The organism is Niveispirillum sp. (assembly GCF_052437035.1).
Lineage (GTDB): Bacteria > Pseudomonadota > Alphaproteobacteria > Azospirillales > Azospirillaceae > Niveispirillum.
Window position 1 is genome coordinate 113,983 of the sequence record NZ_JBQVOH010000011.1, and the last position, 41,148, is coordinate 155,130.

The 41,148-nt window shown below is 65.4% G+C and carries 37 protein-coding genes (1 of these 37 only partly in view); 14 read left to right on the forward strand and 23 right to left on the reverse strand.

Translation table 11 applies throughout. The annotated features are described in order from the left end of the window. From ACT6Q8_RS21805 to ACT6Q8_RS21830, 6 genes are all read left to right on the forward strand, one after another. A protein-coding gene (locus ACT6Q8_RS21805; protein WP_444734408.1) for a glycoside hydrolase family 43 protein crosses the window boundary here: on the forward strand, window positions 1-1,398 show its 3' portion. 297 nt of this gene lie to the left of the window's left edge; only the last 1,398 of its 1,695 coding nucleotides appear in the window; its start codon lies off the left edge, out of view; it ends in the stop codon at window positions 1,396-1,398. A gap of 88 nt (window positions 1,399-1,486) precedes the next feature. Continuing rightward, on the forward strand, window positions 1,487-3,175 hold the full coding sequence (locus ACT6Q8_RS21810) for a glycoside hydrolase family 43 protein (protein WP_444734409.1): 1,689 nt from the start codon (window positions 1,487-1,489) through the stop codon (window positions 3,173-3,175). 2 nt (window positions 3,176-3,177) lie between these two features. Continuing rightward, window positions 3,178-5,004, forward strand: coding sequence for a glycoside hydrolase family 9 protein (locus ACT6Q8_RS21815; protein ID WP_444734410.1), 1,827 nt, complete (start codon window positions 3,178-3,180; stop codon window positions 5,002-5,004). A gap of 253 nt (window positions 5,005-5,257) precedes the next feature. Further along, window positions 5,258-6,082, forward strand: coding sequence for a DUF2306 domain-containing protein (locus tag ACT6Q8_RS21820; RefSeq protein WP_444734411.1), 825 nt, complete (start codon window positions 5,258-5,260; stop codon window positions 6,080-6,082). 26 nt (window positions 6,083-6,108) lie between these two features. Continuing rightward, window positions 6,109-7,191 carry a sensor histidine kinase gene (locus ACT6Q8_RS21825; RefSeq protein ID WP_444734412.1) on the forward strand — a complete coding sequence of 361 codons (1,083 nt, stop codon included), beginning with the start codon at window positions 6,109-6,111 and terminating at the stop codon, window positions 7,189-7,191. Further along, window positions 7,188-7,970 (forward strand): LytR/AlgR family response regulator transcription factor, encoded by a 783-nt coding sequence (locus ACT6Q8_RS21830; RefSeq protein ID WP_444734413.1) that lies wholly within the window; start codon window positions 7,188-7,190, stop codon window positions 7,968-7,970. Before ACT6Q8_RS21825 ends, ACT6Q8_RS21830 begins: the two co-directional genes overlap by 4 nt. Window positions 7,971-8,017: 47 nt before the next feature. On the opposite strand, the gene ACT6Q8_RS21835 is transcribed toward ACT6Q8_RS21830, so the two are convergent. The 6 genes from ACT6Q8_RS21835 to ACT6Q8_RS21860 form a co-directional block, all read right to left on the reverse strand. Then, a complete protein-coding gene (locus ACT6Q8_RS21835) occupies window positions 8,018-9,790 on the reverse strand; it encodes a DUF885 domain-containing protein (protein ID WP_444734414.1) in 1,773 nt (590 codons plus the stop codon). A gap of 38 nt (window positions 9,791-9,828) precedes the next feature. After that, the gene (locus ACT6Q8_RS21840; protein WP_444734415.1) at window positions 9,829-10,128 is read right to left on the reverse strand and encodes a helix-turn-helix transcriptional regulator; all 300 of its coding nucleotides are present in this window, start codon (window positions 10,126-10,128) and stop codon (window positions 9,829-9,831) included. Between the two features lie 3 nt (window positions 10,129-10,131). Continuing rightward, a complete protein-coding gene (locus ACT6Q8_RS21845) occupies window positions 10,132-11,436 on the reverse strand; it encodes a type II toxin-antitoxin system HipA family toxin (protein ID WP_444734416.1) in 1,305 nt (434 codons plus the stop codon). A gap of 78 nt (window positions 11,437-11,514) precedes the next feature. Beyond that, window positions 11,515-12,714: a M24 family metallopeptidase gene (locus tag ACT6Q8_RS21850; RefSeq protein WP_444734417.1), complete on the reverse strand. Its 1,200-nt coding sequence runs from the start codon at window positions 12,712-12,714 to the stop codon at window positions 11,515-11,517. 78 nt (window positions 12,715-12,792) lie between these two features. Next, window positions 12,793-13,791 carry a 4-hydroxyproline epimerase gene (locus ACT6Q8_RS21855; RefSeq protein ID WP_444734418.1) on the reverse strand — a complete coding sequence of 333 codons (999 nt, stop codon included), beginning with the start codon at window positions 13,789-13,791 and terminating at the stop codon, window positions 12,793-12,795. A gap of 117 nt (window positions 13,792-13,908) precedes the next feature. After that, window positions 13,909-14,805 carry a dihydrodipicolinate synthase family protein gene (locus ACT6Q8_RS21860; protein ID WP_444734419.1) on the reverse strand — a complete coding sequence of 299 codons (897 nt, stop codon included), beginning with the start codon at window positions 14,803-14,805 and terminating at the stop codon, window positions 13,909-13,911. A gap of 71 nt (window positions 14,806-14,876) precedes the next feature. On the opposite strand from ACT6Q8_RS21860, the gene ACT6Q8_RS21865 reads away from it, so the two are divergent. Next, window positions 14,877-16,109 carry an NAD(P)/FAD-dependent oxidoreductase gene (locus ACT6Q8_RS21865; RefSeq protein WP_444734420.1) on the forward strand — a complete coding sequence of 411 codons (1,233 nt, stop codon included), beginning with the start codon at window positions 14,877-14,879 and terminating at the stop codon, window positions 16,107-16,109. A gap of 7 nt (window positions 16,110-16,116) precedes the next feature. Here the strand turns inward: ACT6Q8_RS21865 and ACT6Q8_RS21870 are convergent, their stop codons facing one another. From ACT6Q8_RS21870 to ACT6Q8_RS21885, 4 genes are all read right to left on the reverse strand, one after another. Continuing rightward, on the reverse strand, window positions 16,117-16,491 hold the full coding sequence (locus ACT6Q8_RS21870; RefSeq protein WP_156344566.1) for a hypothetical protein: 375 nt from the start codon (window positions 16,489-16,491) through the stop codon (window positions 16,117-16,119). Window positions 16,492-16,678: 187 nt separating this feature from the next. Further along, entirely contained in the window at window positions 16,679-17,536 is an 858-nt protein-coding gene (locus ACT6Q8_RS21875; RefSeq protein ID WP_444734421.1) for a ParB/RepB/Spo0J family partition protein, read from the reverse strand. Window positions 17,537-17,540: 4 nt separating this feature from the next. After that, on the reverse strand, window positions 17,541-18,524 hold the full coding sequence (locus ACT6Q8_RS21880; RefSeq protein WP_444734422.1) for an AAA family ATPase: 984 nt from the start codon (window positions 18,522-18,524) through the stop codon (window positions 17,541-17,543). A 114-nt stretch (window positions 18,525-18,638) separates the two neighbouring features. Next, entirely contained in the window at window positions 18,639-19,709 is a 1,071-nt protein-coding gene (locus ACT6Q8_RS21885) for a replication initiation protein (RefSeq protein ID WP_444734423.1), read from the reverse strand. Between the two features lie 812 nt (window positions 19,710-20,521). Here ACT6Q8_RS21885 and ACT6Q8_RS21890 point away from each other — a divergent pair. After that, window positions 20,522-21,985: an NAD-dependent succinate-semialdehyde dehydrogenase gene (locus tag ACT6Q8_RS21890; protein WP_444734481.1), complete on the forward strand. Its 1,464-nt coding sequence runs from the start codon at window positions 20,522-20,524 to the stop codon at window positions 21,983-21,985. 20 nt (window positions 21,986-22,005) lie between these two features. On the opposite strand, the gene cysG is transcribed toward ACT6Q8_RS21890, so the two are convergent. From cysG to nirB, 4 genes are all read right to left on the reverse strand, one after another. Next, window positions 22,006-23,469: a siroheme synthase CysG gene (cysG, locus tag ACT6Q8_RS21895; protein ID WP_444734424.1), complete on the reverse strand. Its 1,464-nt coding sequence runs from the start codon at window positions 23,467-23,469 to the stop codon at window positions 22,006-22,008. Further along, window positions 23,444-26,089, reverse strand: coding sequence for a nitrate reductase (locus tag ACT6Q8_RS21900; protein ID WP_444734425.1), 2,646 nt, complete (start codon window positions 26,087-26,089; stop codon window positions 23,444-23,446). The genes cysG and ACT6Q8_RS21900 overlap by 26 nt, the downstream gene beginning before the upstream one ends. 177 nt (window positions 26,090-26,266) lie before the next feature. After that, complete coding sequence (gene nirD, locus ACT6Q8_RS21905; protein WP_054167791.1) at window positions 26,267-26,590, reverse strand: nitrite reductase small subunit NirD; 324 nt, start codon at window positions 26,588-26,590, stop codon at window positions 26,267-26,269. Between the two features lie 6 nt (window positions 26,591-26,596). Beyond that, window positions 26,597-29,071 (reverse strand): nitrite reductase large subunit NirB, encoded by a 2,475-nt coding sequence (nirB, locus tag ACT6Q8_RS21910; protein ID WP_444734426.1) that lies wholly within the window; start codon window positions 29,069-29,071, stop codon window positions 26,597-26,599. A gap of 477 nt (window positions 29,072-29,548) precedes the next feature. Here nirB and ACT6Q8_RS21915 point away from each other — a divergent pair, with 477 nt between their 5' ends. From ACT6Q8_RS21915 to ACT6Q8_RS21925, 3 genes are read left to right on the forward strand one after another with little or no spacing between them, the layout of a single operon-like run. Next, entirely contained in the window at window positions 29,549-30,928 is a 1,380-nt protein-coding gene (locus ACT6Q8_RS21915) for an MFS transporter (RefSeq protein ID WP_444734427.1), read from the forward strand. A gap of 17 nt (window positions 30,929-30,945) precedes the next feature. Beyond that, on the forward strand, window positions 30,946-31,533 hold the full coding sequence (locus ACT6Q8_RS21920; RefSeq protein ID WP_054167792.1) for an ANTAR domain-containing response regulator: 588 nt from the start codon (window positions 30,946-30,948) through the stop codon (window positions 31,531-31,533). Window positions 31,534-31,535: 2 nt separating this feature from the next. Then, window positions 31,536-32,543 carry a CmpA/NrtA family ABC transporter substrate-binding protein gene (locus tag ACT6Q8_RS21925; protein WP_444734428.1) on the forward strand — a complete coding sequence of 336 codons (1,008 nt, stop codon included), beginning with the start codon at window positions 31,536-31,538 and terminating at the stop codon, window positions 32,541-32,543. 8 nt (window positions 32,544-32,551) lie between these two features. On the opposite strand, the gene ACT6Q8_RS21930 is transcribed toward ACT6Q8_RS21925, so the two are convergent. The 7 genes from ACT6Q8_RS21930 to ACT6Q8_RS21960 form a co-directional block, all read right to left on the reverse strand. Further along, window positions 32,552-33,262, reverse strand: a complete 711-nt coding sequence (locus ACT6Q8_RS21930; RefSeq protein WP_054167794.1) for a cupin domain-containing protein — start codon at window positions 33,260-33,262, stop codon at window positions 32,552-32,554. A gap of 103 nt (window positions 33,263-33,365) precedes the next feature. Then, a complete protein-coding gene (locus ACT6Q8_RS21935; protein ID WP_444734429.1) occupies window positions 33,366-33,938 on the reverse strand; it encodes a 3TM-type holin in 573 nt (190 codons plus the stop codon). Between the two features lie 124 nt (window positions 33,939-34,062). Continuing rightward, complete coding sequence (locus ACT6Q8_RS21940; protein ID WP_444734430.1) at window positions 34,063-34,392, reverse strand: CcdB family protein; 330 nt, start codon at window positions 34,390-34,392, stop codon at window positions 34,063-34,065. Continuing rightward, window positions 34,379-34,564 (reverse strand): hypothetical protein, encoded by a 186-nt coding sequence (locus ACT6Q8_RS21945; RefSeq protein ID WP_054167797.1) that lies wholly within the window; start codon window positions 34,562-34,564, stop codon window positions 34,379-34,381. The genes ACT6Q8_RS21940 and ACT6Q8_RS21945 overlap by 14 nt, the downstream gene beginning before the upstream one ends. Before the next feature lie 62 nt (window positions 34,565-34,626). Beyond that, window positions 34,627-35,628, reverse strand: coding sequence for a DUF2891 domain-containing protein (locus tag ACT6Q8_RS21950; RefSeq protein WP_444734431.1), 1,002 nt, complete (start codon window positions 35,626-35,628; stop codon window positions 34,627-34,629). 13 nt (window positions 35,629-35,641) lie between these two features. Next, window positions 35,642-36,592: a DUF979 domain-containing protein gene (locus ACT6Q8_RS21955; protein ID WP_444734432.1), complete on the reverse strand. Its 951-nt coding sequence runs from the start codon at window positions 36,590-36,592 to the stop codon at window positions 35,642-35,644. After that, on the reverse strand, window positions 36,589-37,260 hold the full coding sequence (locus ACT6Q8_RS21960) for a DUF969 domain-containing protein (protein ID WP_054167809.1): 672 nt from the start codon (window positions 37,258-37,260) through the stop codon (window positions 36,589-36,591). Before ACT6Q8_RS21960 ends, ACT6Q8_RS21955 begins: the two co-directional genes overlap by 4 nt. Before the next feature lie 270 nt (window positions 37,261-37,530). Here ACT6Q8_RS21960 and ACT6Q8_RS21965 point away from each other — a divergent pair, with 270 nt between their 5' ends. Then, entirely contained in the window at window positions 37,531-37,989 is a 459-nt protein-coding gene (locus ACT6Q8_RS21965) for a DUF4112 domain-containing protein (RefSeq protein WP_444734433.1), read from the forward strand. A 42-nt stretch (window positions 37,990-38,031) separates the two neighbouring features. Then, complete coding sequence (locus ACT6Q8_RS21970) at window positions 38,032-38,544, forward strand: tellurite resistance TerB family protein (RefSeq protein ID WP_054167801.1); 513 nt, start codon at window positions 38,032-38,034, stop codon at window positions 38,542-38,544. 73 nt (window positions 38,545-38,617) lie between these two features. Here the strand turns inward: ACT6Q8_RS21970 and ACT6Q8_RS21975 are convergent, their stop codons facing one another. Further along, window positions 38,618-39,841: an MFS transporter gene (locus tag ACT6Q8_RS21975; protein WP_444734434.1), complete on the reverse strand. Its 1,224-nt coding sequence runs from the start codon at window positions 39,839-39,841 to the stop codon at window positions 38,618-38,620. A gap of 225 nt (window positions 39,842-40,066) precedes the next feature. Here ACT6Q8_RS21975 and ACT6Q8_RS21980 point away from each other — a divergent pair, with 225 nt between their 5' ends. After that, a complete protein-coding gene (locus tag ACT6Q8_RS21980) occupies window positions 40,067-40,486 on the forward strand; it encodes an organic hydroperoxide resistance protein (RefSeq protein WP_054167802.1) in 420 nt (139 codons plus the stop codon). Window positions 40,487-40,526: 40 nt separating this feature from the next. On the opposite strand, the gene ACT6Q8_RS21985 is transcribed toward ACT6Q8_RS21980, so the two are convergent. Next, the gene (locus ACT6Q8_RS21985) at window positions 40,527-41,012 is read right to left on the reverse strand and encodes a YkgB family protein (protein ID WP_444734435.1); all 486 of its coding nucleotides are present in this window, start codon (window positions 41,010-41,012) and stop codon (window positions 40,527-40,529) included. Window positions 41,013-41,148: the final 136 nt, after the last annotated feature.

The window sequence follows — 41,148 nt, forward strand, 5'->3', positions numbered from 1 at the left end:
AATGCCATCGCCCGGCCCGGTCTGGTGAATTTCGGCAATGGCGGCCTGACGGGCGGGTTATTCGCGGCGTCGATCAGCCACCATGACGGCCTGTTCTATATCGTCAATACCAGCTTCTACAGCGGCGGCAACTTCGTGGTTACGGCCAGGGACCCTGCCGGCCCCTGGTCCGATCCGGTCTGGCTGCCCGATCTGCGGAACGGCATCGACCCGTCCCTGTTCTTTGACGATGATGGCCGCGCCTGGATCCTGAATAACGACCTGCCGGAAGGCGACAAGGAGGCCTATGACGGGCACCGCGCGCTGTGGATTCAGGAATTTGACGCCAAAAACCTGAAGAGCATCGGCGCACGCACCATGATCGTCAGCGGCGGGGCGGATATCACCACCAAGCCCGGTTATGTCGAAGGTCCGCACCTGTACAAGAAGGACGGCTTCTACTACCTGACGGCGGCAGAGGGCGGGACCGGCACCGGCCATGCACAGATGATCTGGCGCGCCCCCTCCCCCATCGGCCCCTTCACGCCCGGCCCCACCAACCCCATCCTGACGCAGCGCGACCTGGACCCCAAGCGTCCCAACCCGATTGAGGCGGCGGGCCATGCCGATCTGGTAGAGACGCAGAAGGGCGACTGGTGGGCCGTCTTCCTCGCCGTCCGCCCCTATGCCGGCGGGGAGATGTTCAATACGGGGCGGGAGACGTTCCTGCTGCCGGTGCGCTGGGTTGATGGCTGGCCGCGCATCCTGGACCCCGGCATAGCGATCCCGCGTACGCATGCAAGGCCCGACCTGCCGGCCCAGCCGCCCGCCGCCATCCCTGGCCCCACCGCCGGCCCCTTCACAGTCCGCGATGAATTCGACGGTACGGCCCTCCCGCTTTACTGGATGACCCCGCGCCGGCTGGATGGTGGCTGGTGGCGCCTGTCGGGCGGATCGCTCCACCTGACGCCTCAGCCCGTCACCCTGTCCGACCGCGCCAGCCCCAGCCTATGGGCGCGCCGGCAGCAGCATCGCGACGCCAGTTTCACCACCGAATTCTCCTTCACCCCCGATCAGCCGGGGCAGCGGGCGGGTCTGGCCGTCATCCAGAATGACGAATACTGGTTCCGCTTCACCGCAGAGCTGGTTAACGGCGTGCGCACCCTGACCGTCGCCGTCCGCGCCGGGGAGAATGATCCAAAGCCGGGCCGCATACTGGCCAGCCAGCCGGCGCCCGGCGACGGCGCCTTGCGCCTGCGCGTCACGGCGCGTGGCGGTGCCTATGATTTTTCGGTGGGTATGGGCAAGGATGGGTGGAAGACCATCCTGAAGGATGCCGACGGCACCATCCTGTCCACCGCCACTGCACGCGGCTTCATGGGCGTGATGGTTGGGCCTTATGCGGAGGGGACGCCATAACCCATTCCCTTTCGTCATCCCGGCGCCAAGCCGGGATGACGAGAAGAACACAGAAGAGTTCACAGAAAACACATAAGCGGGAGGAAAAATGCGTGGATTGACGACAGCCCTGGCCCTGACCACGGCCCTGTTCACCGCCCCGGTGGCCCTGGCTGCCGATACGGCCCGGTTCAACTGGCTGGATTATCAGGGGGCCGACCCGTCCGATGCCGTGGTGAAGGCCAAGCCGGGCGAGTACCGCAATCCCATTCTGACCGGCTATTACCCCGACCCCTCCATCACGCGGGTCGGCGACGATTATTATCTGGTGAACTCCACCTTTTCCTGGTTCCCCGGCATCCCGATCTTCCATTCGCGCGATCTGGTCAACTGGACCCAGATCGGCAATGCCATCGACCGCCCGGACCAGCTGGATTTCAAGGCCCTGGGCCTGTCACGCGGTGTCTTCGCGCCCGCCATCGATTATCATGACGGTACCTTCTATATCCTGAACACCTGTGTCGATTGCGGCGGCAATTTCATCATCACCGCCAAGGACCCGAAGGGCCCCTGGTCCGATCCCATCTGGCTGCCCGATCTGGAAGGCGGGATCGACCCCTCGATCTTCTTCGAAGGGGACCGCGCCTGGATCATCAATAACGGCCCGCCGGAGGGCGAACCGCTTTATCAGGGGCACCGTGCCATCTGGGTGCAGGAACTGGACCTGAAGAGCATGAAGACCATCGGCCCGCGCAAGGTGCTGGTGAATGGCGGTGTCGATATCTCCAAAAAGCCGATTTGGATCGAAGGGCCGCATATCTTCAAGAAGGATGGCTTCTACTATCTGATCTGTGCCGAGGGTGGCACGGCCATCAACCATTCCCAGGTGGTTTTGCGCGGCCCCGGCCCCATGGGCCCCTTCACCCCCAATCCCGCCAACCCGATCCTGACGCAGCGTGATCTGGACCCGGCCCGCCCCTTCCCCGTCACCTCTGCCGGTCACGCCGATTTCGTGGTGACGCCGAAGGGTGAATGGTGGGCCAGTTTCCTGGCCATCCGCCCCTATGGCGATGACTTGTACAACACCGGGCGGGAGACGTTCCTGATGCCCGTGCGCTGGGTCGATGGCTGGCCGCGCATTACCGAACCCGGTCAGGCCATCCCCCTGACCCATGCCAAGCCCGACCTGCCGGCCCAACCCGTGCCCAAGGTGCCGACCACCGGCGCCTTTCAGGTGCGCGATGAGTTCGACGGCGACCGGCTGCCGCCTTACTGGATGATGGCGCGCAATCCCAAGGGCGACTGGTACCGCCTGTCGGACGGGGCGCTGACCCTGAAATTGCAGGCTGTGGGCCTGTCCGACCATGGCAATCCCGCCTTCTGGGCACGCCGCCAGCAGCATCACAATGCCACCATCATCACCGACATGGTCTTCACCCCTGATCAGCCGGGCGAACGTGCCGGTCTGGCGGCGGTGCAAAGCGATGAAAGCTGGATGCGCTTCACCATCGAGAAGGAAGGCGGGCAGCTGGTGGCCCGTGTGGCGGCGCGTGGCGGCAAGGATACGCCCGCCGATGGCGCGGTGCTGGGCAGCGTACCGGTGAAGGCCGCCGCCTCCTACCGTCTGCGCATCACGGCGCGCGGCGGGGAGTATGATTTCGACGTGGCCGCCGCCGGGGCAGACTGGCAACCCGTTGTGAAGGGGGCCGACGGCACCATCCTGTCCACCAAGAAGGCCGGCGGCTTCATCGGCGTCATGGTCGGGCCGTTCGCGCAAGGGCCGGGCAAAGGGAACTGATCATGAAGGCCTACGCTTTCCTTCTCTCCGCCCTTCTTGCCGTCACACTGCCGGCCCCGGCACAGGACGCGCCCATCAGCCCCATCCGGCTGAACCAGTCGGGCCTGCTGGCCAATGCCCCAAAGATCGCGATCCTGCCCGATGCGGCAGTAAAGCCCGTGGCCTGGACCCTGCGCGATGCCGGCGGGCAGGTGGTGGCCAGCGGCAGCAGTATCGTCAGCGGCGATGACGCATCGTCCGGCCAGCATCTGCACCGGATCGACTTCTCCGCCGTCACGGTGACGGGCGATGGCTTCACCCTGACCGCAGGCAATGTCAGCAGCCGGCCCTTCAGCATCGGCCCCGGCCCCTATGCCGCGTTGAAACGCGATGCGCTGTCCTATTTCTACCATAACCGCGCCGGCACCCCCATCGAGGCACGACTTGTAGGGGATAAATGGGCGCGCCCCGCCGGCCACCCGAAGGAGGTCGCGCCCTGTTTCGGGGGCAAGGACAATGCCGGCAATATCTGGCCCGCCTGCCCGCACAGTCTGGACGTCACGGGCGGCTGGTACGATGCCGGCGACCATGGCAAGTACGTGGTCAATGGCGGCATCTCCGTCTGGACCCTGCTGAACCTTTACGAACGTCAGGCGCTGAAGGGCAAGGCACCCGCCTTCACCGACGGCACCGCCGCCATCCCGGAGGCGGGCAATGGCATCAATGATCTGCTGGATGAGGCGCGCTGGCAGATGGAGTTCATGCTGGATATGCAGGTGCCCGACGGCACCCGCATGCCCCTGCCCCTGGGTCCGCAGGATGGCAAAGGCAGGCTGACTTTCACGCCGGATGTCGATGTGTCGGGCATGGCCCATCACAAGGTGGCGGATGAACGCTGGACGAAACTGCCCCTGCCCCCGCATCTGGACCCCGAACGCCGCTTCCTCTACCCGCCCTCCACCGCCGCTACCCTGAACCTGGCCGCCACGGCGGCACAGGCGGCGCGCATCTGGAAGACCATTGATCCTGCCTTTTCCGACCGTTGCCTGAAGGCGGCATTGAAGGCCTGGAGGGCGGCATTGCGCGTGCCGAACGCGCTGGCCATCGGTGATTTCAATGGCAGCGGCGGCTATGGCGATAATGACGTCTCGGATGAGTTCTTCTGGGCGTCTGCCGAACTGCTGGCCACCACGCGCCATGCGCTGCTGGTCGATGCCGTGACCAAGGCGCAGTTCTTCAATCGCGACGCCATCCCCGAACCGTCCTGGGGACAGGTGGGGCCGCTGGGGTGGCTGACCCTGGCGCTACATCCAGAGGTGCTGCCAGAGGCCGACGCCGCCCGCATCCGCAGCGCCATCGTGAAAAGTGCCGATGCCTATGTGAAAGAGGCGGGCGACAGCGGCTACCGTCAGCCCCTGTCGCCGAAGGGCTATGGCTGGGGGTCCAACTCCGGCCTGATGAACCGGGCCATCCTGCTGGCCTATGCCCATGACGCGACGGGGGACGCCAGATACCGCGATACGGTGGTGGATGTCGCCGACTATCTGCTGGGCCGCAACCCGCTGGACATCTCCTATGTCACGGGTTACGGCCCGCGCGCCATGCGACACCCGCATCACCGGTTCTGGGCCAATGTCCTGGACCCCAAACTGCCGCCCCCGCCGCCCGGCGTGGTGTCGGGCGGGCCGAACATCACCAGCCTGGGCAAGGAAGGCCGCGAACGCATCGGCGATTGCGCGCCGCAGGCCTGCTGGAAGGATGATATCGACCTGTTCACGGTGAACGAGGTAACCGTGAACTGGAACGCACCGCTGGTCTGGCTGGCGGCGTGGCTGGATGAGGGGCGGTAAAAGCGTCGCTCCCTCACCCTCCCAAGCCTTTACAGGCTTGGGCCCCTCCCTCTCCCGCAAGCGGGCGAGGGGCGAAAATTTGGCTCCCTCGCCCACGAACGTGGGAGAGGGAGGGGCCCGAACGCGCCAGCGTTTGGGAGGGTGAGGGCACAACATCCCCCACCCGTCGCCCCTATCCGTCATTCATCGCACCCCTACTCCACCGACCGCAGATAAGCGCCAGGATCAGCCATCACATGATGGAGGAGCCCCCATGTCCCTGGCCGCGACAATCCCGCAAAGCGCCCGTCCCGATCCCGCCACCGCCAAACGCTGGCTGGGGCGGGCGGGTCTGCTCTGGCTATTGGTGGCCATTGCCGGGCAGATGATCTTCGCGCTCTATGTCATGGCCACCCACGGGCGGGAATGGCTGACGGGTCAGGGGCTGCGGGGTGGGCCGGTGGAAGGGCAGCTTCCGGGTGATGTCCTGGGCAATGCGCTTTACGCCCTGCATATGCTGTTCGCGGTGGTGATCATTGTCGGCGGGGCCTTGCAGCTCTGGCCCGCGCTCCGCCGCCACCGGCCCGCCTTTCACCGCTGGACGGGCCGCACCTATATGATCGCCGCCACCATCCTGTCGCTGGGCGGGATCGGGTTGATCCTGCTGCGCGGGACGGTCGGCAGCACCCTGATGCATGTGGGGACCAGCATGAATGGCGTGGTCATTCTGATCTGTGCCGGCATGGCCTGGATGCTGGCGCGGCGGCGGCAGTTCGATAGCCATCGCCGCTGGGCGCTGCGCCTGTTCCTGGCGGTCAGCGGGGTCTGGTTCTTCCGGGTCATGTTTATGCTGTGGATGCTGATCTTCCAGGCGCCCGTCGGCTTTGATCCCAAGACCTTTACCGGCCCCCTGCCGGAGACGCTGTCCTTCGCCCAATATCTGCTGCCGCTGGCGGTGCTGCAGCTCTACTTCCATGCCATGGACCGGGGTGGTTCGGTGTTGCGGCTGGGTGTGGCGGGACTGCTGACTTTGCTGGCGCTGCTGACCGCCGGTGGTATCTTTGGCGCGACCATGGGCATGTGGCTGCCCCGGCTGTGACACGGGGCGACGGGAAGGACGGGTGGATGGACGCGACGGCCGGCAGTATCGGGCACAGGCTGGTGGCCATCATCCATTGGCGCCGGCTGCGGACGGCGGCGGTCCTGGCCGGTATCTTCTCCCTACTGCTGCTGCCGGCCTGGGAGAACCATGTCTGGGTCCTGCTGCTGCGGATGTTTGTCGTCTGCCTGATGTGCGTGCTGGCCTTCGGCTTCTGGGAACGGTTTCCCCGCCGCCTGCCCCGTTGGATCGCGCGCTGGGTGGTGCAGGTGCTGGCGGTGGCCCTGACGGTGCCGCCCACCATGGTGGTGATCTACATCCTCACCGGACCAGAGGTGGGGCCGGCCCTGTGGCAGGATAAGCCGCGCCTGCAATCTCTTTTCATCATGATCGTGCTGGGCCTGCTGATCGGCCCCTGGGTGGCGCTTGGCGCGCTGGTGCGGCAACGCGAGGCGCTGGCCCGGCACCAGGCCCTGTCCTTTGCCCTGGAACGCAGCGAGTTGGAACGCCGGGCCACCGATGCGCGCCTCGCCTTGATGCAGGCACAGGTGCAGCCGCATTTCCTGTTCAACACGCTGGCCAATGTCCGGGCCTTGGTGGAGACGGGATCATCACAGGCCCTGCCCGTGCTGGACAGCCTGATCGCGTATCTGCGCGCCGCCGTGCCGCGTCTGAACGCTTCCATGGGTACGCTGGCGGATGAGATGGGATTGGTCCGGGCCTATCTGGACATCATGGTCATGCGCATGCCCGACCGCCTGTCCTTCTGCATCGATCTGGAACCGGGGACCGACGCCCTCCCCTGCCCGCCCATGGCGGTGCTGACTCTGGTGGAGAACGCGGTCCGACACGGCATCGACCCGGCGGAGGATGGCGGGGCCATCGACATTGCGGCGACCCTGCGCGCCGGCACCCTGCATGTCACGGTCAGCGACAGCGGCCTGGGCCTGGGTGCCGCCGGCACGGGTGGGCTGGGCACGGGGCTTTCCACCCTGCGCCAACGTCTGGCACTCTGTTTCGGCCCCGCTGCCACCCTGTCGCTGACCGAACGCGGCGGCGGGGGCGTGGTGGCAACCCTGTCCTGGCCCGCGCGGGAGGCGGCGGAATGAACGGACCCACGGCCCTGGTTGCCGAAGATGAACCCCTGCTGCGCGACACCCTGATCCGGCAGCTTTCCGCCGCCTGGCCCGCTCTGCACGTGGTGGCGGAGGCACGCAACGGGCGCCAGGCCGTGGAACTGTTTGAACAGCACCGGCCCGATATCTGCTTCCTGGACGTGCATATGCCCGGCCTGTCGGGGGTGGAGGCGGCGCAGGCCATCGGGCGGCGGGCCCATCTGGTCTTCGTCACGGCCTTTGACCAGTACGCGGTGGCGGCCTTTGCCCAGGGTGCCCTGGATTATCTGGTGAAACCGGTGGAGGCGGCGCGTCTGGCCGATACCGTCGCGCGATTGCAGGAACGGCTGCGCGCGGCACAGCCGGCGATCATGCCCGACGAATTGCTGGCAAGGCTGGCCGCACAGCTTCGCCCCGCCATCGCCGCCACCCCGCGCCTGACCTGGCTGCGCGCCTCGGTCGGCCCCGTCGTGCGGCTGATCGCGGTGGAGGATGTCGATTTCCTGTTGGCCGGCGACAAATACACCCATGTCGGCTGGCGCGGCGATGGCGGCACGCCACAGGAAGCCGTCATCCGCACCCCCATCAAGGAACTGGCCGAACAGCTGGACCCCGACCGCTTCGCCCAGGTCCACCGCAGCGCCATCGTTAACCTGCGGTCCATCAGCCATGTGGTGCGCGGGGAGAATGAAACCGCGACCATCCACCTGAAATCCCGCCCCGACACCATCCCCGTCAGCCGCGCCTGGCTGCACCTGTTCCGGCAGATGTGAGGCGCGGTTCCGACGTCGGAAGTGGGGGGCGTGCAGCCCCCCTGCCCTCACCCCGCCTTGGCCTGCGCGATCCAGGCGTCGATGCGCTGTTCCAGCATGACCATGGGCAGCGGCCCGTCATTCAGGATCAGGGCATGGAACTGCCGTACGTCGAACTTCGCACCCAGGGCCGCCTCGGCCTTCTGACGCAGGTTCAGGATGGTCAACTGCCCGATCTTGTACCCCAGCGCCTGACCAGGCCAAGCAATGTAACGGTCGGTCTCGCTCTGAATGTTCTTTTCGGCGAGCGCGCTATTATCACGCAGACAGCTTGCGGCCTCCTCCCGGCCCATGCCCTTCCAATGCAGGCCGACATCCATGACCAGCCGGCAGGCCCGCCACATCTCCATCGACAGCTTGCCGAAATGCTCATACGGCGTGGTGTAGATGCCCATCTCCTCCACCAGCTTCTCGGTATAAAGCGCCCAGCCCTCGACATAGGCGGTCGTATCCTCCTGCCGGCGGAACTGCGGCACGTCGGTCAGTTCCTGTGACAGGGCGATTTGCAGATGGTGACCGGGCACACCCTCATGCGCCACCAGGGCCGGCAGTTCATAGAGCGGACGCATGGACAGGTGCGAGGTGTTGATCATCAACCCGCCGGCAATACCCTGTTCCGGGCTGCCGGGGAAGTAACGACCCGTCGTATAGCCTTCTTCAATCTCCGCCGGCACGGGCCGCACGCCATAGGGCAGGCGCGGCAGCAGGCTGAAATAACCCGGCAGCTGATCATCAATGCGCTTGGCGATACGGCTGGATTTCTCCAGCAACTCCTCACGCGATTTCGCATAAAACTGCGGGTCGTTGCGCAGGAAGGTCAGGAATGCCTTGAAGTCCCCCTGGAACCCCGTCTGCTTGATGATGCTGTCCATCTCCGCCCGGATGCGGGCAATCTCCGTCTGGCCCAGGGCATAGACCTGATCGGGCGTCATGGCCGTCGTCGTTTCCCGTTTCACGCGATAGGCGTACCAGGCCTTGCCATTGGGCAGGTTTGACGCGCCGATCACCGGTTTGGATTTCGGCAGATATTCCTTCTCAAAGAAGCTGGCCAACGCCTGTTCGGCGGGGCGCACACGGTCGCGCAGGATCTCCTGTCCGCGCGTCAGCAGGGCCTCGCGGTCGGTCTGCGGCACCGTTGGCGGCAGACCCTTCAGCGGGGCCAGCAGCGGATGCCCGTCCAGCGGCATGGCGGCCAGGGTGCGGGTCATGGCGACCGCCCCTTCCGCGATCAGGCGCGGCTGGGTGAAGCCGGTCTTCAAGCCCCGGCGCATATTGGCGGTCTCATTGGCATAGAAATCCGGCAGCGATGACAGCCGGACCAGATAGGCCTCCGCCTCCGCCGTGTTCTTCAACCGCATGGCGCCTGCTACATAGCCCGGAACGGAGAAGAAGCCGCTATCATTGTTGAACGGCATGCGTTCCTCATCGAACGCCACGCCCTCCAGGTCCAAAGCCACGCGCCGCGACAGCAGCGTGTGGTTCAGCGCGTCCTGCCCCGTCAGCCCCGCGCCCGGAATGGCGGCCAGCCGATCCCGAAACGAAGCCAGCGCCTTGGCCCGGTCCGCCACGGCCTTGGGGCTGTTATCGGGCCAGCGCTTTGCCGCTTCCAAATCCCCGCGCTGACTGGCCCCGATCGGGTCATTGACCTCCAGATAGCGGTCATAATCGGCCAGCACGACCCGCAGATCATCAACCGGTGCCGCCTGCACCGAACCGGTCAGCAGCAACAGGCCCAGACCGGCAGCAGCCAGCAGGCGGGGACGCAGAAGCGATGTGCGCATGGATCGGGTCCTTGTTGTTGGTTGTTAGAATATGGATGTCATGAAGGCCCGTCCTCATCCTGACGGGGCCGGGAGACGAAGCCAAGGACGAAGCCGAAGGGTCGGCCGATCCTTTCCAGCGTTTCCCGGGTCGGGTTGGCGGTGCCCTTTTCCAGGTTCAGAACCTGAATGCGGGTCAGGCCGAATTTCTCACCAAAGGCCGCCTGGGTCATGTCCAGCGCCTCCCGCATCTGACGGATGGCGTCGGGCAGGCGTAAGCCCCCCGCTGCGGCACGGGCCGCCAACGCCTCCCGCCGGGCCAGCTTCTCCTCACGCGTGAGCGGTGTGCGACGGGGCATGGGTCAACAGCTCCGTTCCAGGGCATCGGCCACCGCATCGCCCTGAAACGCCCGTGCGACCACCGGCGGCGGTACACCCAGGTCCCGGCCCAACCGCGTCAGGTCGCGCAGGAGGGGCAGTTTCGACAAAAGCACCTGCCGCACCCGATCCGCCGGCAATCCGTCAAACGCCACGGCATCGGCGATGCGGCCCCAGTCGGGATCAATCCCGCGTCCGTCCAGACAGCGCCAGCGTGTGCTGCGCCCCACACCCGCCGCCGACAGGCGCATAGGCGCGAAATCATAAAGCGGCGACAGGCGGACACCACCCGTTGCCGGCTTATGCAGGGCGCTGTTGCGGCCATGATTATCGGGATTGCCCATGGCAGCGTTCAACAGGTCACGCAGCAGATATTCCAATGTGTCGGCCACGGGATCGTCGCTGGCGCTACGGACGACGGACAGATAATCCTCATGCCAGGCCAGATGGCCAAAGGCCGCCACGCCCAGGGCGGACACAAGGCTTTCCTGCCCATGCAGAAGCACCATTCCGTCGCGGACGCTACGGTCGAAGCGCGGGATGAACAGCACGCCATTGCCATAACGCAGCGGGGCGGCCACCCGCAGGCCAAAGGTCCGCGCCACCTCCAGATAGGGGGCCTCGCTGGCGATGATCAGCACATCCTCCGCCCCTGACGAGCGCAGCAGCTTCACAATGGCATGTTCGGCCCCCTCCCCCGTCGGCACGAACGGGTCGGGATACCAGCATCCATCCTGCAGCGACCGGGTCATCAGGGCCTTGGGCCATTCCCCTTGGACGCCGCTGGACCCCGACGCCAGATGCGCGAAACGGTCCACCACCTCCAGGAACCGGTCGCTGCGCTCAGCAATGTCCCGGTCGGTCAGGGGCGGACAGGTGACGTCAGCCAGACGCTGCTGTTCTTCTACCCACGCCTCCCGGATACGCAGGTTGCCGATGGGCGATCCGGCGGCACGGCGCAGGATGGGCAGTTCCGACGCCGGAAGATCGGGCGACAGACCCAGCGTTGCGGCAATCCGCTGCCGGGCCACGCCCTGCGGCATCAAATCCAGCAGCCAGGGCGGCCAACTGTCCCAGGATCGGCTTTCCAGATTGACGGGTGTGCGCACCGACAGGGCGCGCCGGTCGATGACATCGCCGTCCAGCCCGTCAATGGCGGCATGGTCGAAGAAATAGTTATCGTCATAACTGAACCGGCTGGCGCCATTAATGCCGCGCGCGGGATCGGGCAGCCTGAGCAAGCCCGCCTCCCGCCACGCCCCATCGATATGCGCTTCCAGTGTCAGCATTCAGAATGCATCACTATGATGATACCTGTATGGGAAGTATGGACCTAAAAAGTATCAGGTCAATGATATTTATCCCCCTCACCCGAACGGCCGTTCAATCGACGGCGAGGGTTCGGTGAACCAGGCGGCCCCGTCTTCGGTGATGTACATATGGTCCTCCAGGCGGATGCCAAAGGCGCCGGGCATGACGATCATTGGTTCGTTGGAAAAGCACATGCCCGGTGCCAGGATGGTCTTGTCGCCGCGTACCAGATAGGGACCTTCATGGATCTGCAACCCGATGCCATGGCCCGTGCGATGGGGCAGGCCCGGAAGCTTGTAATCGGGACCCAACCCATACCGCTCCAGAACAGCGCGGGCCGCATTGTCCACGCTTTCGCAGGTCTGGCCGGGCCGCGCGGCGGCGAAGGCTGCGGCCTGGGCCTCATGCTCGATGGCCCAGATGCGGCGCTGTTCAGCGGTCGGTTCGCCGAACACATAGGTGCGGGTGATGTCGGAATGATAACCGTCGATCTGACAGCCCGTATCGATCAGGACGATATCGCCCTCTGCCAATTCCTGATCGCCGGGAATGCCGTGCGGGAAGGAACTGGCGACCCCGAACTGCACCGCGCAGAAGGTGGAACCATTGTCGGCCCCCACGGCCCGGTGGGCCTGATCAATGAAGCGCTTCACCGCACTGGCACGGATGCCGGCGCGTAGTATCGCGGCGGCGCGGCGGTGGATATCCAAGGTCAGACCCTTGGCATAGGAAAGCAGCGCCAGTTCCGTCGCCGATTTGCGGGTGCGGCAGCCATCGACCACAGGCGTGGCATCCACCACTTTCAACGCCGGCGAGATGGCGCGCAAACGGCTGAACAGCAGGAACGGGGCCGCCGGGTCCAGGGCCAGCGTCTCATACCCCGCCACAGCACTGACCAGCAGTTCGGCAGGGCATTCATCCTCCTCCCACAGAAGGATGTCGGCATCGATGGCCATCACCTCTTTAAGCGACCCCAGCTCAAAGGCTGGGCAGATCATCGCCGGGCGGCGACCCCGGCGCAGCAGCAGCGCCACCAGCCGTTCCGTCGCCCCCCAGGGCACGCCCGTGAAATAGCGCAGGCTGGCCCCCGCACTGATCAGCAGGGTCCCTGCCCCCATCTCCTCCATCAGGCGATGGGCCTTCTCGATGCGGGCGGCATGTTCAGCGGGCTGGATGGCGGGCGGGCGCTGGCCCGACCGGTCAATGGCGGCAAGGCTGGCCAGTTCGGCCTCAGCCGTTGATCCCCCGATGCTCATTCTTCTTGTCACTCCCTGTTGCGGGGCGGGGTGTCCAGCCCCGCCGCTCGGTTGGGAAACATACGGCGTCGGCCCTGCCTATACCACCGTGAACCCAGCCCAGAACGGGTCCTCGCGGTCGATCCAGATAGTGTTGAAGCCGGTGGAAACCGCACTGCCCTCAATCGACGGGATGATGGCCGCATGGCCGCCCAGGTCAACCGCCGCCTCCACCCTTCCCGTGAACCGGCTGCCGATATAGCTTTCATGCACGAAGGCATCGCCGACCTTCAGCCGCCCCTTGGCCGCCAGATGCGCCAGCCGGGCCGAGGTGCCGGTGCCGCAGGGGCTGCGGTCGATGGCGCGTTCGCCATAGAACACAGCATTGCGACCATCGGCCCCCTGCCCTTTCGGCCCATCGGCCCACAGCACATGCGAAACGCCCCGGATGCGCGGATCGATGGGGTGCACCGGCTCCACCTTTTCCCGCATCAGGGTGCGGATGGTCCGCGACAGTTCCACAATGCGCGCGGCCCCCAGATCGTCCAGGCCCTTATACGGTCCCTGCGGTTCGATGATGGCGTAGTAGTTACCGCCATAGGAGACATCGACCGACAGGGGACCAAAGCCCGGCACCTCAATCTCCACCCCCCAGGCCGCGACATAGGAAGGCACGTTGCGGATGCGCACCCAGGTGACGCGCTTGCCCTCTGTGCCATAGGTGATGTCGATGATGCCCGCCGGCACCTCCACCCGCAGCGTCCCCGGCGTGCGGGGCAGGATCAAACCGTTTTCCAGGCCGAAGGTGATCATGCCGATGGTGCCGTGCCCGCACATGGGCAGACAGCCGCTGGTCTCGATGAACAGAATACCGATATCGGCGTCGGCTTGCGTGGGCGGATACAGGAACCCGCCCGACATCATGTCATGTCCGCGCGGTTCAAAGCACAGACCCGTGCGGATCCAGTCGAACCGTTCCAGAAAATCCTGCCGCCGCTCCGCCATCGACGCCCCCCGCAGCAACGGCGCCCCGCCGGCAACAAGGCGGACCGGGTTGCCGGCGGTGTGACCATCGATGCAGAAGAACGTGTGGCGCATTTTTTGTTCCCTCAAACGCCGGGCGCCGCCATCCGGCGGCTTGGCTTACGCGGCCATGGGGCATCGGGCCGGCGGTCGCCGGCCTTGGGTGCCCATCCTACCAACAAATCTGCCCGATCAAACCGGCCGCGTCGCGGCGGCCTTTTCGACCATGGCGGTGACCTGGGCGCGGCGCGCACCGGACAAGGGCAGGCGCGGCAGGCGGACGCGTTCGCTGCCCCGGCCCATGATCTGTTCGGCCAGCTTGATCGACTGTACCAGATCATGTTCAGCATCCAGATGCAGAAGCGGCATGAACCAGCGATAGATGCGCCGCGCCTCCGCAATGTCACCCTTCTGCAGCGCCTTGATCAGGGCCACGGACTCCTGCGGAAACGCGCTGGTCAGGCCGGAGACCCAGCCATGGGCGCCCAGGATCATGCCCTCCAGCGCCACATCATCCAGGCCGGCCATCAGCACGAAACGGTCGCCGAACTCATTGATCAGGTCGGTGAAACGGCGCGGGTCGGGCGCGCTTTCCTTGACCGCCACGATGTTGGGAATGTCGGCCAGCCTGGCCAGCACGCGGGCGGAGATCGACACGCGATAGGCGGGCGGGTTGTTGTACAGCATGATGGGCAGGCTGGTCGCATCCGCCACCGTCTTGAAATGCGTGTACAGCTCCTCCTCCGTCGGGACATAGACCATGGCCGGCAGCAACATCAAGCCATCCACGCCCAATGCCTCCGCGTCACGCGCGAAGGCCACGGCGCGCTTTGTCGTCAGTTCCGATACGCCGGCCACCACGGGGACCCGCCCCCCGACGGCGGTGCGGGCGCGGTCCAGGATGGCGCGCTTTTCGTCCGGCTCCAGGGAGTTATTCTCCCCACAGGTGCCCAGCAGGATCAAGCCATCGACACCATCGCGGATCAGGGCATCCTGAACTCCGGCGGTGGCATCATAATCCACCGACAGGTCTTCGGCGAATTGGGTGGTGGCGGCCGGGTACACGCCCGTCCAGGTCAGCTTGGCCATGGGTCACTCCTGCATTGCGCTTAAAATCGTATACTATATAATATCGGGACGGAAAAGAGGGGAGTGTGGGGATGCGGTCCTTCCTGGTGATCGGCGGTGGCATTGTCGGCTATAGCATCGCCCTGGCGCAGCAGGGGTTGGGCCGGTCGGTGACGCTGGTGGATGATGCGCCATCCACACCGCCCGCCTCCTGGGGCAATGCCGGGCATATCGCGGTGGAACAGGTGGAACCGCTGGCCAGCGCCGCCACCCTGCGCGCTGTTCCCAAACGCCTGCTGGCCCGCGATGATGCACTGTCCCTGCCCCTACGCGACATCCGTCACTGGCTGCCCTTCGGCCTGCGGCTGACGGCGGCGGCACGGCCCGATCGGTTCCGGGCGGGCAAGGCGGCCCTGTCCACGCTGGTGGGGGCCGCCATACCGGCCTGGGAACGGCTGGTCGAAGGGATCGGACAGCCCGACCTGCTGATCCGCGACGGGCATTTCGTGATTTGGGATACGCCCGACAGCGCCGCGCACGGCCTGCGCGCCTGGCAGGCGGCGGATACGGGCACAACCCGGTTCCGGTCGATTGACGCGGGGGAGCGGGAGCGGCTTACCCAGCTTCTGGGCCGCGCGCCGGCGGGCGCCATCCGCTTCACCGGCAGCGGGCATATCGCGTCCCACGATCTGCTGTTCGGGGCCTTGCGCCGGCATTTCACCGAACGTGGTGGCGTGGTGGTGAGGGGCCTTGCCACCCATCTGCCCCGCAGTGATGGCAACGTGTCCGTGGCGCTGGCCGATGGAAGGGTTCTGGACGCGGATGGGGTGGTGGTGGCGGCGGGTGTGGCCTCAAAACCGCTCCTGGAAGGGATCGGCCACCGCGTGCCGATGATCGCGGAGCGCGGATACCATCTACATTCCGACGTCGGAAGTTGGCCTGCTGACCTTCCGCCCCTGGTCTTTGAAGACCGCGCCCTGATCGTCACCCGCTTCCGCGACTATCTGCGCGCCTCCAGCTTTGTGGAATTCAGCCACCCTGACAGCCCGCCCGATGCGGCCAAATGGGAACGGCTGCGCGGGCGCATCCGCGATCTGGGCCTGCCCTTCCCCCTACCCGCGCGCGAATGGGTGGGGTGTCGCCCCACCCTGCCCGACTATCTGCCCGCCATTGGCCGGTCGGACCGCGCCTATAACCTGTTCTACGCATTCGGGCACCAGCATCTGGGCCTGACGCTGGGGCCGGTGACGGGGGAGCGCATCGCGGCCTTGACGGTCGATGAAGGCCCGGACCTGTCAGCCTTTGACCTGCGGCGGTTTGGGTGATTGGATATCACCCACCTTCCCGCCCATCGCGCAGCCGGTCGATGGCGGCCCAGATCTCCTGGCCGCCCTTCTCATGCCGGTCCGACAGCTTTTGCAGGTCGGCGGCCAGATGGCCGATGTCGGAGGAGATTTTGCTGACCATCATCTCCACCGCCGCAAAGGCGCGGCGGCCCGCCTTGTCATTGGCAATGTCGGCCTCTGCCCGGTCCAGCCGGGCCGTGATGCGTACCAGTTCCATCTGCATCTGATGCATCAGGCCGGGCAGCCCATCCAACTGCTTGGCCTTGGACGCGGCCAGCCACCGCAGCCCCGCCACGGCCCCCGCTGCCGCCAGCGCCAAACCCCCGCCGGTCAGCGCGTCGGGTGAAAGCAGATCCGCCATCGTCATGTCCTTGCTGCCTGAGGCCCCAAAAGCAAAGGCCCCGGTGCGGGTGCAGCGGGGCCTGTTGGCTTGATTGATAGCAACAGCATCGGTCAGGGCAGGGGTGACGTCAAGAATTAATTCCTATATTCTTCATCGGACGGGCGTTGAAAAGGTCCGGTGAAACAAGTTCCGACGTCGGAACTGGCTATTTCCCGGCCAGAACCGCCTCAATCGCCGCTTTCAGGGCCAGCAGCTCCTCACGTTCCTGCTTGCTCAGGCTGGTCCCCTTCACCGCCTGCAAACTGCGGGTCCATTTGCCAATGGCGGGCAGACGTGGGGCCGTGCCGGTAGCGGCGGGGGCAGGGGAGGGGAGGTCCCCCTCATCCTTGGCCTGCCGCGCCGTGCGGACATTCAGCTTGCCGTCACGCGCCAGTGCCCACAGCTTGGGCTGCTGCTCCGCCGGGGCGCGGGCGATTTCAAACAGGGTGCCACGTGGGACCGTGGCCCCAGCATCGCTGCCAAGGTCGGACAGGACCGGCGCGGGCAGGGTCAGGATTTTCAGCAGGCTGCTGACCTGGACCGTGCTTTTGCCGACCAGAGAGGCCACCTCCTGCTGCTTCAACCCGCGTTGCCGCATCAGCCGTTCCAGGCCTTTGGCCTCTTCCAGCGGCGTCAAATCCACGCGCTGGAGGTTCTCCACCAGGGCCGCCGTATCGGCATCGCCGTCAAAGCGCAGCGCCACCATGCTGGTCCACCCGGCCAGCCGGGCCGCGCGCCAGCGGCGTTCGCCGGCAACCAGGATATAATGGTCTGGCCGCGCCGGATGCGGGCGGACCAGAATGGGCGACAGTTGGCCAACTTGCTTCAAACTGTCCGACAGGGCCGTCAGCTCGCCCTCATCGAAATGCTGACGGTTCTGCGCGGGGTCGGGCTCAACCCGGTCAAGCGCCACCTCGAAACTATGGTTGAAGCGGCTGTTCAGTGCCGCCAGCGACGTGCTGCCCTGGGCAAGGCGGCCCGACAGGGCAGCCAGGGCGGGGGGCGGGGTCTTGCTCTTGGCCATGGGTTCAGCCTCCCGTTACCGTCGATGCCTGGGCCAGGGGCAGGGACGTGCCCGCCGCAATGGCCGCCGCCAACTCGCGATATGTCGCGACACCGGCGGCGTCGGGGTATAGCTCCACCGCCGGCTTATAGTTCAGGTTGGCCTTGCCAAAGGCACTGTTATCGTCAATGGGGGCCAGGACCGGTACGGTGGCCCCCAGGCTGGCGATCAGCAGGTCCAATATCTGTTTATCCACCGACTTCCGACGTCGGAACTGCGTCGGCAGGATGCCGGCCAGACGCAGGCCGGGGTTCAGGCGGCGCTGCACCTTGGCGATGGTATCCTGCATCAGGGCCAGACCCATCGTGTCCATCGGCTCCGTCCGCACGGGCACAAACACCTCATCCGCTGCCGTCAGGGTCATCAGGGTCATCATGCCCAGATTGGGCGGCCCATCGATGATGATATGGTCAAAGCGCTGACGCAGCGGGGCCAGACATTCGCGCAGCAGCATTTCCGTCCCCGGCTCCCGCACACCATCGGCCTTGGCCAGATCGATATGGGAGGGCAGAAGGGTGAAATTCCCGACCGGGATCAGGGCATCATCAACGGGAGCCGCGTCCAGCAGCACATGGGGCAGGGTGCGTCGTTCCCGGTAAAGATCGACCAGCGGCACGCCCAGGCTTTCACTGGCGCTGGCCTGCGGATCGGCATCGACCAGCAGCACGCGCCGCCCGGACCCGGCCAGGGAGGCGGCGATATTGATGGCGGTGGTGGTCTTGCCCACGCCGCCCTTCTGGTTGGTGAAGGCCAGGATACGGGCCGGCAATTGCTGGCTGGCGATGAAGGCGGCGATCTCCTTGGGGATACGCTCGCCCCCGCTTTCCCATTTGCTGATCCGGGCATTGTCGATGCGCTTGCCCAGCCGGTCGTTCAGCCACAGCGCGAACTGTTCCTGCGTCAACCCGCCCAGCCGGTGGCGGAACACACGCAATTCCTCGCCCGTCATGGCCATACCCCTCGCAAACACCATCCAGCCTATGGATGAATGTTTGTTACAAGCGGGTCAACAGGATTTGTAAGTGCCCAGGGTTTTACCGGACCTTTGCAACGGGGATGTGGCTCAACACACCAACTTCTCCTCCGCCACCACCGTATCGGCGATGGCCGGGACCCATTTCTTCAGGTTGGTGGGTGCCGTGGCGGCAGCGGGCAGGGTGACGCCCAACTGCTTGGCGCGTTCGGCCCAGGCCTTGCGCGTGTTGAAATCAGCCGCTTCCAGCCAGCGCAGGGCGGCGATGACGCCACGTTGTTTGAAACGCCTTGCCTCGGCAGCGGCGGCCATCTTTTCGGCGGCCTCGCCCTGGCGTTGTACCTTGGGCTTGGCCGCCGTCTTCACGGCCTTTTCCAGTTCGCCAACATCCTTGCTGCGCACCCGGAAAACCAGACCGACCACGCGCCCGCCATTGCCGCCGCGTCCCTGCCGAATTTCGTCCATCTCCACACTGAACTCGGCCAGCTCGTTGATTTCCTGAATGGCGGGATCCAGCGCCTTTTTGCGCAAATCCTTGAAATCCTTCAGCTTGTCACGGCAGCCCAGGACGTCGCGCACCTCGTCGATCTTGGCACTCCAATAGGGCTCCGTCGCCTTGCGGTCGGCATAGCGTTTCAGGATTTCATAGAGGGTCAGGGCATATTTGCTGGTGAACTGATAGATGACCGACAGGGACAAGGCGGAATAAAGCGCCGGTTCAACCAGCCGCTGGGCCACCTCTTCTGGAAACTCAAAGGTCAGTTCGCCTGTCACCTCATTGATGGTGACACGGCCCAGAAGATGGTCGGACACCCAGGTCCGTCCATCAGACCCCAGGACATCATACTGGACCAGAACCTTCTGCAGCCGGGTCAGGCTCTCTTTCAGCCAGAAATTGGTATCGCCATGCGAGGCGGCGTCGCGCGCCTCTGCCGCGAAGCGCCTGATATCGGACAGGTGGGTATTGTGCCGCGTCGCCTTGCCGATATTGGGGGCGGCGATGGCCAGCAGATGGTTGAACAGCTTGCGGTCGGACAGGCGCAGATCCTCGTTCCCGGTCGCCCGCACCTCCACCAGGGCGGTGGCCTTGATCAAGGTCCCACTCAATTTCTTGCGGCGTGCCGTCTGGGTCGCCACAATGGATAGTGATGGTTCCGACACGAAACCTGCCCCCGTTTCCAGTGACGGCAGTTAGGCATAACCCGGACCAGATGAAAAGAAATGAGTCCGTTGAAAATGTCCGTTGAAAAGCCCTGCTTTCTTTAATTCCTAGATTCCTTAGAATCCTAGGGCTGGATTACAGCGATTTTTCAATAGGTTGCGGGGTTTACCCGGACAAACGCAACGCTCCCCCGGACCTTCACAACGTTTCAGGGGGAGGTTCCCAACGCCCCCCGGAACCTAACCCGGACCTTTTCAACGCCACCCTTTGATATCAGCGCTTTATGCCCCGCTACCGGACTTTTCCTACGCTTATCCGGACCTTTTCAACGGCTCCCCGCTTCCGGCTTTCACCGGACATTCCCAACGGGGATGCCGAAAGCGGCCCGAATCAAGGGCTTGTGATTCGGATTCAGCGGACTTTTTCAACGGGTTCACCGGACTTCTTCAACGCCCCTTGTAAGCTCTGATGAGAGTTCACCGGACATCTCCAACGGGGGACAGTGAGGGCAGAAGCCTTTATCCGGACCTTTTCAACGGGTGGAATCGGGAGCGGTCAAATGATCCCCCGCCTGGTGGACATTGGCCTTGGATGGGCTGGAACGGGCCCCGCCGGGTCTGCGTCTTATCCCGACAGGGTGATCGCTGTGGCGGTGAAGGTCCGCGTGGCCGGCAATCCGGCCATGACCTGCCTCTACTTGGCGGGATCGGAAACTTCGCCCAGCTTGGGTGATGAAGCCGGGGACGGAACCGGAGCCGACCCGGCGCCTTGAAGAAACAAGAACACGCGAAGGGTACAGAAGATGGACCAGATGCAGCACCCGATGGGGCTTTCCGATGCCGGCCTGCTGCGCACCCACGGTGTGATCGGCGGTGCCTGGGTGGGTGCCGATGCCGGCGGCCTGCTGGATGTGCGCAACCCGGCCACGGGTGCCTTGCTGGCGCAGGTGCCGATGATGGGCGCGGCAGAGACGGTCCGCGCCATCGATGCCGCCGCCGCCGCCCTGCCGTCATGGCGGGCCCTGACGGCGCAGGAACGGGCAAAGCTGCTGATGCGCTGGCACGATCTGATGCTGGACGCTGCCGATGATCTGGCCCTGCTGCTGACCCTGGAACAGGGCAAATCCCTGGCCGAGGCGAAGGGGGAAATCACCTATGGTGCCAGCTTCATCAACTGGTTCGCGGAGGAGGCGCGCCGCGCCTATGGCGATGTCATCCCCACGCACAAGCGCGGATCGCGCCTGATCACCATCAAGCAGCCGGTGGGCGTGGTCGGCGCCATCACCCCCTGGAACTTCCCCAACGCCATGATCACGCGCAAGCTGGGGCCGGCCCTGGCGGCAGGCTGCACAATTGTGCTGAAACCGGCGGAGGCAACGCCGCTGTCGGCCCTGGCGCTGGCCGTGCTGGCCGAACGGGCGGGCATTCCGGCGGGCGTGATCAACATTGTCACGGGCGATCCCGTTGCCATCGGCGGCACGCTGACCGCGTCCTCCACGGTACGGAAGATCAGCTTCACCGGCTCCACCCGCGTGGGCCGGTTGCTGATGGCGCAAAGCGCGCCGACGGTAAAGCGCCTGTCGCTGGAACTGGGTGGCAACGCGCCCTTCATCGTGTTTGACGATGCCGATCTGGGGCCGGCGGTGGCCGGTGCCATGGCGTCGAAATACCGCAATTCCGGCCAGACCTGCGTCTGCGCCAACCGCCTGTTTGTCGAAGATGGCATCCATGATGCCTTTGTCGCCAAGCTGGCCGAGGAAGTGGGCAAGCTGAAGGTTGGCAATGGTGTGGAGGCCGGCGTCAACCAAGGCCCGCTGATCAACCGGGCCGCGGTTGAGAAGGTGGAGGAACTGGTGGCCGACGCCCTGGAGAAAGGCGCGACGCTGGTCATGGGCGGCAAGCGCCATGATCTGGGCGGCTGCTTCTATGAGCCGACGATCCTGACCGGTGTCACCGGTGAGATGCGGATCGCGCATGAGGAAATCTTCGGCCCCGTCGCCGCCATTCAGCGCTTCCGGGGTGAGGAGGAGGTGCTGCGTCTGGCCAACGATACCGAGTTCGGTCTTGCCGCCTATTTCTACAGCCGCGACCTGGGCCGCATCTGGCGCGTTGCCGAGGGTCTGGAAAGCGGCATGGTCGGCGTGAATGAGGGCCTGATTTCCACCGAAATCGCGCCGTTCGGTGGCGTCAAACAGTCCGGCCTGGGCCGGGAGGGCAGCAGCCTGGGCCTGGATGAGTATCTGGAGGTGAAATACATCTCAATGGCCGTGGGGTGAGGGGCGGGGCGTAGCGCGGATTAGGCGTAAGCCGTAATCCGCGGAACAACGGTTGGGTTTTCCACCGCCCACCCCGGCGCATGCGCCACCGCATCCCCCACCAGGATCAATGACGGGGCGCCAGGGTCGGTGAGTGCCGGCGCGTGGGGCAGGGCGGCGATGGTGGCAAACCGCACCTCCGCATCCGGGCGGCAGGCATTGGCGATCAGGGCGGCGGGCGTGTCGGGCGGCAATCCCGCCTTGATCAGGCTGCCCGCAATATCGCCCAGCCGGTCGCGCCCCATATAGAGCGCCAGGGTCGTGCCCGGATCGGCCAGCTTGGTCCAGTCGATGGCATCGGTTTCGCCCGATGTGCGGCAATGGGCAGTAACCACGCGCATCGACCGCGCCACGCCGCGATGGGTCAGCGGCAGGCCCAGCTGTGCCGCCGCCCCCATCGCCGCCGTGATGCCGGGGATCACCGTCACGGCCACGCCGTGACTGCGCAGAAATTCCGCTTCTTCGCCGGCGCGGCCAAAGATGAACGGGTCCCCGCCCTTCAGCCGCACGACGCGCAGACCCTTTTTGGCACAGGTGGCCATCAGCCGGTTGGTGAATTCCTGCGGGACGGAGCGGCAGCCCGCCCGCTTGCCCACCGACACCAGCCGCGTTTCCCGCCGCGCCAGGGCCAGGATGCTGTCGGGCACCAGCGCATCGTGCAGGATGATATCGGCGGACCCGATAGCGCGGGCGGCATGCAGGGTCAGCAGGCCCGGATCACCGGGGCCGGCACCCACCAGCGTGACGGCCCCGCCCTCATCCCGCCCGCCGGCGGTGAAGCGGGACAGTTCGGCCATGATCTCTGCCACGGCCCCATCTTCGTCCATGCCCATCAACCGGTCGGCCAGGCTGCCTGACAGGACCCGGTCCCAGAAACGCTGCCGGTCGCGGGTGGTGGACAGGGCGTCGCGCACGCCGTGACGGGCGCGCTGCGCGGCCCGCGCCAAACTGGCATAGCCGGCGGGGATCGCCGCTTCCAGCCGCTGGCGGATATTGCGGGCCAGGGCCGGGGCGCCGCCGCCCGTCGATACCGCCACCACCACGGGCGACCGGTCCAGGATGGCCGGCACCGTGAAATCGCACTGTTCGGGCACATCCACGACATTGACCAGCACATTGCGGGTAAAGGCGGCACAGCGGATACGGTCCGTCAGGTCGGGATCACCCGACCCGTCCATGGCGATGGTTACCCCGTCCAGAAGCTCTGGCCGGAACTCCGTCTCCCGCCGCCGGATGGCACCGCTTTCCAGCAGTTCCAGCATCTCCTCCCCCACCTCTGCCGCCAGAAGCAGGATATCGGCCCCGGCGCGGATCAGCAGCCGGGCCTTGGACGCCGCCGCGTCACCACCGCCTGCCAGCAGGACCGACCGGCCCCGCAGATCCAGAAACAGCGGGAAATAGGGCATGGGGCTTGCCGGATCAGGCCGCGACGACAGGTGCAGCATGGCGCAGGATCTCCTTGATCTCGGGAAGGCAGGAACCGCAGCCGGTGCCGGCGGCGGTGAGTTTGCCGATATCGGCGACGGAGCAGGCCGGGCGCGATGCGGCGGTTTTGGTGATGCGGTTGCGGCCTACCCCATGGCAGGAACAGACGATGGGGCCATCGTCGGCACCCTCATTCTCCGGCGCGCGACCGGCGAGCAGGCGGGTGCGATCCATCGCCGTCAGGGCCGGCTTGGCAAACAGGGCGGACAGCCAGTCGCGCGAAATCTCTGGCCGTTCGGGGGCCAGGAACAAGGCGGCGATCAGCCTGCCATCCTTCACCCAGGCCCGGCGCGTGATGTCCTGCGCCGGGTCGGTAAAGTCCAGGATTTCGGCATCTTCAAGCCCGGACAGGGCAGGGGGCGCGTCGCCGGCCAGCTCATAAATCCGGCACGCCCCCGCCTCCTGCCGCACCCAATAGGGAATACTGGAAAACTCATGCCTGCGCGTCGTGAAGAACAGGCCGGCCCAGGCGGTGATGAACCGTTCCACCCGCACGGGCACATGCTTGCTTTCCGGCTGGCCCGACACCGGGTCGGTATGCGGCGCGATCAGGCGGCCGATGCCCCCCTTGGCCGACAGTGTGTCGGACCAATGCATGGGGATAAAGACCTGACCCGCCCGCTGTGCCTCGGTAATCGCTACGCGCAGCACGGCCTCACCCTGCAAACTGATCACACGCGCTAGTTCACCGTCCAGAAGGTCGGCGGCCTGCGCGTCGGTGGGGTGGATTTCCAGCAGCGGTTCCGGGCGGTGGGCCGACAGGCGGGCGGACAGGCCGGTGCGCGTCATCGTGTGCCATTGGTCGCGATACCGCCCCGTATTGGCGATCAGGGGAAAGCGCAGGGAGGCGCGTTCCACGGGCGGCACATGGCGTACGGCCAGCATGCGGGCCCGGCCATTGCCGTGGGTGAAGCGGCCATCAGCATACATCCGGTCGGTGCCGCGCTTGGCGCCTGCCGGCATCGGCCATTGGAACGGCTCCATGCCAGCATAGTCGGCTTCGCGCTTGCGGCCCCAGGCGGCGATGTCGAAGGCGCGCAGGCCATCATTCTCAAAGCCCGACAGGATGGCATGTTCGCGGAACACCTCACCCGGTGTGCGCCAGGCGAAGGCGGGGCCAAAGCCCATCCGGGCCGCAACCTTGGCCATGATCCACCAATCGGCCTTGGCCTCCCCCGGTCCGTCGCGGAACGGGCGCTGGCGGGAAATGCGGCGTTCGGAGTTGGTGACGGTGCCATCCTTCTCCCCCCAGCCCAATGCGGGCAGGCGGATATGGGCGTAATCCATACTGTCGGTGCTGCCCACGATGTCGGACACGATGACCGTGGGGCACAGGCGCAGGGCCTCGCGCACAAGGTCCGCTTCGGGCAGGCTGACCGCCGGGTTGGTGGCCATGATCCACAGGGCCTTGATGCGGCCTTCCCGGATGGCGCGGAACATGTCCACGGCCTTCAACCCCTGCCCACCCTTCAACGCCGGGGCGTTCCAGAACCGGCGCAGCCGGTCCACATCCGCCGAGTCGTCGGGGTTCATATGGGCGGCCAGCTGGTTGGCCAGCCCGCCCACCTCGCGCCCGCCCATGGCATTGGGCTGCCCGGTCACGGAAAACGGGCTGGACCCCGGCTTGCCCACCCGACCGGTGGCCAGATGCACATTCAGGATAGCATTGACCTTGTCGGTGCCGCGCGACGACTGGTTCACACCCTGGCTGAAGACTGTCACGGTACGCGGGGTGGAAGTGAACCAGTCATAGAAGGTGGCGATATCGGTAGGGTCCAGGCCACAGGTTGCGGCCACATCGCCCGCATCCTCGGCTGCTGCTTCCAGCGCTGCCTCCAGCCCCGTGACATGGCGCAACACATAGGCGCGGTCGATGGCCTCCACCCGGTCCAGATGCGCCAGCAAGCCGTTGAACAGGGCCACGTCGCTGCCGGGCTTCAAGGCCAGATGCAGATCGGCCAGATCGGAACTGGCCGTGCCGCGCGGGTCGATCAGGACGACGCGCGTGCCCCGGTCCCGCCGGGCGGTGCGCAGGCGCTGCGCCAGTACGGGATGGCACCAGGCCAAATTGGACCCGACCAGCACCACCAGATCGGCAATCTCCAGATCCTCATAATTGCCCGGCACCACATCGGCCCCGAAGGCGCGTTTGTGGCCGGCGACCGTGGAGGCCATGCAAAGTCTTGAATTGGTGTCGATATGCGGGCTGCCGATGAACCCTTTCAGCAGCTTGTTGGCGACATAGTAATCCTCCGTCAGCAACTGGCCGGAGACGTAGAAGGCGATGGCGTCGGGGCCATGTTCGGCCAGGGTTGCGGACAGCCGCCCCGCCACTTCGGCAATCGCTGTGTCCCAGGTGACGCGCTGACCGGCCACTTCCGGGTACAGCAGACGCACATCGCCTGCCGCCTCGGCATTGACCGTATCAATCAGGGCTGCCCCCTTGGAACAAAGACGCCCCTGGTTGGCCGGGTGGTCGGGATCGCCGCCCACCACCCAGCCATCCCGCGCCCGGCTGACAACCAGCCCGCAGCCAACGCCGCAATAGGGGCAGGTGGTGCGGATTTCGGTGGTGGACATGGGGTGCTCCTACAAACGCTCTTACCGTCATCCCGGCGAAAGCCGGGACCCAGGGGTCCCAGGCTCAGGCCTGTCGGCAGCGTTGATGAACGGTGGGGACATGTTGGGCTATTGGCCCCTGGGTCCCGGCTTTCGCCGGGATGACGAAACGGGGGCGAATGCAGGTGAGGGAAGGCGTCACACCACCAACCCCAATTCCACCCGCCCATCGACCAGCCGCGCGGGGATGCGCCCCGTGCAGCCTTCGTCCGGCCCCTGCGCAAAGCCGGTGGCGAGGTCAATGACCCAGTTATGCAGGGGGCAGGTCACGGCATGGCCATGCACGATGCCTTCCGACAGCGGCCCCTTCTTGTGCGGGCATTCATCGCGCAGCGCGAAGACCTGATCATCGATGGTGCGGAACACCGCGATGCGGCCTTCCCGATGGTCCACACGGCGGGCACCCTGGACGGGAATGTCCGTCAGCGGGCCGATATCCTTCCATTCAAGCGGGCGGTGCATGGCGGCTCACTCCACGGTGGCAAGCGTTTGGAAATCACGGGCGGCGGGGGCACCGGGTGCGCGTTCGGCCCAGGGATCGACCTGCGCATGGCGCTGGCTGGCCAGGAACCGTTCGTGCAGGGCGCGGCGGTTGTCGGCATCGTCCACCACGCGGGTCTTGACGAAATCCAGGCCCACCCGCTCGATCCAGGGGGCCGTGCGTTCCAGGTAATGCGCCTCCTCCCGATAGAGCTGCATGAAGGCGCCGCAATATTCCTGCACCTCCTCTTCGGTGGTCACCTTGGCCAGAAGGTCGGTGCCGCGCAGCTTGATGCCGCCATTGCCGCCGACCAGCAGGTCAAAGCCGCCATCGGTGGCGATGACGCCGAAATCCTTGATCGTCGCCTCCGCACAGTTCCGGGGACAGCCCGACACGGCCATCTTGAACTTGTGCGGGGTCCAGGAGCCCCAGGTCATCCGTTCCAGATTGACCCCGACCTCCATGGATTTCTGCGTGCCAAAGCGGCACCATTCCGACCCCACACAGGTCTTTACCGTCCGCAGCGCCTTGCCATAGGCATGGCCCGACACCATGCCGGCCCCGTTCAGATCGGCCCAGACGGCGGGAAGATCTTCCTTCTTGATGCCCAGCAGGTCTATACGCTGCCCGCCCGTCACCTTCACGGTTGGGATGTCGAACTTGTCCACCACATCGGCGATGGCGCGCAGTTCCTTGGCATTGGTCAACCCGCCCCACATGCGGGGGACGACTGAATAGGTGCCGTCCTTCTGGATGTTGGCATGCACGCGCTCATTCACGAACCGGCTGGCGCCGTGGTCGACATACTCACCGGGCCAAGTGGCCAGCAGATAGTAATTCAGGGCCGGGCGGCAGGTGTGGCAGCCATCGGGCGTCTTCCATTCCAGCGCCTGCATGACGGCGGGAATGGATTTCAGTTCCTGTACCCGGATCAGGCGGCGGATCGTATCATGGTCATGGTCGCTGCACTTGCAGATCGGCTTGACCCCTGCCGCCTCATACTCACCACCCAGCGTATGGGCCAGCAGCCCTTCCACCAACCCGGTGCAGGACCCGCACGACGCCGATGCCTTGGTCGTGGCCTTCACCTGATCCAGGGTTGTCAGACCCTTTTCGGCGATTGCCTTGACGATGGTGCCCTTGCAGACGCCGTTGCAGCCGCAGATTTCTGCCGTATCAGGCAGCGCCGCAACGGCGGCGGTAGGGTTTGCGGCACCGCCTTCCTTGGCCGCGAAACCCTGACCGAAGATCAGGGTGTCGCGCAGGCCGCTGACATCCTCGCCTGCCTTCAGAAGCTGGAAATACCAGGCACCGTCAGCGGTATCGCCATACATGACGGCACCCTTGATGCGGCCATCCTGCAGAACGATGCGCTTGTAAACGCCACGGCCCGCGTCGCGGAAGACGATATCCTCCGTCCCCGGCCCACCGCTGAAGTCGCCTGCGGAGAAGACGTCCACGCCCGTCACCTTCAACTTGGTGGAAGTGACGGAACCCGGATAGCCCGCCGCCTGTTTGCCCGCCAGATGATCGGCCAGGACCTTGGCCATCTCAAACAGCGGCTGCACCAGACCGTAACAGGCCCCGCGATGCTGCACGCATTCGCCGACGGCGGTGATGGCGGGATCGTTGGTCACCATATGGTCATCGACCATGATGCCACGTCCGACTTCCAACCCGGCGGCCGCTGCCAGCCGCGTATCCGGGCGGATACCCACGGCCATCACCACCAGATCGGCCTTCAACTCGGTCCCATCTTTCAGAGCTACGCCCGTAACATGGGTGTCACCCAGGATGGCGGCGGTATCGGCGCTGGTCAGTACGGTCAGGCCCCGGCGCTCCAGCTCCCTGGCCAGCAGATGCCCGGCGGACGCGTCCAGTTGCCGTTCCATCAGATGCCCGGCCAGATGCAGGACGGTGACGTCCATTCCCCGCGCCTTCAGGCCCACGGCGGCTTCCAGGCCCAGCAACCCACCGCCGATAACCACTGCGTGCCCGCCCTTGGCACTGGCCGCCAGCATGGCATCGACATCATCGACGTCGCGAAAGGTGACAACACCGGGCAAACGCGCACCGGGGATGGGGATGACGATGGGCATGGAACCGGTGGCGATCAGCAGCCGGTCATAGGGGACGGACAGGCCGGACTTGGTGATCACGACCTGATCATCACGGTCGATCTGCTCCACCGGGTCTCCAGCATGCAGCTTGATATGGTTGCTGGCGTACCAGTCCAGGTCGTTGATCACGATCTGGTCAAAGGTCTTTTCGCCCGACAGCAAGGGCGACAGCATGATGCGGTTATAATTCACGCGCGGTTCGGCGCCGAACACCGTGATGTCGTACAGGTCGGGGGCCCGTTCCAGCAATTCCTCGACAGCGCGGATGCCGGCCATGCCATTGCCGATAACGACCAGCCGGGGGCGTGAACTGGTGGCCGGGGGGGCGGAGAAGGGGGTCATGTCTGGCTCCATCCATCTCTTGCGCAAAAAACGCGCAATAAAAAAGGCGTCCGACCGTGCATCGTCCCTCGCCTGGGGACAGTTACACGTTCGGACGCCATTATCCGGTGGGGCCCGGCCTTGGACCCCTATATGCACCCTTCCCACCGGGAAGGGCCGTCGCAACGCTGCATCGCCTTGCGCCGCTCCCCTATTTGCGAATGCCGTGCCAAGGCGGCAACCCGTTGGAATCACAGGATTCCAGGGGAGGGAGGCCGACGCAGGGGACCCATCCATTGCCAAAAATTAAGGCATCGCCCAAACGGTGATGCATTTTTGTGCAGTTGCGAAGGGTCGCGGTGGCGCAAAGCCCCGGAATCCCGCGCCTGCGCCCGCTGGCACGGCCATTGCTGAATGAAACCTGTCCCGAGGCAGGGATATTCCATCGTCCAACGGCGGACGACCAGGCAGGGGTGGGGTGATCCCCCACCGCAACGCATGGCCGCCGACGGGGAACCGACAGGCGGCCCGGACGACAAAGGCATCACGATGGATATCCGCAACAAGGCCACGCGCATCGACCTGTTCACGCTGAAAAGCGTGCAGATGCGGGCCTTTCACATGACTTGGTTTGCGTTCTTCCTCTGCTTCTTCGGCTGGTTCGGTATTGCCCCGCTGATGGCGGTGGTCCGTGACGATCTGGGTCTGACCAAGGGGCAGATCGGCAATATCATGATTGCGTCGGTGGCCATCACGGTCGCCGTGCGCCTGATCATCGGGCCGATGTGTGACCGGTTCGGCCCGCGCCGCACCTATACGGGCCTGCTGGCGTTCGGCTCCGTGCCCGTCATGTGTGTCGGTCTGGCCGACAGTTACGAGACATTTCTGCTGGCACGGCTGGCCATCGGGGCCATCGGTGCCGCCTTTGTCATCACCCAGTACCACACGTCGGTGATGTTCGCGCACAACGTCGTGGGCACGGCCAATGCGACCACGGCGGGCTGGGGCAATTTGGGTGGCGGGATCACGCAGATGGTGATGCCGCTGGTCCTGACCGGCATCCTGTTCCTTGGCGTGGACAAGGGCCATGCCTGGCGGCTGGCCATGGTGGTGCCGGGTCTGGTGCTGCTGGTGGCCGCACTCGCCTATTGGCGCTTCACCCAGGATTGCCCGGAGGGTGATTTCAAGGATCTGCGCGCCGCCGGTCGCCTGCCGCCCGCCGGTGGGGGCAAGAACGGGGGCAAGGGCAAGGGTGGTTTCGTTACGGCCCTGTCCGATATCCGCGTCTGGGCCTTGTTTATCGCCTATGGCGCCTGCTTTGGCGTGGAGCTGACCCTGCACAATATTGCGGCCATCTATTTCTTCGACAATTTCAAGCTGGACCTCGCCACCGCCGGCATCATCGCGGGCCTTTTCGGTTCGATGAGCCTGTTTGCACGCACCCTGGGCGGCTTTCTCTCCGACCGCTGGGCCGGACAGGCCGGCTTGCAGGCGCGTGTGCGCCTCCTGTTCCTGGTGCTGTTTGCCGAAGGGCTGGCGCTGCTGCTGTTCTCGCAGATGACGGTCCTGTGGATCGCGGTGGCGGCGATGCTGTTCTTCTCACTGTTCGTGCAGATGGGCTGCGGCGCCACCTTCGGCATCGTGCCGTTCGTGAACCGCAAGGCGCTGGGGTCCGTGTCGGGCATTGTCGGGGCGGGCGGGAACATGGGGGCGGTCGCCGCCGGTTTCCTGTTCAAGGCGGAAGGCATCACCTATCAGCAGGGGCTGATGTATCTGGGCATCGCGGTGACCTTGGCGTCGCTGCCGACCCTGCTGATCCGCTTCAATGAGGGTGCGGTGGACGAGGTGCGGGGCGTGGTCCCCGTGCCGGCGGAGTGAGGGTGACAGACAAAAGCATGGCCAATCCTGAACCCAATATCCTGGTCATTGACGGCAATCCCGACCGTGCGGCGGTGGTGGAACGGGGGCTGGTGGAATCCGGTTGGGTGCGCGTCAGTACGATTGGCCCCTCGGTCAATCTACTGGCCCGCATCCAGGCGCTGGCCCCCGATGTCATCATCATCGACCTGGAAAATCCCGACCGCGACACCCTGGAGCAGATGTTCCAGGTCAGCCGCGTGGTGCAGCGGCCCATCGCCATGTTCGTGGACCAGAGCGACAGCCAGATGATCCATGCGGCGATTGAGGCCGGGGTCAGCGCCTATGTCGTGGATGGCCTTCGTCAGGACCGTATCAAGCCCATTGTTGAAACGGCCATCACCCGCTTCAACGCCTTCGACCGGCTGCGCCGCGAACGGGACGAGGCGCAGTCCAAACTCCAGGACCGAAAACAGGTGGAGAAGGCCAAGGGCCTTCTGATGAAGCATCGCGGCCTGTCGGAGGAGGATGCCTACAACCTGATGCGGCGCACCGCCATGAAGCAGAACCGCAAATTGTCCGACATCGCGCAGAGCGTGATCACCGCCTTCGAGATGGAGCTTTGAGAATGGCCGAGATCGTCAAGCTGGGCTTCGCGCCCCTGGTGGATTGCGCCATTCCCGTCGCCGCCGCCGAAATGGGCTTTGCCGCCGCCGAAGGCATCGACCTGATGCTAGACCGCGCCCCGTCCTGGGCGGCCTTGCGGGACAAGCTGGCCTTCGGGCGGGTGGATGGTGCCCATATCCTGGCACCCCTGGCGCTGGCCATTCATCACGGCATTGCCGGCGTGCCGGCCACGCCGCTGGTCGTGCCCGTGTCGCTGGGGCTGGCCAATAATGCCATCACTGTGTCGATGGAGCTTTATGAACGCATGGTGGCGGCGGCACCCGATGTGATGGCGGGGCCGCCTTCCCTGCGGGCGCGCGCGCTGCGTCCCGTCATCGATGCCGACCGGGAGGCGGGCAAGCCGTTCCTGTCCTTCGTCACCGTCTTCCATTTCTCCTGCCACCATTATGAGCTGCTGAAATGGCTGGCCGATGGCGGGATCGATGGGCGCACGGAGGTGAATATCGGCGTCATCGCTCCGCCGCGCATGGCGGAAAGCCTGGCCGCCGGCTGGATCGACGGCTATTGCGCGGGCGAGCCCTGGAACCTGCGCGCCGTCCAGCGCGGGGTGGGCCAGGTGGTGGTGACCAAGGCCGATATCAGGCCCGATGGGTTGGAGAAGGTGCTGGGCCTGCGCGCCGATTGGGCCGATGCCGACCCCGCCCGCACCTCCGCCCTGATCCGCGCCGTGGTGAAGGCCGCCGACTGGTGCGCCGATCCGGCCAACCGGGGCGATCTGGCCCGGTTGCTTGCCGAACCCCGCCATGTCGGGCTTGCGGCAGACCTGATTGCCGAAACCCTGGCCGGCGCCATGCCGGCCCCCAACCGCAACCGACCCGACCCGGCGGATGTGGGCCGGCTGCTGACTGAGATGGCGGCTGCGGGGCAGTTGCAGGCGCCCGCCGATGGAGGGGCAGCGCTGACCGCCGTCTGGCGGCCTGATCTGTATGACGGGGCAATGGGGGGCTGATGCCCCCCTTACGCCGGGCGGTAGATCGCGTAGATCTTCGCCACGTCCACCCGGCTTTCCCAGGAACAGGTGGCGGCCTGTTCGACCAGGAAGATGTCGCCCTTGTTGAATGTGCCCTCGCGTCCGGCCTCATCCACGAAGGTGACGGACCCGTCCAGCAGCAGCATCAGTTCAAAATGCCGATAATACATGGCGCGGCGGTGATAAGGGGTGCTGTCCCACACACCGCACATGAAGGTGCCGCTGCCCGACACATAGGTCGTATGGTTGCGGCAGGCGGGCGTGGGCGACAAAAGCAGTTCGGCCAACGGCGCGCCTGACGGCGTCAGGGCCACGCCGGTATCGATGGCAACCACCCGGTCAGCACCGGGCCCGCCTTCTTCCGCACAGCCCATGATCAGCAGGGTGGCACCAGAGGGTGCGGACCATGACACAGCCTGCCCGCGCGGTACCACGGCACTGTCATCGGCCCCCAGCGTCACGGCAGTGCCACCCGCCACCAGGGCCAGGCTGCCCGACAGGACCAGCACGAACTCGTCGCCGGCCTGTGCTGGTGACTGCCCCTCACCGGGTGCCAGGCGCAGGGCCGACAGGGTGACGGGGCCGGGGGCAAGGTCCAGGGCCTTGCGCCCGTTGGTCCAGGTGCCGCTGGCCGCACCATCGGCAAGTGCCGATGCCGCAAAGGCACGCAGATCAATGAAGCTAAAAACCCTGTCCATATCCCGTTCCCCATGCTGGTTCGCGCCGCGACGATAGGGGAGGTGGGGCGGCGGCGGGCACCGATCCGGGCAGCGGCCACGGCAGTTCATGCCGTCCCCGGCATCAACCCTTGGCACCCGCACCGTTGCGGCGGTTCCATTCGCGAATGGCCGCTTCCGACAGGGGGGTGCCCCTATCGGCCATTTCGGCCTTGTACTGATCGGGGTCCATGGGGGCGGGTGCTCTGGTCGCCTCGATCTGCCGCTGCGTCGCCAGGACGGCCTGCACCTGTTCCAGGCTCGGCCCCCTGGTGCGGCGGGCCGACAGCAGGGTGCGGTCGCCAAAGAAGAAGGCGATGATGGCGCCCAGCACCACCCACATCTCTTCCGGGATCAGGGCCCAGGCCTGGGCCGCCGCCGCAAAGCCCACCGGGTCCGCCGACGCCCAGACGAAAATGCCGATCACCCCCAGCGCCATGGCGGGCCGGGGCAGACGGTTCAGCCCGTCGATGAAACTGTCCCACCAGGTGCGGCCCTGGCGGTCGGCGAATTCGGCCCCGAACTGCTGAAACCGGGCCAGCATCTCGCCATGGCGGCTGGTCTCGTCCTGGGTTCTGTCGCCGGTAAAGGGCGTGATGGCGCCGGCCAGGGCCTGGGCACCACCGCCGACCAGCGCCTGTAACAGCTTGCTCAGCATGGGTTTCAATCCTTCAAATGCACAAAGGCGGCGGCAGCCGATCAGGGCCGCCACCGCCTTTGCAGGGATTCCGGGTGGGTGTGGGAAAAAATTATAGGAATAAAGTCAGTTTTGCAAGGGGCGATCAGTCTGGATATCCGCGTGCCAGAACCTGATCCAGGGCACGGATCAGGATGTCTCCATGGTTGGCAAGGTTGCCCGCGTACCGCCCCAGTGACGATCGGGGAATGTTGGTGATCTCAAGCGCCTGAAAATGCAGCGATACGCCGTCGACCCTGACAATGGGCGCCATGGTGGGATCGCGGAAAAAGCCAGGTTCGGGGGACAATGGGACGACAATACACCGCTCCCATTGCCGAAGCAGCCCGGTCTGCACAATCACGAAATACGGAAAAAGCTTTTGGGATCGCCCATTGTTCACATGAACATCAACTGGGGCATCAGTGCTGGCCATACTCGTCGGCAACGGAAATGCCCTGGGCGGACCAGCGATTATAGCGTTCCATCTCCTCGTCCATGCGAGCCTGGAGTTTGTCACGCTCCGTCTGCACAGGCGCGATGATCTCCTTGCTGCCGATGGTTTCCGGCAGGTTCACCGGCTGCTTCACGGCCTTGGCGCTGCTCATCGTCCGCGTCCCTCACCATATCCAGGGGCGATCATACCATTCCGCCGCCCCCCTGACGATGCCTATGCATGCCCCGTCAGGGCCAGCAGGGCGAAGGTGGCCAGCCAATGTTCGCCCATATAGTCGCCGGCCACATGCGGCAGGCTAGCGGCCAGATGGGCATCCGCCGCTGCCTCCGCCCGTTCGCGCGCCCTGTCCGGCAGGGCGGGGGCGATGGCGCGCCAGCACCAGGCACGCGACAGGTTCAGCCCGTCCAGATGCGCGATCTTGCCGTCCGTCCGGTCGCTGGGCGTGGCGGGCTGGAACAGGGTCGCCGGCTCTGCGTCCGCCAGACGCGGCAGGAAGGAAGACAGCCAGTGGGCATAATCACCCGGCGGCAATGCGTGACGCATCAGTTCGGCCACCATCAGGGTGGGGGACAGGAAATCATCCTGCGACGGTTCCCAGGCCTGGGCATCGCGGTCGCCGCCATGCCAGGCCTTTGCCCGGTCACGGCACAGGTTGGCCAGGGCCGCATCCCCCACCTGATCGGCATAATCCAGTGCCAGGGTCAGGGCGAAGGCCGTATTGCCATGGGTGCCGGCCCGCACCGGATATGTGGCCAGCGGCAGGAACGCCTTGAACCTGTCGGCGAAATCCTGGGCCAGCGGGGTGAGCGCTGCCGCCCATCGCCGCCCATCCGCATCGTCCGCGCGGTTCAGTTCGGCGGCCAGCGCCAGCAGCCAGCCCCAGCCATAGGGCCGTTCAAACCCGCGTGCCGTGGGCCGGGTCAGATAATCCCGCTCGCCCGCGATCCTGGCCGGCGTCAGATGGCTGTCAAACAGCGCCTTAATGGCGGGACCCGTCGTCAGACCGGGGAACAGCCGCCGCAACCGGGCCAGCAGCCAGTAACCATGCACGCAGGAATGCCAGTCGAAACTGCCATAGAACACGGGGTGCAGGCCGCGCGGATCACCGACATCGTCGGGACCGGCCAGGACATGATCCAGCTTGTTTGGATACTCGCGGGTGACATGGCCCAGGGCCAACGCCGCTAACTTGTCGGCAAGGGCTTGATCCAGCATCCGTCCCTCTCCCTCACCGGAAAGCCAGCAGATACATCAGCGCGATATTGATGCCCAGCAGCGGCAGGGCCGTGGGGATCTGTGCCTTGATGACGCCGTTGCGGTCCTTCAGTTCCAGAAGCACCGCCGGCACCACGTTGAAATTGGCCGCCATCGGCGTCATCAGGGTGCCGCAGAAGCCCGACAGCATGCCGATGGCCCCCATCACCGCCGGGTCGCCCCCGAACTTGAACACCACCAGCGGCAGGCCCACCGCCGCCGTCATCACGGGGAACGCGGCGAAGGCATTGCCCATGATGATGGTGAACAGCGCCATGCCCAGGCAATAGGCCAGCACGGCGGCAAATGGCCCGTTCAGCGGCAGATAGTCACCGATCAGCGTCCCCACCGCCTGACCCACCCCGCCCAGCGCGAAGACAGCCCCCAGCGAGGCCAGCATCTGCGGCAGGATGGCGGCCCAGCCGACGGAATCCAACAACCGGCGCCCCTCCTGTACCGCCGCCACCGGGCCGGGCCGCAGCCAGACCAGACACAGCGACAGGGCCAGCAGCACGCCTAAGGTCAGGGAGACCAGCGTCGCATGCCGGCTTTCCACCAGCGCCTCCCCCCCGATGGTCAGGTGCTTGAACAGCAGGGTGCCGACCAGAACCGTGGCCGGGATGACCAGGGCGGGGATCAGCAGCTTTCCCCCGCGCCGGGCCGCCCTTTCGCGCCGTTCCTCCACACTTGTGGTCCGCGCCGTCCCCTTGCCCAGGCCGACGGCACCAACGGCCACCAGCCCCAGGACCAGCAAGCCATTGCCAATATCGCCCAGGTGGTCGCCGGCCAGGAACGACGTGGCAAGCCCGCCCCAGAACAGGAAATTCAGCCAGCGGCGGGGATTGCCCCGGTCCAGCAGGCCATAGATGGCGCAGGCCCCGAAGAACAGGCCGCCGATGATATAGATCTCGTGCAGCCCGATCATGCCACGGCCCCCTTCATGCCCAGGCGCCGATCCAGGGCACGCAGCCGGACGGCATGCACGCCAAGCGCCGCAATGGCCGACGGGATGGCCCAGATCGACAGTTGCAACGGTTCCACCATCACGCCGTTCTGTTCCAGGAACCCCTTGATCAGCAGGATCGACGCGATAGCCAGGAAGATGTCTTCGCCAAAGAACAGGGCAATATTGTCCACCGCCGCCGCATGGGCACGCACCAGATTGCGGGTGTCATCATCCAGCGGCCCGTGCCGCTGTTCGGCCGCCGCCTCCGTCATGGGGGCCAGCAGCGGGCGCACCGTCTGTGCATGACCCCCGACGGAGGTCAGGCCGACTGCGGCCAGCGCCTGACGCACCACGAAGTAACCCAGCAGCAGCCGGCCCGGTGTCGCCGCCTTCACCCGCGTGATCAGGCCGCGCGCCAGTTCCTGCAAACCTTCGCGTTCCAGCAACCCGATGACGGGCAGCACAATCCAGATCAGGCTGACATAGCGGTTATCATTGAAGGCCTTGCCCAGGGCCGCGATCAGGGCCAGCGGCTCCATCCCTGCTGCCAGCCCCGTGGTGATGGCCGCCGCCGCGATGACCAGCAAGGGATTGATCCGGGCCACAAACCCGATGACCACAACCCCCACACCCAACAAAACCCACATGGCGCCCCCGGACCCGGCAATGAAGGCGACAGGGTGCATGGATAGGCCCCGATTTTCCAGGGGAAAGGACAGGGTTAGCGGTGTGGTTCATCACTTCCGCCTTTGTCCTTTTGCTAAAAAATCTCCACCTCCACCCTTGAACCCCCGGCCCACCCCCCTTACATCAGCGACATCCTGGGTCCGGGCCCCTCTGGCGTGATGGCGACAGCCGCACGCGATGTCGGACTCCTTGGGCGAAGCTATGGCTTGGTCGTGAAGGAGCCTGTCTTTATGTCGAACCTGGAACGTTACTCCCCCCGTTACGATGATGCCGGCGCCGATGCGCATATGGACAATCACTGGCGCATCCGCCGGCGGTTGGACCGTGTGGCGCGGCTGCTGGACAGCGCAATCAAGCTGCCTATCGTCGGGCGGGTGGGTCTTGACGCGCCGCTGAACCTGATCCCTGGCGCCGGTCTGGCGCTATCCACGGGCGTTGCCGGCTGGCTGGTCTGGGAAAGTTCCCGGCTGGGTGCGCCCAAACGGCTGGTCACCAAGATGGCGGGTAATGTCGTCATCGACAGCCTGATCAGCGCCATCCCCGTCGTGGGCTGGTTCGGCGACCTGTTCTTCCGCGCCAATGACCGCAATGTTGAGCTTCTGCGCCGTCACCTTGATGGCCAGCACCCCTTCCGTCGACCCCAGAACGGGCGCGGCGGGGTTATCGACGGGAACTATACCCGTCTCTAAAATATCAAAATAAAACAACATCTTGGCAGATGAGGTCCTGATATGAGCCTGTTCAACATGTTCAAAAGCGACAAGGGCGAGGCAATGACGGCCCACAAGGCCTTCGCCATCGCCCTTCTCTATACCATGGCCGCCGATGGCGAGATGGATGCCGAGGAGGTGGGTCACCTTCTGGCCGTCATCGGCGGGGAGAAGTCGGGCGGCACCATCGGTGTCGGCGCCAACAACCAGGCGCTGTTGAATTCCGCCATGAAATATGTGCGCAGCCACAGCCATGAGCAGTTCCTGGCCGAGGCGACGCCCGTCCTGACCACGGCGCAGCGCCTGTGCATCCTGATGAACCTCGTCGACAGCGCCCTGTCGGATGGCGAGGCGGAGCCGGAGGAGCGCGAATTCTTCGACAAGGCGCAGAAGGCCTTCGGCATCACCGACGCGCAGTTCAGCCCCTATTTCGAAGTCATCATGATGAAAAATGACCGGTCGGTGTTCGTGGACAAGAACCACCCCATGAACCAGCCCGGTTTCCAGGTCGGCATGCCGGGGCAAGCGGCATGACCGTTGCGGCCGCGGGCAACACGTCCCGCGGGCCGGCTCCCCTGTCCCGACCCGCGCGCCCGCGGCCGCCTTTTTATAAAGGTGGCTCCGTCGGTGGCCGTGCCCTGGCTACCGCGAAGAACACCAGTGTCATGGCAGCCGCCATGATGATGAACCCCACCAGCACCCCTCCATAGCCGCCGGTCAGGTCATAGACCAGGGCGGCGAAGGACGGGGCCAGCGCCCGCACCACGCCGATGGGTGTGGTCAGCAAGCCGTTGATGGCGCCATACGCCCGGCGCGTCAGCATTTCCGGCACCGCAGCCCCACGCACGATGGTCAGGATGCCGTTGGCGGCGCCATAGATCAGAGCAAAGCCGACCAGCACCGCCATCTGCGTCCCCGCCGCCGCCAGACCCAATAGCGACAGAGCCAGGGTCAGGGTGGTAAAACAGCCGATCCGGGCAATGGGCGTAGCCCGCGCCAGGGCGACCATGGCCACCCGTCCCGCCACCTGTGCCGGACCGATGATGGCCATGATGGTCACGACATGGGCCGCGTCCAGCCCGCGTTCGGCCAACAGCGGGTAAAGGTGGAAGGTGACCCCCGTAAAGGCCGCGAAATACAGCATGAAGGCAAGGGCCAATCCCCAGAAGGCCCATTGCCGCAGAGCCCAGCGCACAATCACCCCATCGCCGCCCACACCGGCCGCACTGCCGGCCATTCCCGAGGCCGCGCCATCATCGCGCAGCAGCCATAGATGCAGCGGCAGATTGACCAGCAGAATGAACCCCGCCAGGGCAAAGGCTGTCCCGCGCCAGCCCAGATGATCCAGCAGCGCCTGTGTAATGGGGATAAAGACTGTGCTGGCAAACCCGCCCCACAGGGTCAGGGCCGTGATCTTGTCACGGGCATCCCTCCCAAACCGCCGGGCAATGATGGCAAAGGCCGGTTCATACAGCGTCATGGCCTGGGCCACGCCAATGCCGATGAAGGCCGGAACCAGCAGCCAGGCCGATCCCGCCGCGCCCCAGGCTACAAGCGCCAATGCCCCCAAGACCGATCCCGCCGCCATCACCGCCCGGCCCCGCCCCCGGTCAATGGCCCGACCCACCGGATAGGCCGACAGACCCGCCATCCCCAACGCCAGGGAGGCCAGAAGATAGGTTTCCATCTTCGACCAGCCCAGTTCTGTCCCCATCGGGGCGGCCAGCAGCGGGAAGGCATAGAGCAGGCTGCCCCAGGCGATGACCTGTCCAACACCCAGCCCAGCGATGAACAGGCGGATACGGGCGGGCGGGGGAGGGGCGTTGGTCACGATTCTGGTAAATCCAGCCATTTCAAGGTGCTTATGCCAGCACCCGCCCGCCGGAAAGGTCAAGCCCGTCAAACGCAGAAAACGCATAGCATGCGATCTAATCGCACACGATAAATTGGATTGCACGCGATCTAATTGTGAGCGATCTTTCCATCACGAGATCGACGGCGCCAACCGGCCCCGCCAACCACCCGGCTAAAGAGCCGACAGACAGGAGTGATGATCATGAAGGTTCTCTACACCGCCAATGTGACCTCGACCGGTGGCCGCGATGGCCGCGCCACCTCCGACGACGGCATCCTGGATGTGAAGCTGGCCCCGCCGAAGGAACTGGGCGGTGCCGGTGGCGCTACCAACCCGGAGCAGCTTTTCGCTGCCGGTTACACGGCCTGCTTCATCGGCGCCATGAAGTTCGTGGGTGGCCGCGACAAGATCGCCGTGCCGGCCAATGTCTCCGTGACCGCCAATGTCGGCATCGGCCAGCGTGATGATGGTGAAGGTTTTGGCCTGATCGTGAAGCTGAATGTCAGCCTGCCGGGCCTGGATGCCGCCACGGCCCAGGATCTGGTGGCCCGCGCCCACAAGGTCTGCCCCTACAGCCACGCCACCAAGGGCAATATCAGCGTGGAGACGGTGATCGTTTGATCACGGACTTGTACGACACGGTGAATGGGGCGCTGCGTTTTTACGCGGCGCCTTTTTTCGCGTCTGCAAGACGGTGCCCGGCATCCAGCGCCAGCGCGAAACAGGCGGCCAGCAGGACCACATCCTTGAACAGGAACTGCGCCAGCGATCCCATGAAGGGGAAGCCGTAATCCTTCTGCCAGAGATTGGCGCCGATGGAGAAGCTGAGCGTGACCAGGAAGGTGGCGATCCCCATCACCCCACCCAGCAGGCCGGCCCGGTGCGACCAGGCCCCCAGCGCGATGAACGTCCCCGCCGACAGTTCCAGGACGCCGATGGTATTGCTGGCGCCTTGCACGCCCCAGAGCGGGTACATCCAGGCAAACAGCCAGTAATGTTCGGCAATGCGGGCCACGCCTTCGGCCTCATAGGCGGCAAATTTAGCGATGCCGAACATGGCGAAGATGAAAACCATTGACCAGCGAAGCGCCTGAATGGCGGCAGAAGGTCCCGGAAGGCGGTTCAGTGCGCTGTCTATGGCGGTCATGGTGGCTCCCCTGGCGTGCGTGGTTCACCATCATTCGCGCCAAGGGTGCGGAGGTTACGGGGGGGGGGATATTGTGTTCGTGGTTCCCTCACCCTCCCAAGCCTTCAGGCTTGGGCCCCTCCCTCTCCCACGTTCG

What these genes read in the sequence shown, in the direction of transcription:
- ACT6Q8_RS21810 (WP_444734409.1), top strand. Translation starts at nt 1,487, where the DNA reads ATGCGTGGATTGACGACAGCCCTGGCCCTGACCACGGCCCTGTTCACC.
- ACT6Q8_RS21815 (WP_444734410.1), top strand. Translation starts at nt 3,178, where the DNA reads ATGAAGGCCTACGCTTTCCTTCTCTCCGCCCTTCTTGCCGTCACACTG.
- ACT6Q8_RS21820 (WP_444734411.1), top strand. Translation starts at nt 5,258, where the DNA reads ATGTCCCTGGCCGCGACAATCCCGCAAAGCGCCCGTCCCGATCCCGCC.
- ACT6Q8_RS21825 (WP_444734412.1), top strand. Translation starts at nt 6,109, where the DNA reads ATGGACGCGACGGCCGGCAGTATCGGGCACAGGCTGGTGGCCATCATC.
- ACT6Q8_RS21830 (WP_444734413.1), top strand. Translation starts at nt 7,188, where the DNA reads ATGAACGGACCCACGGCCCTGGTTGCCGAAGATGAACCCCTGCTGCGC.
- ACT6Q8_RS21835 (WP_444734414.1), bottom strand. Translation starts at nt 9,790, where the DNA reads ATGCGCACATCGCTTCTGCGTCCCCGCCTGCTGGCTGCTGCCGGTCTG.
- ACT6Q8_RS21840 (WP_444734415.1), bottom strand. Translation starts at nt 10,128, where the DNA reads ATGCCCCGTCGCACACCGCTCACGCGTGAGGAGAAGCTGGCCCGGCGG.
- ACT6Q8_RS21845 (WP_444734416.1), bottom strand. Translation starts at nt 11,436, where the DNA reads ATGCTGACACTGGAAGCGCATATCGATGGGGCGTGGCGGGAGGCGGGC.
- ACT6Q8_RS21850 (WP_444734417.1), bottom strand. Translation starts at nt 12,714, where the DNA reads ATGAGCATCGGGGGATCAACGGCTGAGGCCGAACTGGCCAGCCTTGCC.
- ACT6Q8_RS21855 (WP_444734418.1), bottom strand. Translation starts at nt 13,791, where the DNA reads ATGCGCCACACGTTCTTCTGCATCGATGGTCACACCGCCGGCAACCCG.
- ACT6Q8_RS21860 (WP_444734419.1), bottom strand. Translation starts at nt 14,805, where the DNA reads ATGGCCAAGCTGACCTGGACGGGCGTGTACCCGGCCGCCACCACCCAA.
- ACT6Q8_RS21865 (WP_444734420.1), top strand. Translation starts at nt 14,877, where the DNA reads ATGCGGTCCTTCCTGGTGATCGGCGGTGGCATTGTCGGCTATAGCATC.
- ACT6Q8_RS21870 (WP_156344566.1), bottom strand. Translation starts at nt 16,491, where the DNA reads ATGGCGGATCTGCTTTCACCCGACGCGCTGACCGGCGGGGGTTTGGCG.
- ACT6Q8_RS21875 (WP_444734421.1), bottom strand. Translation starts at nt 17,536, where the DNA reads ATGGCCAAGAGCAAGACCCCGCCCCCCGCCCTGGCTGCCCTGTCGGGC.
- ACT6Q8_RS21880 (WP_444734422.1), bottom strand. Translation starts at nt 18,524, where the DNA reads ATGACGGGCGAGGAATTGCGTGTGTTCCGCCACCGGCTGGGCGGGTTG.
- ACT6Q8_RS21890 (WP_444734481.1), top strand. Translation starts at nt 20,522, where the DNA reads ATGCAGCACCCGATGGGGCTTTCCGATGCCGGCCTGCTGCGCACCCAC.
- cysG (WP_444734424.1), bottom strand. Translation starts at nt 23,469, where the DNA reads ATGCTGCACCTGTCGTCGCGGCCTGATCCGGCAAGCCCCATGCCCTAT.
- ACT6Q8_RS21900 (WP_444734425.1), bottom strand. Translation starts at nt 26,089, where the DNA reads ATGTCCACCACCGAAATCCGCACCACCTGCCCCTATTGCGGCGTTGGC.
- nirD (WP_054167791.1), bottom strand. Translation starts at nt 26,590, where the DNA reads ATGCACCGCCCGCTTGAATGGAAGGATATCGGCCCGCTGACGGACATT.
- nirB (WP_444734426.1), bottom strand. Translation starts at nt 29,071, where the DNA reads ATGACCCCCTTCTCCGCCCCCCCGGCCACCAGTTCACGCCCCCGGCTG.
- ACT6Q8_RS21915 (WP_444734427.1), top strand. Translation starts at nt 29,549, where the DNA reads ATGGCCGCCGACGGGGAACCGACAGGCGGCCCGGACGACAAAGGCATC.
- ACT6Q8_RS21920 (WP_054167792.1), top strand. Translation starts at nt 30,946, where the DNA reads ATGGCCAATCCTGAACCCAATATCCTGGTCATTGACGGCAATCCCGAC.
- ACT6Q8_RS21925 (WP_444734428.1), top strand. Translation starts at nt 31,536, where the DNA reads ATGGCCGAGATCGTCAAGCTGGGCTTCGCGCCCCTGGTGGATTGCGCC.
- ACT6Q8_RS21930 (WP_054167794.1), bottom strand. Translation starts at nt 33,262, where the DNA reads ATGGACAGGGTTTTTAGCTTCATTGATCTGCGTGCCTTTGCGGCATCG.
- ACT6Q8_RS21935 (WP_444734429.1), bottom strand. Translation starts at nt 33,938, where the DNA reads ATGCTGAGCAAGCTGTTACAGGCGCTGGTCGGCGGTGGTGCCCAGGCC.
- ACT6Q8_RS21940 (WP_444734430.1), bottom strand. Translation starts at nt 34,392, where the DNA reads ATGGCCAGCACTGATGCCCCAGTTGATGTTCATGTGAACAATGGGCGA.
- ACT6Q8_RS21945 (WP_054167797.1), bottom strand. Translation starts at nt 34,564, where the DNA reads ATGAGCAGCGCCAAGGCCGTGAAGCAGCCGGTGAACCTGCCGGAAACC.
- ACT6Q8_RS21950 (WP_444734431.1), bottom strand. Translation starts at nt 35,628, where the DNA reads ATGCTGGATCAAGCCCTTGCCGACAAGTTAGCGGCGTTGGCCCTGGGC.
- ACT6Q8_RS21955 (WP_444734432.1), bottom strand. Translation starts at nt 36,592, where the DNA reads ATGATCGGGCTGCACGAGATCTATATCATCGGCGGCCTGTTCTTCGGG.
- ACT6Q8_RS21960 (WP_054167809.1), bottom strand. Translation starts at nt 37,260, where the DNA reads ATGTGGGTTTTGTTGGGTGTGGGGGTTGTGGTCATCGGGTTTGTGGCC.
- ACT6Q8_RS21965 (WP_444734433.1), top strand. Translation starts at nt 37,531, where the DNA reads ATGTCGAACCTGGAACGTTACTCCCCCCGTTACGATGATGCCGGCGCC.
- ACT6Q8_RS21970 (WP_054167801.1), top strand. Translation starts at nt 38,032, where the DNA reads ATGAGCCTGTTCAACATGTTCAAAAGCGACAAGGGCGAGGCAATGACG.
- ACT6Q8_RS21980 (WP_054167802.1), top strand. Translation starts at nt 40,067, where the DNA reads ATGAAGGTTCTCTACACCGCCAATGTGACCTCGACCGGTGGCCGCGAT.
- ACT6Q8_RS21985 (WP_444734435.1), bottom strand. Translation starts at nt 41,012, where the DNA reads ATGACCGCCATAGACAGCGCACTGAACCGCCTTCCGGGACCTTCTGCC.